A 57,671-nucleotide genomic window follows, 5' to 3' on the forward strand; every position below is an offset into this window, starting at 1 on the left:
CATCGAATTGTCTTTCTTTACCAAAGGCATGGTCAAGAGCTTCTTCAAAACTCATGTGACTGATGCTTTGACGCCTTTTGAACGTCGCAAACATCGCTGTCTCCAGTTGTTCTTTGTAAGCAGCGAGTTTTTCTTTCTCTCTTGCTACCTTGCTTTCTTGCCTAGTGACTTTTTCTTCTAAGCGTTCAATAATGGTCATATACGATCCTCCTTCATTCTAATATTAGCTAAAACATCTTGATTTTGTTATCACAATTCTAAACATTGAGATGATTGTCTTACTGGTGGATTTCCAAATGTCTCTTTTACAGTCTCAAGCATAAATTGTAAATCTGATTTCTTTTCTCTAAGAATATCGTTCCAGTCTATTTTTTCTTTCCCAAATTCATTATTAGGTAAATCCAGTAAAACAGGCAATCCTGCTTGAGATAACTTATCAGAAAAATCTTTTCCTGCATCATCACAATCTACCGCCAGTGTCAATAAATCAGGATGATTATCAAAATAGGTAGTGGTATCACGAATTGTATTGATCAAAGGCAATAACTTTGAAGGTGTTACTGTATCTAAAAATTCCAACTTCTGATTTTCTTCAGCTATCAGTCGTAAAGTTTGATAAGCGATAACAGACCTTTTTAATCCTTCCATAGATACCAAACGAACATCAGATAGACTTTGTTGATGCAGTTCGTAATAGCTCATTAAGTCAATGAACGATTCACAAAAGACCAGTCTATTTGGTTTACCAATATCAAAGGATATTCCAATATGTCCATGGCTTCCTTTTAGAATCGTTTTCAGCCTCTCTCTAGGAAGAGAGTGATTCTTATAAATACCTTGTAAGCTTGCTGCCTGCAGCTTGTGACGATGATCAAAGCTTTTAAAAACAATAACAGGTTCAACAGTTTCATTTGTTTTCCAACTAGCTTGTGCTATCAAACCTTGTTGAATCATCTTTTCTATGATTTCGTCTGAGATTCCTCTACATTCTGTTAAATAATATCTGGCCAGACTACAGTTAGAATCTTCTATTCTCTTTAAAGGATAATAAAATGGTCTCTCCCTATTTTCTTGAACAGCTTCTTTTTGAAAAGGTTCTTCAGAAAAAAAAGCTAGAGCTTCTTTAAAGGAAATTCCCTTAACAAGTCGAACAAAATCAATGACATCACCTTGAATATCTCTTGAAAACCATTTAAAAGTATTGGTAGTTGAAAAAATCCGAAATGAATCGTGTTCAGGATGCTCATAAACACTGTTCGAAACTTGTTTAAAGGAGATACCTAAACGACTTGCTACATCAAGAATTGAGATTTGCTTACATTCCTCTATATTCATAAAACATCATCATTTTGTCGTAGTATTTGGCAGTGATGGAACAGATGAGGATTCTTCCAAAGTTTTGGGAGTGGCCTTATCCAAATCATCCAATCCAGATTTCCAAACCTGTACTTGATTGACCAATAACTTACCTGGTAGTTTCGAATAAGACAACTTAACCGTTCTGGTTTCTGTCTGATTGGTCTTTGATTGGTTGGCATTCTTTAAATCAGATACATAGGTTACATTATAAGAGACCATGGCAATGGCTTGATTCGTAGTCTGATTGACAAAGATATCAGCTTTTTCAAAATGATAATCCAAAATATAGTCCTTATACACTTGGTTCATGGCATCGTTTTGACTTGTTAATTCTTGAGAATAAGCCGATTCAGTCATATAAGGTTGAATACGTGTATTATTTTCTCCGAGCTTTTCTTTCGTATAGTACTGAGTCAAAAATTCTTTTACAGTATCCGATGACAAAATGCTGGCTTTATCTTCTGCTTGTTTATCCTCTACAAGTTTAGCTGCAGCCAATTCAATCTCTTTACGACTTTGTTTAGCAGTCGAGTGTTGACCAACAGTATATCCCATCATGAGAATAAAGCTAGTTGCAGCCACTGCTCCAACACTAATTAAGGCTTTAGTTTTGACTTTATTTAACATCTTAGACCTTCTTTCTATAAAAACTAGGTCAAGAATAGCAGATAAATCTTGAAAAAAGTATCACAGAAGTAAAAATGCCACCCGAAGGTGGCCAATATATATTACAAATTTAGTAATCCGTCTGATAAAGTTTTTTATACAAACCATTTTTCATATTCAATAGTTCTGTATGACTTCCTTGTTCTACAATTTCTCCTTTATCCATTACAAAAATCTGGTTAGAATCGATAATGGTAGAAAGTCGATGTGCAATAACAATAATTGTAATATTTTGTTCTTTAAATTTCTGCATAATCTCTTTTTCATTAACATTATCTAGATAACTTGTGGCTTCATCTAAAAGTATTATTTTGGGTTTCTTAACTAGCGCTCTTGCTAAAATAATTCTCTGACGTTGCCCTCCTGACAGATTCATTCCCATTTCTGAAACTAAAGTATTATACCCCATGGGCATTTCCATAATTTCATCATGGATATTAACTAACTTACAAATTTTTGTCATTTCTTCCTCTGAGACTGAGATATCTCCAGCAATATTCTCATATATGGTTTTATTAAATAAAGTCATGTCTTGTGGGACAATGCCAATTTGTTGACGAAGATACTGTTTATCCAACAAATTATAATCTAAGTCATCAAATAAAATACTACCTGAGGAGGCTGGAAATAAACCTATTAATAATTTGGAAAGTGTACTTTTACCTGATCCAGAAGAGCCAACAATTGCTACCTTCTCACCCTTCTTTATTTCAATAGACACATTAGAAAGTACTTTTTTACTATCTCTAGTATATGAAAATGAAACATTTTTAAGTGTGATTTCCCCATTTAAGTCGTGTTTCACTACACCATTTATCTCAGTTTCTTCACCTAAAATCTCTAAAATCCGAGATAAAAATGTTTTGCTATTGTAGAATGCTACAATTGTATCAAAAATACTATTAATCTTACCAAATAATAGAGATGACAAAGAATATACTGCAAAAATCCCACCTAACTTATTACCTAAATGATTATCTGGCAACAACATAATAAATAATAGGATAAATGGAGATATAAAAGTGATAATTGAAAATAACGAATTAACAACACTTGAAAACAATTCACTGGCTCTATATCTATAAAGATACTTATCTAAATAACCTTTCCATTGTTTAAACGTTCGAACTTCAAATCCTTCCATTTTTATTCCCATCATAGAATAAATCATTTCGATTTGTTTATTTTGGAGATCATTCTGAGCTATCACAAAAGATTTACTTTTTTGTTCCAAATTTTTTCTAGTCAATAGAAGCAACAACAAATTTACTACCACTAACATAAGAGCGATAATCGCCACGAAAAAATCAATATATAGAAAGTAAAACAAAATACAAATTACAAAACCAATATCTAATATTCCTAGTACAACCTGATTTGTAAATAATTGCCGAATTCTACCCAAACCATTTATAGAATAAATTAAATCACCACTACTTCTAGTAGAGAAAAATTTATATGGTAATTGAAACAAACGACCAATTACACTATTATTCAGTCTTTTATCTATATCGTTTGTCAGATTAATAGAAAGATATCTCTGACCGAGCATTATAATAAAGTATAGTAATGTAAAAATAATAAAATTGAGCGCTAAAATTGCTGGATTAAACTGATTGCCACCTGTGGCTTGATTTAATAGCTGTTGCGTCCATATAGGCAGAATAAAGCTAACCGCATAACTTACAAAAGTTAGAAATAACAGAGGTACAAAATAATGCCAAGATTGCCAAAGTTGCGCATAAATCTCTCCGTAATTCTCTTTTGATTTTTGTTTTATTACTCTATCACTACTAGAAATACTAATTAAAAATTCTGAGAAACCGGCTGAGAACTCATTTAAATCATATCTTAGTTTTCCGAGTTCAGGATCAATTACCCAAACAAATTTAGAAGTTACTTTTTCTACAACAACAAAATGCTTACTCTCCCACAATGCAATGGCTGGAACTTTTATCTGTTTATATACATCTGGTCTATCTTTTGGAAAACGGAATGATTTCACTTTAAATCCCATATTTTCTAACAGTTCAATTAAATTTTGAAAACTAGTTCCATCCCTCCCTGTTTCTTTTAGATTTCTCAGATCTTTAACGGAAATTTCGTGATTATAATAACTTGACACCATCGCAACACAGCATAATCCACACTCTGTTTTTTGGTGTTGTTCGATAAACGGGATGTTTCTTTTCATATCTAACCCCCATTAATTTAAAAGTAGTATATCATTTAATCTAGTCCTACTTTTTCTATCATTAGCCATCAATATTCCCATTTCTCCTGTCAAAATCCCCCAATCATCACATTCATAAGTTTCTTTATCCCAAAGATATGAGATACTTTCAGTAGCTATTCTATTTTCTATATCAACAGAATAGCCTAAAATAGAATCTAAAATGACTAGGTTCCCGATACTTCCATGACAGATTGAATTATCTAAAGTAGGATCTTGATTTAAAATTTTATTGGAATAATCTTGAACTTCGGTCTTTAAAAATTTGTCAGGAAATTCATTAGTTTCTAAATAGTTCTTAGCATTAACGATTCCCACAATACCATTACACCATGAATAATACTTGGCATTTTTTCTTAAAGGAAAACCTTTTTTTCCACATAGTAACGAACGCTCTTTGTCAAGATATTCTTTTATACAAGAAATAATGGAAGTTTTTACATCAGATTTGCATGTGTTAGATAAAGAATATCTATAAAGTTGCGTAATAATGCCATAATTACCATGAGCATATCCAGGATCATTTTCAATCCAAAAGCCATCTTTTTTATATTTTTCTAGTATTTTTTGAACTATACCTTCAGACAAATTCTGAGTCAACTCAGTTACCCGAGAACTATCGAGCATTGTTTTCTGGATTTTTATCAGTACTCCTAAAATTCCTGCTAAACCACCTATTATATCTAAATTATCAATATTTCGTAGATGTCTAAATGTTGACGACAATGTTTCATATATAATCTCTTCGATATCTTCATCAAATAGAGTACCTTCTTCTCTCAACACACACAATGTATATAAGTATCCATATACACCAGTAAAAGCACCTAACTGGTGTACAGGGAAATTCCCTTGTAATTCTTTTATATAGTTATTGGTATAATTGATAACCCCAGGTAAAAGCGTCCGTAATCTAGTATCATCTATGCTTGTTATCCCCAAAATCATACCAGAAGTTCCACTGTATAGACTACAATCCATTGGATATATCTCATAGCTTTTATTCATAGCCACCATCGCTAACCAACTAGTCTCATTATTAAATTTAAATTTAGCTGATGAAATCCGATTGATTATTTTTGAAGTAATAGTTTCAGTATTCATGTGTTCTTCAGATACTCTAGATTTCTTTGGAAATAACTCGCTCCCCATAAAAGCCATATTTATAATTCGTTTTTGTCTGAGTAAATTATCATCTGATAAACTAGTTATTCTATTTAAAACCTTATTAACGATACTATGTCCGTCTAAAGCACAAATATATCGACCTAGTCCATTATGAATTTCATTGCTACTTGTATTCGCATAAAATATTGGAACATCACCTTTTCTAAGCTGGCAAACCTCATCTTTCATCATAACATTATCAAAAAGATTAGCAACATCACCATATTCAAATAAACGAAGCAAATACATTTCAAAATCATATTTATTTTTTAACAATTCTGGGTGATGGCTTGTTTCAAGAAATTGTACATAAATATTGGTATTTCGATAAATATATCTCGTCTCACAATTTTCAAAATATTTAACGATCATCCTAGAAACTATATTTCTATTTTGTAAAACAATTTTGTAAATAGTTTCAAATCCTCTTTGAACTTCGTTGAGGTAACTAGAACACGATACGTTTTTTCCTTTATATCTTACTGTGCTAGGGAAATCCCCGACTATTTTAAATACTTTTTCAATTCTAATTTCATCAGTCCCAACATTAGCCAGTTGATGGGATAAATAAGGTGATTCTCGCCTTTCACCTGAATTTAATGCTCCAATTTCCATTCCTTTGTCATTATTTACTGAATAAAGGTTCATTGGTAATATTCCCACACTATAAACTGAGTTAGTTACAAAATTATAAATATTTTGTGCATTTGAAGTGATATTTACAGGCTCACTGAAATGCAATATCGTCTCATTATCAATAAGATAAGGATGTTCTTGACAAGCTAAAATGTTTTCACCATGATAATCTTTAGCACCAAAAATATGTAAAAATGCTAAAAGTTTTCCCATATTTGTATAATAAGCTTCTACCTCCTGAAGTGAATTGCATTCTTTCTCTTCTATAAACTCTACAAAGCTATAAGAATCTTTACTCAGTGTTTTAGGGACGAATAATAATTCTGAAAGTCCAAAACGATGAGCAAATTCTTTAGAGAATAAGTTTAAATTAACATCGATAAACATATTTCTTGGTTTGTAAACTAGCTTTTTCTTAGTATTTAATTTAAGAATACAAACACTCTTACCATTAGAGTGAGTATCGCCAGCATTAAAATCAATACTCGATAATTTTAAATTCTTATAATTAAAATAACTTTCTAGGTCAATTAGGTTCTCTTCAAAATGGAGAATAATTTGTTCAATATAGTCTAAGACGTTAGAAATCTTCTTATCTAATAACTCAAACAAGACGGGATACTTTTTATAAAACTCCAATATATAATCTCTGTCCTTTAATAAAGTATTGATAAAATAATTGTATCTATTTTTACTATCTTCACCTTCTAAACGAGACGCTCTCCTTAAATCATTAATCTCTAAGACAACCGTTCTATAGCTCATATTCATACAAATTTCAAAAAATACTGATTCAATATCTAGAATAAATTCATTTGTATTGGTTATACATTGCGTTTTATTTAAAAAGCTAGATAATCGCTCTAAGTATTTAAAACAAATTGGTTTAAATAAATCTAGCCAATGAATACTTACTCTGAGCTTTTCCTGAGGGTTATATTCATCATATAAGATTGTTCCTAACTCTCGCTCAATATAATCTTTTCCACACTGCTCGTACTGAAGAAATTTTTCTTCCCAATCTTGTAGACTATCTCCAGAGGTAGTCTTTAAAAATTCATCTAACTGCTCATCATCTTCGATATTATTAAATAAACTTAACCATTTTTCAGATACAATAGACATAATGATCTCCTCCTTAATTACTAATAGATTATCAAATTTACCGTTTATTAGAATGAGTAATATGTGCAATTTTTGTAAATAAATTAAAAAAGCTGCATCTTCTGCAACTTTTTAATCTGGTGGAAAATAGCCCAACTGCTCAGCTATGTGAATCGCCTCCTGCCTGTTAGTCACTCCCAATTTTGAAAAGATATTGGCCAAGTGATTGGAAACTGTACGTTTACTCACATAGACCTTGTCACAGACATCATCAATGGTCAAGCCATTTCTAACCAGTTCTAGTATCTCGATTTCTCGTGGTGTTAGCACCTCTACCATCACTTCATCTGAAAAGACCTTACCACCTAGATAAATCTTTTCCAATTTTTTAACCAACTCATCTGGGTTCATACTTTTGTCCAGAAATCCATAAGCTCCCATAGCTTTAGCTCGGTGTTCATACATTTTTTTACTGTAACCTGTCAAAATCACAACCTTACTAGAACAACTATTGTCGATAATCTCTTGTGCCAAGGTCAGCCCATCATCTTGATACAGACTCGTCAGGTTGATGTCAATCAAAATAATGTCGTAGTCATTAAAAGCAATCTCCGAAATAGTCGAAAAATTATCCACTAACTGGACCTTTTTAATGTTTTCCGATAACTCTAAAATCATCTTGATACTTTGACTAAATAATTTATGATCATCAATTAACAAAATTCTCATAACACAACTCCTTATCAATCGGGAGAGTAATTTCTACACGAAATCTCTTATTATTTTCAAAAATCTGCATCTGACCACCTAAAACACTAATTTTATTAAACATATTTTTCAAGCCATAACCTAAGGATTTTTCTGTTTGAAGGCAGTCATTTTCAGAAATTATAAAAATAGCGTCATCATGCACATCAATCTTCAAAGAAATCGTTCCACCACTAGCGTACTTAACGGCATTGGTCGCCAATTCCTCAACCAGACGATAGACAATTTTATCGTAAGGAGATAAAAGCCTAAAGTGGACAGGAAACTGTGTGACGACTTCATTTTCTGCGTGATAGCGCTTGACAATTCGATTAATCAGCCCTTGATACTGGATGTCTAACTGCTCGTCTGTTTCTACCATTGGCTGATAATAATCCATCCGCTCACGAATCCGCTGAACCAACTCCTCTGTCACCAGATTGATCTGTTCACCAAAAACTTGATTGCTACTATATTTATTGAAATTTTTTATTGCAATCACATTTTGCAGGATTTCATTGTGAAGAAATTCGGAGAACTGTTGTTCTGTGTCTTCATTTGCCAGCAGATTTTTCACCATACGGTTACGCTTTAAAAAGAGAACTTTTACATAATCCCTAGCATCTAGCATTTCAGCAGAACGAAAGAGGCGAATCAATTCTTCCGAACAAATCCCGAACAATAGTAACATGATATTCAAGACCAAAAAGCTCGTGTTTAAATCTAGACGAAAGATGATGAAAATACCTACTAACAAAAACATAACTAGTAAAAATAAGTGTGAAAAAGCTTTTATATAGGACAATTTTAACTCTGATACCTTTTTTTGAAGAGAGCTGATAATAGTTTTGAAGTGTAAAAAAACTAAGATGCCAACAATTTCCAGATACCAGGCTAGGTTCATCACTCCTGAGCCCGTCGTATTGATATACAAAAAGAAATAAGAAAGAGGCAATATTAAAGCTAATATCCACAAATTTCGTCTCTGATACTTGAGTTTACTTTTCAACTCTTCATGATATAAAATAAATAAAATCAAGGGAACAAGGTTTAAAAAGAAAGACGCAAACAAGGACAGAAAGAGAAAAATTGAAGGACTTAACAGATACGAACTAACGGTGATTAGTGTCAACACAAAGGACACACTCATCAGTTCTTCTCCTATTTTCTCTCCCAGAAAGAGAATAGACAGAGAACTATACACCAATAAAAAAGAGTTGAGCGGATGAAGGATATCAAAAAAGTGCAACAGGGTGCTCGTAACTCCTTGATTAAATATGGATTGCCAGCTAATGAGAAACATCATCAGGAGCAACCAGAGTTTCAACTCACTATAACGAAAGGTCACAATATTACAAATATAACTAAATGCAATTAAAGCAATAATCAGCAATAAAACCATCTGTAAGGAAAAATCTGTCGAAAAGTCCAGAGGAACCCTATAATAAATATAAATCATCAAAGTTAGATGATTAAAAATCGTCAACCACCACAATAAAAGTGAGTTTTTCGAGATCAATTTGACAAACTGTTTCATATGTATCCACTTCCTGAACTACTTTAATATCATTATAACACAATACCAGAATTGTCGGATAGGCAACTCTGGTATTTGACTTAATTTTCAATAATTTGCCAACTTACTCTGTAAGTCACTAGCAGGTAAAGGACAAAGAGTAAAACCGCTACTCCCAGATAGGTGATATCAATAGAAATGCTGGTATTAGCGAAATTCTCAAAATAGCCCAAAAGAGCTGTACTCAAGGCAAGTGCTAGCGGACCTGCGATAACCAGCGGAACCAAGAAATAACTTAGAATCTGTTGCAAAAGAATAGAGCGATTTTGCTTTCTCTTATTCCCAAGAAGGTATAAGATTTGATAATCATTGACACTATCCAAAGAACTTGTAGAAGTTTGAAGTGACAAGATACTGAGGGAAATAATGATAAAAATAACACTGACAAAAATCATGACAAAGACGATGACGCCCATAAATCCAAGATAAATCTCAAAAATTCTTCCTTTCGTTTGATAGGTGAACGGATTCAACTCTGTACCATCACGAGTGAAGTAGTATTTTTCAATCCACTGACTCAAGAATGTTTCTACTTTCCGCTTGTCAATATTTTCTTTGAAATTGGCAACATAGGTCATGTGGTCTTCCGTCAGTCCAATTACTACCTTATCGGGTACAATCAAGGTTCCTGTGTCATTTGTACCTACTGAAGATAAAAAGTAAACTGTTTCAAGTGGCTTGGAAGATGCAAGATTGAGAGAATGACCATTAATCGTGAGGTTTTTGGTCGTTGATAGAAAGTCCTGAATCTGCTTGGCAGTTCCTTTATAGTTGGCATTGACCAGAAATTGGTTATCTGCCAAGTCAACCGCTTTTTTCCCTTGCAGTTTGCGGAGATGATTGTAGGCAGAAATTCCTAAAATCGGTACTTTTGATTCAGGAAGTTCCTTATCATGCGCCCAAAGATTGCTAGTATCAATCAAATCTTTATAGGTTAAATCACTAGAATAGATAGGATAGCTGTACTCCTCTTTGATGAGGTTAAAGTCAAATCCATCTGCTTTCAATCTGTCTTTTACAGATTCCTGAGAAAACTGGAACTCTTGACCACGATAAAGATTGACAGATACGTCATAAGGTGAGTATTTGTTCAGCTCTCGGTTCATAGTCGTATAGGCACTACCACTAAAAACTAGTAAGCTGAGAGCCAGTGTCCAGGTCAAGGATAAGACAGCCAACGTGACCGAATTACTGTCAGCTTGTTTTGAAAATTGACGAATTTTAAAACTGTTTAGTCTGTTATAGTAGGTTTGAGGCAGTTTTCTAAGGGAAAACAAGATAAAATGGCTCAAGGTATTGTAAAATAAAATCACAAAAATCACGAAGACAGATACAAGTAAGATACCCCAGCTTTTCAAGAGTGATAGATGGTGATAGTCTGAAAAATAGAGAGCACCAAAACCGATAACAGCTGTCGAAAGAATAAAGAGAAGTGCTTGAAGAACTGGCTTGCCTTTTGCCAAGACAGATTTCTTGACCCCATTTTCTTGAATGAGTGCAATGATATTTTGCTTTCTAAAGGTAAGAATGTCCATGACACCAACAATAAAACTAGTTACCAAATAGGAATAAACTAGTAAGATGATAGACTTTATATCAAAGAAAACCAAATTACCAAAGTAATTCGCCATGAAAAACTCAGAAGCCACCTTAGCTAGAACAACCAACAAGACCAGCCCAAGCAAGAAACCTAGAATCAAGGAAAAGATATTGACCAGCATGGTTTCAAAGAACAGGGTACGGATAATCTGCTTCTTCTTCATTCCCAGCGTTGCATAAAGTCCCAGCTCTTTCTTGCGCCGTCCCAGGACAAAGTTTGTAGAATAAACGACGAGAAAGGCAATCGCCGATAGAATCAGATAGGAAAGCAAGCCCATGTACTGGCTCATCACCGTCGTTAACATTTCCTTTGCTCCTGATAAACTTTGCATCACTGGATGGCTTGGTAAAGCATTAAAAGCGTAGAGCAAGCTATAAATCAAGGTCAGACTGAAAAAATAGATGGTATAGGTCTGTAAATTTCGAAATACATTTCGTAAAATCAATTTTGGATACATACTCTCCTCCTCCTATCTGGTACGGCTGTAAATCTCTTGCAAATACTGTTCATTAGATAAGCTGTTACGTTCCAAATCATCCATAATCTTTCCATCGCTAAGTAGCACCATCCGTGAAGAGTACTTGGCTGCGGCAGGGTCATGCGTAACCAGTAAAATGGTAATACCAAAACTTTTATTGATTTCCTGCAAAAGTGCCATCAGTTTTTCAGAATTGGCAGAGTCCAAGGCTCCTGTCGGCTCATCTGCGATGATCAGTTTAGAATCATCAATCAAGGCTCTAGCAGTTGCCACACGTTGTCGTTGACCACCTGATAACTGATTAGGAAACTTATCTTTTAAGTTTTGGATGGCCAACTTATCCAAAATTTCCTCAATCTTATCCTGATGTTTTTTGATATTTTTCCCCTGAATTTGAAGAGGTAGAACGATATTTTCATAGACCGTCAAGTTTTCCACCAAGTTGTAAGCTTGGAAAATATAGGAAATGTTTTTAGCACGATAGTCAGCTAGTTCATTTTCCTTGGCATGGATGATGTCAAAATCTTCAAATCGAATCTCACCTGATGTTGGTTTATCAATCGTTGAAATACAGTTGAGGAGTGTCGTTTTTCCACTACCACTGGCCCCCATAATTGCCAGAAATTCACCTTTTTCAACGGACAAGTTCACATCTGATAAAGCATGAACGATATTATCCCCTTGACCAAATGTTTTCGTTAATGCTGTCACGATAAGCTGTTTCATCATTTCATTCCTCCGTTTCTTTTTTACACTCTCATTATACGGTTTCTTTCAAGGTTTGCCATGAGTATTTTGTGCAATATATTTACGCTATAAAAAAAGCCGATACTTTTTAGGTATCGGTCGATATTGATTATTTTCGATTGTTTCTTTTTTTCATAAAGTAAACAATCCCTATGACAATAACTCCTAAGACCACTACAGGTGCATAGAAGTCTAGTGTTCCAATAATTCCTTCCATTTTATCCTCCTCTCAAAGAATGGAGGTAGTTTTATCCACAGCGCACGTTTGGCGAAGTACATTCATAAGAATATGTAAACCACCAACCACAGCGACCCTGTACTGTTAATCTAACAGCCGTACGCCACCCTGCAGCAGATTTACCATTCAACTCTTGGCTATTAATTTCATAATCCAAAGAATCAATCTCAAAGTTGTCTTGTTTCATTTGTATTTCTCCTTGTAAATATAACACTAAATCAAAGTGTTGTCAATGTTTTGTAATAAAATACTAGAATTTACCTTTTGTTTTATCTAACAACGAACATTATTTGTCGTACACTCATAGGAACAGGTGAAACACAATCCACAGCGACCTGCTAGTGTCATTTTAAAAGCTGTGTACCACCAGCCAGATCCTGAGGTACCATTGAGTTCCTGATTGTCAATTTCAAATTCAAGCGTATCAATCTCAGTATTTACTTTTTTACTTTTCATAATTTTACTCCGTAAATTTCTTTCGTTCCGTTTATATTTTCCATAAACCTTGTATATAGTCCTTCAGTCTACTCTCAAACCAAAGGACTATAACAAGTTTCAAATTGAAAAATGAATCCTATAGAAACAAATCTACATCAAACTTTTTAGTAGTGAGAAAAACTAGCCACACTTCACATTATTTGATGTACATTCATAAGATCCTGTAAACCAACGTCCACAACGTCCTGCTAATGTAAGTTGAACAGCTGTAAACCAACCAGAACCTGATTTACCAGAAAGCTCTTGGTTTTTTACTTCAAAATCAAGTGTATCAATTTCTTTATGATTGTTATTTTTTCTCATTTTCTTCTACTCCTACTCACTATGGTTTAAACCTAGTTCTATACTCTCCAAAGAAAATGAAAATTTAAGTAAAAGAATCATTAAAAACAGTTTAATTTCTACAAAGTTATATTAACTTAAAATTTCATTTTCAAATTGATGAGTATCGAAATCTAGGCTATCCGCATTTCACATTGTTCGTTGTGCATTCGAAAGAGCCTGTGAACCAGCGTCCACAACGTCCCGCCAATGTAAGTTGAACAGCTGTAAACCAACCAGAACCTGATTTACCGGAAAGTTCTTGGTTTTCAACCTCGAAACTTAGTGAATCAATCTCTGGACGACTTGTATTTTTAGGCATAAGGTTACCTCCTTCCTTCTTTTAGATGATCATCTTTACAGTAACTAGTATAAACTCTAGTATTGGCTAAGTAATGAGTAAATCGTGCAAGTTTCTTATTTTCGAGAAAAATTTTTATAGTGCCCAATTAAAAAGTAGCTGAACAATCTCTTGCTCAGCTACTTTTTAATCTTCTTGTCCAACTAATGATTTTCAAAACACCACATACAAGCAAGGCTAGATTAAATACCACATAAAATCCTGTAAAACTGATCAGACCATTCTGGGATAAATCTTCCATATAAAGGGTCGGTTCAGTAAAGAACAGATAAATTCCATAGACCTCTATGAAAATAAGAAAACTGACAAAACCAATAAGGAAAAGTCCACTTGCAATAAGAAAGAGTCTCCATAAAAGAATGAGAATTCCTCCTACTGCTAAAAAAATTACTGGGATAAGGAGTAAATCTTTCATGACTTTCTCCTTTCTAGTCAATCAACTGACGATAATGGGTGGCAAGAGAATAATCAAACTCTTCTAATTTTTGAACTAAGGCCAAATACTCCTCTTTCTCATAATCTTCAAAGTCCTCGCCTCGATGATTCTGAAGAGCGATTTCCAATTGACTAGTGAGTTCTTGTTTAGAAAAACTGTAATCCCCTGTCACTTCCTCATAATGTTCCTTTAGCTCCTTGTAGGCTTGGTATTCTTCAGGTGTTTGAAATCCCTGTACCAAGGCCTCTTCCAATTGATAATAGGTATCTTCCATCATAATCGTCACCTCGTTTCTTTCTATCTTTATTTTACCGCGCTTTTCTTTTATTGTCCGCTATTTATATATATTTTTTAATCCAATTCAAAAGAAAGTTGTTCTTGCTTTTCTTTTTCGTGGAATTGTCTTAAGGCCTGATCAATAATATCTAAATCCGTTTCTGTTTCAATCAATGGCGCGAGTACATTGTATTCGGCCTTTTTAGTTTGATAATCCTCTTCCTTTGGAAAATTTTTCTCAATTTCAACTTTAGCAGTAGTCCATTTATCCTTTAATTCATCCAATAAGTTCTGAGTTTTCACTTGGTCCTCTTTAATGTGATCAATCGTATGTTGGAGCCTTTGAATTGTCCCCAAAGGAGAATACAAATCTAAACTGACAGAATACAGATTTTCTCCTACAATCTTAACAGAGAAAGTTTCAGGAAGAGGTTGATTTGTTGGAAGACTAAGCATTTTAATGTCAAATCCTCGATAACTGGCTAGGGTACGAAATTCTTTGCTGTCTGATTGATTATGACGGATAAGACGGTGTAGGGATTCCCCTGCTTCAGCTCGTTGATCAAAAAATTGCTTGCCTACTGCCATAGAAAATGCTTGGTCTTTCGACATTTCAGACTGTTGAATGTCGCCTTCATACTTGCTTAATCGTTTCTCAAGAATGGGCATATTTTCTTCACAGTAGGAGATTGTATGACGATAGTGATCTTTGCTGCGTTGAAAGGCGCGTCTTTGATTTTCTAATAGGGTTAGATCATTCTCTAGTTCCATCTTATATTTGAGATAAGGATTACCTGTTGCTAGTGCCTTAAAATCAGAAGCTGTCATGGTCTGCTCATCAATGTCTTCTGCAGCACGAATCGGCTCCTTAGAAGTCATAATCTGCTTAATATAACGGAGTTTGTTCTCCTGAGTTGCCCATAGATAATTATCAAATGAACCTTTTGTAATGTAGTGGTAAATATCCACTTCCTTGTTTTCATTTCCCTGTCGGATAATACGTCCATTGCGTTGCTGAATGTCACTTGGTCTCCACGGTACATCCAGGTGATGAACTGCTTTCATCTTGCTCTGAACATTTAAACCTGTTCCTCCTTTTTCAGTTGAGGCAAGGAGAATCCGCACCTCTCCTGCATTAACCTTTCGAGATAAACTATTCTTCTTTTCATCACTATTGGCATCATGTACAAAGGCAATTTCTTTACTAGGGATTCCTCTATCAACTAATAAAGCCTTCATTTCAGAATAAACATCAAAGCCATTATCTTTTTTCTTAGGTGTGCCAATATCTGAAAAAATCATCTGAGTAGCCTTATTTTCCATTCCTTCACGATAAATTCTCTCAACATTATCCACTACCTGAAGCAGTTTATGATTGTCTGCTAGACTATAACTAGAGTCCAATAAACGCATATCAATTGCTAGTTTTCGTGCCTCACCCGTAATTTTTAACATGTTATCCTGGCTCGGATCAACTGTTCCACATTTGACCGCATCTGACCTCATAACCAATTCTTCTAAATAGAGTTTCTGATTTTCAGTTAACTCACTCTCAATAGGAATAATATGGGCTTCTGGGACAGGTAAATCCAACATATCTTGTGTTTGAATGTCGGCTGTTTCTTTATAGATTTTCATCAACTCAGGAAGATTGACAAATTTTTTAAATCGCTTCTTAGGTTGGTACTTATCCCCTGTAGGAGCTAATTCCATAGAGTTTTGAATTTCTCCAAAAGCACCTACCCAAGAGTCAAAATAATCAACTTGATAGCGTTTTAAGATATCTGGTTGAATGTAGTTCATCATAGTGTAGAGCTCACTAATAGAATTGGAAACTGGTGTTCCTGTCGCAAAGACAATGTTTTTAAAATCATGTTCTTCCTGAATCTGTCGAACCTTCATTTCCATATCCACATTCTTCTTAGACGTTGTATTGGTAATCCCTGCTACATTTCCAAGTCCAGTAATCGGACGTATATTTTTAAAGTGATGTGCTTCATCCACAAAAAGAAAATCAATTCCTAAGTTTTCAAAATCAATAAAGCTATCACGATTGAAGCGTTGGAGTTCTTCCAATTGTCTCTCTAAACCACTAATTGATTGTTCCGCTTCTTTAACGGTATACTTATTTTCAGAATGTGTTTTAATCTCTCGTAGTTCATTGAGTTTATCCTCAATATAGTTCATCTGTCTTTCCTTACTGACAGGGATTTTTTCAAATTGAGAATCCCCAATGACAATGGCATCGTAATCTCCTGTAATAATACGTGACACAAATTGTTTTCTTCTCGCCTTCACAAAATCTTTCTTAGTGGTCACAAAGACCTTTTTAGTAGGGAAAAATTTCATGATTTCTTGACCAAATTGAGCAGACAAACTAGAGGGCACTACATACAAGGGCTTATGAACCATCCCCAACTCCCTTAATTTAAACCCAGCACCAAGCATGGTCAAGGTCTTTCCTGAACCTACCTCGTGAGCTAATAAGGCTCTTTTTTCTTCTACGATTCTTTGAATGGCATTCTCTTGGTGAGGACGAAGACTAATGTTTTGAGCCAAGCCATCAATAACTAAATGGCTACCGTCATACTCTCGACTAACCGTTCGATTATAAAGACGATTGTAGCTTTCCTCAATGATTTGTTGGACTTCTGGATACCGTGAGACAAATTCTTGAAAGAGCTCTTGTAAATGCTGCTCTTTTGCTCTTAGAACAGAGGTTTTTTCCAAATCTGTGATAGTCTTTTTCTTTTCCCCTTCCGTAACAGTCATAGTAATCGTCGGTTGGTTCGAATTAAGTAAATTCTCAAAGATCTTTCTTCCTGTATCATAACGTGACCCACTAACTCCAAGACTACTATCTTTGGCACTTGGATATTGATAAGCAAATGATGTCCTTAAGTGAACCTGGCCATCGACAGGATTCACTTCAATGACTTGTTCAACATCTGGCGAAGACAATTCAAATTCATGATTGGTAAAACATTCAAAGGCAAATTTACCATAAACGGATTGAGGAATCCAACGTGAGCCTATATTAAACTCAATATCTGCCAGATGAATCCGTGGAGGACGGACAGATTCTAACAAATCTAAAGCATGGCTCCAATCACATTCTTGATTGTTTTCCTCTACTAACAGTTGAACTACTTCTATCTTATTGAGAATGTCTCCTGATAAAAACTGGTTCTTAGAAAGATATTTTCTTTCTCCTCTTAAATAGCTTTCTGGATCCATTAAAACCTGATCCCCTAACTCATCTAAAATAGCTGCTTGGCTATGTTCAGGGTAAATTGATACCATATAGTCTAAATCAACCCCTCTACCATCCGATAAACTGGAGTTTAAGGCATCTAAAGCCGTTGATACTCTTGTAATCACTCTCTCGGGCCTAACCAATGCTTTCTCAAAGGCTAAAGATTTTTTATATTTTACTTTCTGACTTTTAGAATCAATGTATTCATCTTCTAAACTAGCTAGTAAGGAATACTTATCGTCACTATCAAATAAGTTCCGATTAACGGAGGCATTCAAGTATCCAAATTGACTTACAAAATGGTCATAGTCACGATTGAGTTTACTAAGTAATACCTGAAAATCAGACCGACTATAATCTGGATGGCGTTGAATTTCAATTAAGGCCTGATAGGTCTCTCTTAGATCAACCATTCCCCTAATGCGACTAATGTCCTTATCCGATAAGGGACTTTCATAAAAGACAGTTTTTTTGAACAGTCCCTTATATTTCCCTCTTTTGCTCGCTTCTTCTGACTTGTATACATCTAGTGCTTCCTCATCTGTCAAATGAAGTTGCACGAATCGATCTATTTTATGTTCAGACAAAGAACTGTCCCAGGCTTTAAATTCTCCCTTCTCGTCTACATAATAACTAATTTCGTCTACTTTTGAACTTTTCCGAATGCCATGCGTATCTCGATAATAAATTTGATTTCCCTCATATCCAAAAGAATAGAGCGCTAAGTCCTCACGTATACGACTTGGGATAGAATTATCCACTTCTTCTTGGATAAATACAGGTGCTTTCAAAGAATTGTCAATTTGTTTATGTGCTTCCACATTCTCTAATGCTTTCATTATATCAGTAGATAATGTTTCTGATACCCCCTTAACATTGAGGGTTCCTCCATTAAAATTACGTACCTCATATTCACCCAAAACTTGTGTATTGTATTTCCCATCAAAATAAGGATTGATCCAGACACGCTTATCCTCCTCAAATGGAATAGAGCCACTAAAAACAAGTTCCTCCTCATTAAGATTCTTTGCTTGATCCTTTTGAAAGAAGAGGAGGTCTGTGGTTACTCGAGTACCCGCAATCTTTTTAAAAGCCGTATCCGGCAAACGTACTCCCCCTAAAAAATGAGTGTTGGTTTTAATCTCTTGTAAGACATTATCTGTCCGCTTATCCATTGTCCCGATAGATGAGATGATCGACACTTGTCCTCCGTCTCTTACTAAATCAAGTGAGTGTTTGACAAAGTAATCATGAATCATATAAGGTTTATCATAGTTTTTATCGGCAATGCGAAAATTTCCAAAGGGAACATTCGTTAAGACTAAATCAAAACTATTATTTTGATAGGGAACTTCCTCAAATCCTCGCACTTCAATATGGGTATTGGGGTGGAGTTGTTTTGCGATTGCGCCTGTCACACTGTCTAATTCAACCCCATAGAGTTCTGATTTCTCTCGTATACTTCTAGGCATAGCTGCAAAAAAATTTCCAGTCCCCATAGAAGGATCTAGTATCCTTCCTCCTTCAAAACCATCATCCAGTAATTTTTGCCAAATCTGGCGAATAATCATTGGGTCTGTATAATAGGCTGTGAGGGAACTTTGTTTCATGGTGGAGTATTCTGACTTACTTACTAAACTCTTGAGAGTTAAACGCTCTGATTCATACTTTGGATTGAGTTCATCAAAAAATTCATTGGCAAGACCACCCCATCCAACATACTTGGCTAGTAGTTCTTGTTCTTCTGGACTTGCTTGTCGTCCCTCTTTTTCTAATCTTTTAACAAGATCAATTGCGGCGATATTCGTTTCAATTTTTTCTCGATTTGTCTTAGGGTAAAAGTCCTCTAAATCATCTGGAAAAACAAAATCTTGAACGGGGACATCCGTCTCTTCCATATCTGAAATAAGCGTTTCTGTTTCCTTATCCTTATCTTTTTCCTTTTCCTTTTCATTTTCATTTTCATTTTCTTCTTCCAGATAGGAAAACAAATCTATTTCCTGACTTTCACTTGATGAATCAATCTCAATCTCTGAATCTTCTTTTTCAAGTTCTACGAAAGACAATACTTGTTCAATCTCTTCCAAACTGTTCAAGTATAAGATAGGATTCTCTTCAAATAACTGGTTGGAATCATTGAATAACTCTAATCGAACTAAGTCATTTAAGTGTGCATTTTCAATCGAAACCAACTGAAATACTTGTCCTTTATAACTTACTTGTGAACCGATTGGATATTCCCTCAAAGCTTCTTCTACAATTTTATCGACATTAGAAAAGGAGTTAGTTTCTTCCGTTTCCTGCTCAATATCACTTGAAGGAGATAAAACTTCCTCTACTTGATTAGACTTTTCGCTTTTAGCTTTTACTTCATCAAAATGAGTAATTATCTTCAGCTTTTGTGTCAGTGGGAGTTGTGTGTAGTTTTCTTCATGATGGACAAGATCCGTAACGGTATCTAAAGTAGCCATCAATTCTGAACCTAAATAGGCTAGAACATCTCCCTCTTTTTCTTCAAAATGAATCTCAAGAACCTCCTTTTTTAGTTCTTTGGAATCAACAATTAGAAGAAACTCCTCTATATCTCTACTAATGCGGTCAGATAGATTATTCGCAACCCGATAGACATTGACTAAATTGACATCCTGATTCTGATGAAATACAAGCTCACTCAATGGTGTTAGCTTCTCTTTTTCAGATTGGATGTAAAATCGAGTGAAAAGATTATAGGTTGCGACTTCTAGCACCAAGTTTTTCTCAAAATTACTTAATTGAGATAATCTACTTAGACCTGCTTGTCCAAAATTTCTTGTGTAACTTTCTAAATCTTGGTCATTATTTTCAGAACTGGCCTCTAGGAAAGAAATAATATCTTGATGAAACGAATAGACATGAGCTATCTCTTCTATCTTGCCCTCTTCAGTCAAAAAACTCTCTACCAAATCCTGCCATTTCTTATCAAAATGTTGCGCTTGATAACGAAGAAATAAGTCCATTTTCTCTCTATCTTTTGGAATTGTTCCACGAAACATAGCCAATAATTGTATTACTTCCATACTCGCTCCTTTCATCTATACGAAAATAGGAGAATCACATGATTCCCCTACAACTCTATCTCCATTTCAACCTCTTGAGGACTGGTTTCTAAATCACTAGATAAAAGAGAAACGGCATCCGTTCTCATGTAGTAAGTATATAAGTCTTCTAGGTCTTGTTGGTTTTCAATCCCTGTTTCAATACTAATCAGAGCCTGTATAAATTCCTTGTAGTGACTCTCCATCATATCTGAAATCTTTTGTTTCATTTCCATAAATACTGAGGACGGTTCAGTGATACTTGTTTGGCCTATGTCTTGTAAATCCTTTTTTAAGGGATTGGTTCCTTCTTCTATTTCCACTAAATCTGAACATCCATCACCATCAGAATCTGCGCTAAGAGGATTGGTTCCTAGCGCCAATTCTTGAGCATCAGTTAATCCATCTTGATCCGAATCACGTTGATAAATGGCTTCCATATACTTCCTTCTTTCCTAGTTAATCTTTTTTCACTCCAATCCTACCAAATAATCCTTGAAAGAAGTATCACAACAAAAAAAGAGAACGAGCCAAAACTGCGTTCTCCTTAAAATGATAAAAATATATTTTATGCCACAAAAGATATGTAAACTAATCTTTTAAATAATAAAAAAGTTCCGACGTTTGTAAATGTTTTGAGTAAATGGAAATTACTTTTTGACCTTTTGGAAATACTGTCTTTCTCTTCAAATCTAATAAAGACTGAGGAACAATTTTCCTAGATGTCTCTTTCAATGTTAATGCTAATATCTGTTTTCTTGTACGTAGAGCATAATCAAACTCCAAATACAAATAACGTCCTGAACCAGTTAGATGAACATGCTTTCCCAATAACTCCTCAATGGATCCTAAAACTTGTAACTTTTGCATCGTGGTTCCATCTTTTTTTATTTTCAACTCATCAATTATGACATGTCTTTTTAAACAATCGTCAAAGAAACTGCCTGCACCTTTTCTGTAATCAACACCACATAGGTGCATGAAATTAGTAGGTGAAAAATGAAGTTCAACACTTTCTATTTCAGTTTCATAATACATGATTTTGCCAACGAAGTGCTCTTTAAAAAAAGAAGCCGCAATTTGTAACTGAGTAAAAAAACGCTGAAGTTTTATTTTTTCGGTGTAATTTGGATTACGATAATCTCTAGAATTTGCCATATTTTCCTCACAAAAAAGGTGGTTTACAGAGTCTGTAAGCCACCTAGTCAGTCGGTTTATTCTGGTGTCTGCCACCGCTTGGCCCTTACGTCCAAGATTGCTATCGGATTTCGTTCTGGTGTCCGCCACCGCTTGGCCCTTATGTCCAAGATTACTATCAGATTGACCATGAGCCGACCACTCATCTACACTATTTATTTTACCTGAAAATGGCTAAAATTTCAAGTGTAAACTCTTCTATTTCGTAGTATAGGCAAAACTAATGGCGCTATCTGCTTGCGAGATTTTTCTAAAGGTATAGTTAGGATTGCCACCATAGTTTGTCTCAGACACAAGGAAAGAACCATCATCATATACTTTCTCGACAAAAGCCACATGACCGTAGATGGCTGGTGTGCCATGTGTACCTCCCACAAAAGAAACAATGGCACCTGCTCTTGGTGTAGAGCCAGTTTCCCCACCAAGACTTGAAGCTGTCGCAACCCAGTCCTGACCATTTCCCATGGTATTAATGATTGAAATCTTCTCTCCATTACTTCCTTTTAATTTTAAGCCTAATTGATTCATACGAGCCGCAACACCCCATGTACATTGTCCATAGGCATAGGCCATACCATCTCCACCACCAGGAACAGAATGCTCATACAAGTCCCCACGAACCCCTTCAAGGGATTGCGGGTCACTTTTTGCCTGTCCTCCATTTGTTTGGCTAAAGCCTTTTTCAATTTGGTAATACCATTCCGTTGCTCTGGTTTGTCTTTCCAGTAGTTTGTCACCAGAATTTCCCTCCCAATAGGTAAGGAAGAGTTGGGCCAGATTGGCTGCACTGCCCGTATTTCCAAAGAAATCCTTTAACCAACTTTGATAGTAAGGACTATCCCCGTGAAGCATAAAATCAAGTTGGAGGTCTAAATCATACCACTTCTTATTTTGGGTGCGTGCATAATTCAATAAAGCTGTATGACGTGTTGAACCATCTGCAGTATCCGTCCATTGCCCTAAACCCAAACCTCTATGAAGGATATTAGGATAAGCACCACTATAAATGGCTGGACCTCCAATTGCTAACCAGGTTTCATCATCCCATGAGGAATCGGTAGCGCCAACAGGAGGAGATAAATAATCTCCTTCAGCTCGTTTTGGATTAATAGAAGACTCTACAGACCAATTTCCTAAAATTGCCGCAATGGCTTGGGGACTTGCCCCTTGAGATTTTAAAAACTCATAAATATGTTTTGCTCGTTCAAACTCATCCCCACCAAACTGACCAATGGCAGGTAAGATAGTTGTCTGAAGTTGAATGACTTTTGGAAAATAAAATTGCGGATTGACATACACCAATTTTTCTTTCTTGTTTTTATACTTTTGATAAGAAACTTTCAAACCTGTATCGTCTGGTGTTTCACCAATAATATCACCCGTTAGGACTCTTCTCCCCTCAATCGCACGGCCATTATGAATAGAATACAAGGTCAATCGACTCTCATTCTCTCCTTTTCCGTTAGTGAGAATAACATTGTCGCCATCTAGAGATACAACTCCATCCATTGGTGCGACAATCGTTTGGTGAGCCTTCGCTTCTAGTAGAATGTACTCCTGAAGGGTAGGTTTTCCGTCTAAATCATAGTATCCATAACGATAAGTCATGGTTAGACTATCTTCGTTGCTTTTCCCCTCAAATGGATTGTCCAATTCCTGCATGGAAGCATACATACCCTCTTCTTTTAGTTCCTTTATTTCCTCTTGATCGTCTTTCGAGAGTTTATACTTAGGAGTTTCATAGAGGTCTTGCATGGATTTCAAATCTTCTCCATCGTTTAAATCATGCCACAAAGTAGATAGATAATCCTTGTAAGTTTCTGAACTAAACAAATGAACTGGTTTGTGTAACTCATAGTCATGGAATTTAAAGTTCATATACCCCATCACATCATCAATTTTTGTGTAATAGGTAATTCCTTTGTCATTTGTGCGAGTATGTTCTGCATCTTCCCAAGTTAGGTGGGTATAAGCTTTTGTTAATTCAAATTCATCTTGTTGAATCAAACTAGCAGATGAAAATCCTAAAAAGAAGCTCATTATAAGTAAAAGAAGAAAGACTATTCCTCCAACTATCCAGGTTACAGGATTTCCAGCCGCAAATGTAAAGAAGGAAAAGGCTGCTTTTAGTTTTTGATAGATATTTCGGACACTTGTAAGACCTTGTTTCTTTAATTTTCGAAACCGATTTTTAAAGGAACTTGGGTTATCTTTCGCTAGTTTCCATCCTTTTCCATCCTTAAAATGATGGTATCGCTCTTTTGTGTTGGTAAGTCTTTTCTTGGTAAAACGACCTGTTTCTTGTCCTGTTTTGACACTAGCTTTTCCAAGGTTATAAGAAAGCCGACTGTAGCGTTTTCCTTTTCTAATGGTCTCTTGTAGCGTGCGATAACCTTCTAAATCTTCATTTTCTGAAGCTAACTCTCCACCTTCACGGCCAAGGACATAAAGAAAAGTTTTGGCTTTCCTACTGACTTTTTTGGACTTATAGGCTTGTTTAGTAGATTTTAGATTCTCTTTTGCGGCCTTTACTTCTTTCTTAGATTTTAATTCTTCTAAACTCTTCCCTTGAAAGAAAAAATTAGATTTATGTTTCAATTCCTGACCGTAGAGAAATTTTTGATTGGTTTTTCTTTCTTTACGACTCTCTTTTCTTTCTTCTTTTGCTTGTACCTTGGCTTCTCTAAATTGCTCCTTGGCTATTTTCAATCGTTTCCTAGCATGAGGCAACCGTCTGTCTCTTAATTCTTTGCGATTCAAAAGAGATGGAGGACTATTTTGAAGAATATGGTTGTAGTCTTCATTTGCTTGTTTTACTCTCTCCTTTGAAGCTTCTCTCATCTCCTCTAGCTTCTGCTTCATCTCTTTTTTCCATGCTTTTTCATCCAGTACAGCGGAATCTTTTTTCTGTTTCTTCACCTCCTTCTTTCCTTGTTTCAAGAATTTCTTCTCATCTTTTAGACTTCTTCTAAATGCCTTTCGTGCACGTATGATTTCTCTTTTATCCTTCATTTTACTTCCCCTTAATTAGAAGCCATTTTATCAGGATCTGTACTCATGATATCAAACAATTGTGTACCTTGAGGAATCTTATTTTTAAAGGGTACGACAACTGAACCAGCTTTTATTAGTCCAGCCCCTTTTTCTGGATTGACTAGGTATTTTTCAAGTTCTTTTGACAAGCCTAAGAGTTGAACCAGTTCTTCTCGGTCATTTTTTGCTTGCTTGAGGAGAATCATAAATTCACTATTTGCAATAATCCGTCTACCATTTGGATCTAACAATAAGGTTTCGACATTTTGGGTTATCCCAGTCGGACTAGCTCCATATTTTCTGACACGACTCCACAATTTAAAGAAGAAATCACTAGCATATTTATCTAATAAGAGAAGCTGCATTTCATCAAAATAAATCCAGGTCTTCTTCCCTAATTTTTGGTTCCGAACAACACGATTCCATATCTGATCAAACACTACCATAAGGGCGATTTGTTTCAGCTCATCTCCTAACTTTTTAACGTTATAGATTAAGAAGTTAGATCCTGTCTGAATATTGGTCTTATGAGAAAAAATATCAAGAGAACCTTCGACATACAGTTCCATATCAAGTGCCAAGTTCTGCGCTTCTTCTTCTGGTTGTTGGCTCAAGACAAAGACCCATTCTTCCAAAGAAGGCTCTTTAAATGACTGATAGGTGAGTCTGGTAACTCTGTCGATAATCGATTTTTCTCTTCCATCCATTTTCCTATCCAATAACTTGCCGATAAAGGATAAAAGAAATTCTGATTTTACCTTTACAGGATCCTCATCCATATTTTCCTCAGACAAGTCAAGGACATTGAGATAAGTTTGGGAATCGGGCGCAATATCAATCATTTCTCCCCCAAAAGCCCGTCCAATAACACTGTACTCTGCTTCTGGATCCACGATGATAATTTCAGTATTTTCACCAGATTCCTTGATTTTGGTCGTGATAATTTCATGTTTGGTTGCCATCCCTTTCCCAGCTCCAGATGTTCCTAAAATCAGACCAGACGGTGTATTTAATAGACTGCGATCAATGGTAATAATATTGCTTGAGATTTGATTGATACCGTAATATTTCCCACTACGGTCTTGTAAATCTACTGAAGTCCAAGGTGAGTTCACTGCTATATTGGACGTTAATAAACTCCGTGATACTCCTTCTAAAAAATCACAACCAAATGGCAGCAAACTATTAAAAGCTGCTTCTTGCATATATGGAAGTTTATCAATCATTAGGTCATTTGAGCCGGCCACTTGTTGGATAGTGTCTAGGGCTTGTTTGAGTTCTTCTTCATCCTGACCAAAAACACCAATCAAGAAGACCGTTTGAAATAGTTTATCTCCTGTCTCGGTCATGGTTTTTAAGAGTTCCTCAGCTTCATCGATATTGCTTTCTAATACATGACCTACTTTTTCCAAATAGATACCTGTACGAGCTAGTTTTTGTTGTTCCCCAATCTTTTGGGATTCCATCAAGGTCTTCTTTGTTCGTAGTTTCTTCATAGCATCTGCCTTGGTCGAACTTTGAGCATGGAGGCTCACAATCAATTCCAAATCTCCTTGCATGAGGTCTCGAATAAACTGATCCCCTAATTCCATGCCGTAGTCTCTCACATAGACAATCTGCAATAAGCGGTCATTAATTTGTAGGTAATTCTTGTTTTTAAAATCTAAGAGATTAGGTGCTATGAAGTGACGAGTTGTCTGACCAGATCTCGTTAAATCACGGTAAGAAAAAGGAAGATGGTGTTCTCCTCTAAGCATATCTGCCAACAAGTTCACCCGTTCTTCTCCAGCCAAGGATTCAAATCGAGCTTCAATTTCTGAGAAACCACTCTTGAAATATTCTCCAATTTGGAACAAGGAACGATAGGCTTGTTTGGGATTAGTATCCTTTCTACCAAAGCTAATCAACTTCACAGCTGAAAAATTATTTTCGCCACTGTCTAAATTCTGATTCATCATCCGATTCAATTCTTTACGATAGCTATCGTACCCATCTTCTTTTTCCTCATACAAAACACTTTGTCTGAATTTTTCTAAATTCAATCTTTTATTAAAGATAGTTAATTGGAAGTTGGTTTGGTCATCTAGGGAGTTAATCAAATCAGAATACTTCTCAATGATTGCCCCCTTATCTTCTAAACCAACGGTCTGGTAATTGACATCACCAAGTAAATAGCTTTGTGAAAAATAATCTTCTTTTACCTGCATCAGACCATTTTGATACAGGGCTTGATAGGAAAGAGTATTAGCCGTAGAGGGTAACACTTCCTCTTTTTTCCCTTTAACTTCTTCCTTTTTATTAGTCATTGAAGTTTTTTGTTTCTTTAATGTATTTGATTTTCTTTTCATGTTCAGGTCCTTTCTTTCCTGTAATTGTGCGTAGGGGAACCGTTAGTTCAAAATGAAGACGGTATTTCAAATAATGTTCAAAATATAAATCATTGGGTTTATAGACTCCAAAAAGCATGAGGGGGATGGTAAAGGCAAACACAAAACCGTAAACAAACCAATCTCCAAATTGCCAGAAAAAGAGATTCAAGCCCAAAACAATAATTGTGACAATAAAGGCTGGTAAAACAAAGATGATTTGTCTTGTGGTGAAGCCTAACCAAGCCCTGTGTTGGTATTTTGAGATGTCTTTAAAGACACGTGTATTCATGACTTTCCTTTCTAAAAAGGCTAAGAAGCATTCACTTCCTAGCCTTTATCTAATTACATACCTAAGATTGAGCGAGCCGTACGTTGAGAACCAACGAGGGCAATAATCAGTAAGATAGCTTGTACCAAACTACCAAACATAATCGCAAGTGATTGCAGGACTCCTGCACCATTTGAAACAGCTATTTTCCCAGCAGATTCAAATAAAGGAACAAGAGAAACAATCAGAAAAATGAGAACCCCTTGTACCGCATAGACCATAATATTTTTTAAATAGCCAATACCAATAGACTTCCACTCATCACTTAAAAATGTTGGAATCGTAAGAGGGGCAAATGGAATCATAAGGTAGAGTTGAATAAATCGAATGGATACCAAAAGATTGACCATGGCTGCACTTACTATCCGAACTAGCCAAATTAGGAGGGCGAAAAAGCCCACAATCATCCGGCCAATAAATCCTGAACCTTTTAATCCAGAGATGGTATCATACTTTGCCCCACCGTGAGCCACAATCGAGGCCACTTGTTCAATGGCGTGACTCGCAATCCCGATGATAGCTTCTACGATAACGGTAGTATTGGTAATTACAACTGCGACCATAATGTAACTAATCAACATCGGCGCTAATGCTTCAAAGGTCATCGCTCCTCCTGAGTTAGCAATTTTCTTTGCCATCTTCGAAAATTCTAAGATGAGAACAACTGATAAAATCGCAACTCCAAGAGGCTGCATGACACTTTTAGTAATACTAGACATATAAGTCCAAACAGTTGGATTGTAGCTAGATAGAGATTTAATCAAATCTACCGTAGATTGTAAATCTACATTAAATCCTTCAAATAAATTTTCAGCTGATATTTTTTCAGATGCAAGGTAAACAAAGGGTGAGACTAAACTAAGATTCATGTCATTGTTGATCCTCCTAAATAGAAATCTGGGTTACAAAGGCTCCAGCAGCCCCTACCATAACTCCACCGACAATTTCAAGAATGGCATTCCGAACACCTGGTCCACCATCTTTAATGTTGGTTGCAAGGTTGACAATCCCCACAACAACGAGAAAGGCACCAACCGCAATCAATCCCTTCTGCAACAAAGACATAGCTTGTGCAAACATGGCACTTGCGTCTACTCCATAAACAAAACCTTTAAAATGCGTAATCATCTATTTCCTCTTTTCTATTTTTATTTTAAACTAGATTCAAAAGTTAAATCACGAATTCTAAGGCCTTCAAGATGATTTTCTTGTCTTTGATTCAAAGGATTGATTTGATAGTTCCACCACCGTTCATCGGTTTCTTGATTGGCTAGGTATTTCCAGTTTGGATGCTTAGTGGAATTGTATTTTTTGCTTTTAAAGACAGGCATATTGGCAATTCGAACCAAGCATTCATGCCGTTTCATATTTCCGACTTCATCAGGTGTCATTAAATCACGAGCAATCTTTTGATGAGAAAGGGATCCTGAACCTGTCTGGCCAAAGGAACGACTGGTATTTCGAACATCAATGGTTTGTTTACCGAGTAACCCACTCATAAATTTAAAGGTATCTTCATCATTACCACCTAAGTAGACTAAGCTATCACAATTTCCAAGAATAGTTTTCCAAGCTTCTTTTTCTTTATAGAGCCCTTGAAGTTGTGCAATATTTTGAAGAATGGGAACGAGACTCATATTACGAGAACGAACTGTTGAGGTTTGTTCAGCAAAATCTGGGATTTCTCCGATATTCGCGAACTCATCTAAATAGACTCTCACATGAAGAGGCAATTGACCCTTAAAATCAATATCTGCTTGTCTTGTTAAGGTTTGAAATACGGTTGAAAAAAAGAGGGCTGAAAGAAAGCGAAAGGTACTATCGTTATCTGGGATAACTAGGTAAACCATTGATTTTTCCTGGCCCCATGTCTTCATATCAAGGGTATCTCTTTTGGTCAAATCCATGACACTTTGAATATTGAAGAGGGCAAATTTAGCAGTGGTTACAGCTATAACAGAATCCAGAGTCTTATCCTTATAATTTTGAAAATCTGCCCAATTTCGCATGGTAAAATTTTCAGTCCCATACTTTTTAGAATAATTTTCAAATAGAATTTCTAAGACACTTTTTTCTTGATTTTCACCCTTGGATAAGTGTTTAATGAGTTTTGAGATTTCAGCAAAACTTGGATAACGCCCTCTTTTTTTTCGCTCTTCCACTTCTTTTTTTTGACGTTTCAACAAGTTTTGGTATTCTGTTTGACTCAAACGACTCTCTTCAATGTGCTGTTCTCTTGTTTTAGGTGGGTTATAGAAATCGACCAAGTAGGAGGCTAAAGCTCGTACCAAAGTCATAGAAGCTTCATCCCAAAATGGATCACTACGAGAGCCAGAGCCTTTGGTGTTATTGAAATAAACCGTCAGCATGCGATTCAAATCATTTTCTGTCTCTATATAGCGGAAAGGATTGAAGCCATCTGAGTTCTTCATATTGACTAAATCTAGCACCTTTACTTGGTAGCCATGTTCCAAAAAGAGTCTTCCTGTTTTCTCAGCTAAGTGATCTTTAGGATCCACGACAATATTTGAACTATTCATCTGAATCAGATTGGGTTTTACAAAGCGAAAGGTCTTCCCACTTCCTGAACCTCCGATCACCGCAATATTCTTATTTCTATCATATTGGGGTGATTTCTTATCTAATAATGTCAAACGAACATCTTGAGCTAAGATCGTATCATGAGAAAATTCTTTACCGTAAAAGAGCTTCTTTTCTTTTAGAGTTCCAAAACGGGCGCTCCCGTATTCTACTCCTTCTCGGTATTGTTTTTTGCAAGTCTCTAAATAGAGATAAACCAGCAACATCATCACAAAGCCTAGTAGAAAAAAAGCACTTGATTTTCCAGTAAAAGAAATATTCCATGGCGACTGAAGAACTTCATCTTGACCCTCCATCAGAAGATGAGTCCATTTATCTAATGTATTTCCAGTATAGGAATCATACAAAAGCGTCAAACGATGAAAAAGATAGCCTAGTAAGATACCTAACAGTGAGAATAGTAGGAATTTCTTTCCACTGTACATCATCTCACCATCTCTTTCTGTTTGACGGCTCCTTCTTGTCTAAAGGTAATTTGGGATTTAGCCTCATCAATTGCATCGTCTAATGACTTATCCATGGTAAAATCAGCTAATTTCTCTGGATTATTAACCATTTTTTCTAACAGATGGTCTAAATGATTGTCCAGAATCGAACGGTCTTTCGTGTAGAAATGTAGAGAATCCCCTTGCCAAGCGATGGCTAAAGGAATCTCTTCTTTTTCTAAAAAAGCTTTAAATTTCTCTATATCAATTGGTTTGTCTAAAAAATCTTTTTTCAGATTAATCGTATCAATCGAATAGGGAGATTGTAGCAATTCTTCTAATTTCTGCACCCCTATCTTATAGGCGGAATCCTGTGCTAAAGCCTGACGTCTAGACCATTCTAGAATCTTTAAAAGACTTTTTACAGTAAATAAAAGACTACGCTCAGCATATTGAACCGCCATTCGTTCCTGTTGTTCAGAGGACATCTGATACCTCCTTCTTAACAAATAGCAGCTTTCCTTCTTTATAACGATAAGCTATCAATTTCTGACGTTGCTTAATCGACTTGACAACCTGCAGTAGATCTCTCGAATAAGGTTCTCGAAGAGTAACTTCTACTGCATTCCCATCAACGATACCAACACGTTTAAATTCAATGTAGTCTTTTTTAAGATGTCCTAAGCCCATACCAAAAGGAAAGTGATGAATCAATTGGATGGTACAACCACCTTTATTTCCCATTTGTTTCAAATCATACAAGTTTACTACCTTCATGATTAACTCCTTTATCTAGTTTGTCGCATCGTTTAAGTCTGGTAACGATAAACTCCGTGTCTGTTAGAAAATTCTCACACACGTCTTGTGCCAGTTGCCCTTCACAGGGAGATACTCTCAGTCCCTACTTACACAGGCACGCTAATCAAGACGGAGTGGATTCAATTTTCAAAGAACAGGTAGCTTTATTATAGATAAGAGTAGTTGAAATTTTTATCACATTTTTTATTTTTCTGTAGAGCTAAATTCATACTAAACAAAGATTTTGAAATAAAAGACTAACGTTGTTACATAACGTTAGCATTTCATTTCCCTAAAACAAGCTAATTTGGTCTAAAAAAGCAGCAAACTATAAACTAGTAGGTTCCACACCAAATGTACACCCATACTTCCCCATAAGTCAGATTTATAGCGCACCATCCCTAAAAACATCCCAAGTGAAACATATAAACACCAAGCTAGTATGGTTCCTGGATGATGTGCTAAGGCAAATAAAACACTTGTCAAAGCAACTCTAATATCTATTTTACTGACCAAGTTCCATATAATTTCTCGATACAGAAATTCTTCAACCATACTCGCATTGATTAAGAACAATAAAAATGAAAACCAAGGAACTTGATGTTGAAGGCCAATTAAGTTTGCTTGGTTCGTGCTTCCTTGAGCATGAATCAGACTAAAACATAGGCTTGTAATCAGTAGGCTAACGAATCCAATACCAATCCACTTTATCCTAATTTTCATATTGACCTTGGCCACTTGTTTTCGTTGACCATACATCCATAAAAAAGAAATGAGTGACGCACAATAGAGAATCTGTAGTATAGTTAACTCACCGATACAAAGCAATTTAAGTAAGTATAGGGATAGCAATAGGACATTAACTTGTTGGAATATATAAACTGGAATTATTCTTTTCATAGTTACCTCCGAAATAAATCTTCATAATCTAAATCTAATACCTGCACAATCCTTTCTACCCATGGACTTTGAGGCATTCGTTGTTCCATCTTGTAGTGGCGTATCTTTTGATACAAACGATTCAATTCACTTGGATAGTGAAACTCTCCCGCAAACATTTTTCTGGTTAACTCAATCCAGCTGATATTTCTTTCAGCCAAAATAATGGACAAGTTCTCCCAAAATCGTTCTGCCATATTGCTTCTCCTTTAACTTGATAAATAATGTGTTTGTTCCATGTAAATCAATTGTTTCGTATCTCTAGGTAATAAAGCTCTAGCCTCCTCTAGATTCAGATTTGGATAAACTCGCTTATTTGAAACCGCAAGAGGAAGCCTGATGGTTAGTTCAGGATTTTTTAATATCATTTCAATGAAATCCGTTAATCTTAGATTGTCACGGTTCTTAAATCGTAATAAATTGGGAGATAAAAATTCAAAACAATCTGAAGAATAGCTCATCATCTCAATTAATTTATCCTTTGTCATTTCAGAAACTGAATGACAAGATACCTCGATGCCATAGTTTTGGAAGAAGTCTAAAAGAAGTTGATTTCTTTGGCTATTTTTACTTAGATAGAGATCAATCATGGGAGACCTCCCAAAGATTCGGTTCCATTTGATATTCTGATACGATTAAGGAATCTAATAAATTTGCGAAGTTAATCGGTTGCTTGTCTTCATCATAAGCTTTTACAGTTACTTGGGTTGTAAGTATTCCCTCTTTTCCCTCGGCTCGATAGCCTTGTCCATATAAAACAAAAACAAGATTTTGATGATCATCTACAAAGGCATCAACTCCATTCTTTATTTCTTGACTTTCAAGGAAGTCCATAATGTTTTGAAGATAGGATTCGTAAAATAGTGGGTAATTATGTTTTTTGTGGTAATCATCTAAAAATGTCACTTCAAACTCACATGGATAATTGGGCATCAAAAATAATTGTTCATCCAGCTGTTTGATCTCTGCATCATGTAATTCTATTTCTAATTCATCACAATCTAGTATTGATTCTTTATTTAATGCTTTCATCTTTTTCCTCTATTTCTTTTAATTTCTTTGCGATTGCGGCAATCACAGGAACGGTTACACTATTACCAGCTTGTTTATAGAGCTGACTATTACTAGAGACTTTTCTAGCAGCTTCAAAAGCCCAATCAGGAAAGCCCTGCAATCGAAAACACTCTTTAGGAGTGATTCGTCGTATTCTCAAACGGTAAAATTGTCCGTCTATTAATACACCAGCTACTTGGTAAACTTGTCTATCTTCTCCTTCATAGCTAGCCACTACTACTCCCATTTGACCACTAGTTGTCAAAGTATTGGCTATACCTTTTCCAACTCTACCACGACGATACTGAGAACTTGGTCTTTCTAAATTGATTGAATCCCCAATCTCTGCTTGAGCATATCCTTTTTTCGTTGCTTCTCGGACTTTTAAAAATTGGATTGGTTCTGGAATCAGTATTTTGGGAATTTTATCTCCCCCTTGCATCGTAGTCAGTGTTGGAGATAAGCCCTCACTTCCATAGACGCGACCGGTCTCCTTAAAGCTAGTTGGTAAATCTCCAACAACGACAATACCATGGCAATCCTGAGTATTTAAAGTAAACATCGTCTCTTGGTTTCCCTTAAAGCATCTACCATTTTGTCTGTTGTCTAATCTATCTGGTGTCATACAAGGAATCGCAATCTTAAATCCTTCTCCTTTACCACGAACTAAGGTTGGCGCAAGACCTTCTGTATAATAAACTTTACCGCTCATTCCACTTTTTGATGGATTCAAATTCCCTAATGTCTTTAAAATCTCAGAGTTAGTTGCTTGACCTTCTCGTCTGAAAGGAAATAAAAGTCTGGTACCTCTCTTTCTAGAATGTCCGATAATAAACACCCTTTCTCTGTTTTGGGGAACGCCAAAATCCTTACTGTTAAGCACCTGCCACTCAACATCAAACCCCAACTCATCAAACGTGGTAAGGATTGTGGTGAACGTCCGTCCCTTATCGTGATTGAGTAGGCCTTTAACATTTTCAAGAAAAAGAAAACGTGGTTGGATTTGTTTGGTCGCCCGAGCAATTTCAAAGAACAAAGTTCCTCTAGTATCTTCAAATCCCAATCGTCTTCCTGCGATTGAAAATGCTTGACAAGGGAATCCCCCACAGATGACATCGACTTTCCCTCTAAGTTTTTTAAATTCGTCATCTGAAACATCTCGTATGTCATGAAATTCGATTTCTCCTTCCGTTTGAAAAATGGACTTATAAGATTCTCTAGCAAATTTATCAATCTCACAAAATCCAATACACTCGTGTCCGACACTTTCCATTCCTAGTCGAAATCCACCGATACCAGAAAATAAATCAATAAATTTCATTTCTTGATTACTCCTTTCTGATCGACTACCAATGTCCAAAGAGTCACACCACTTGAAATTAAAATGAACATAACTAATATCCACTCGATTGGCGACATTTAACTACCTCCTTTTCTAACACGGTTATTCCAAACAGAATACAAACCGTTAAACACAAATTCAGCAAGCACTTCCGCACGTCTAACAAAGCGAACATTATCTAGAGCATACTGATAGATTCTCTCAAAATCAGTCATAGCAATTTCACTGGCTGTTTCAGAAAAACCTTCTCGTCTAAATTGATCTTGTACCAATCCCCAAATATAATCTCGATCATATTTTGTGACCTTTTCTACTTTTCTTTTCAAGATAGGTTGAGTATTCCTATCCTCCTCATCCTCAATAAATAAAAAATCAGTCTCACTATATTTAGTCTCACTAACTTCAGTCTCACTAGGGGCTGAATATGAGACGGGGGTCGTTTCATTTTCAACCTGCCCTAGTCTTTTTTTAACACTAGGCCTGTTTGAATTACCTACTGGGGTAGAAGATAATTCCCCTAAATAAATCTTATTAGCTAGTCTTCCTTTCTCACTTGAAGATTGTTGAACTTCATCAATTAAATCATATTCTTTAAGAGTTCTTTTGATGGACAGTAATTTTGACTTCGAACAACCTAATAGCTTCATCAGTTTAGAATTAGAAAATACTAAATAAACCGCTCCTTCTTCATCTATCCAACCACGACTAAGAGATAATTCTAAACGATCTTTTAAAATAGAATAAGCCACCTTTACCTCTAGTTTCATATCCATATATTTCTCATCCTCAAAAAGAATTTTAGGTAATTTATAATACCGTTCTGAAGTTTGGTATTGATTTGCGGTAATTCGTTTCATAGCGCTCCTCCAAGTTCTTTGAGTATTAAATCTCCACTTGATTCCAATCGAACCAAGCCACTTTTTTCTAATTCAGCCATAAGAGAGATGGCTTCAACAATGTCAATTCCCATTTCACGTACTAAAAATGAAATGACAATATAGCGTGATGATTGTAATTCTTTTGTCATTTTTCCTCCTGAAAATAAAAAAGGAGAACAATATTCAACTGTTCTCCAAAATAATTTTATTAAAAAGAAAAACCCTGCCAAATTAATTTTTGGTAGGGTTTTTGGTAGGAAACTAAATTAATTTATCAGTTTCTAAAATGTGTTCACGATTCTAAAAGGCTGATACTATAGTATTCCGAATTCTAATTGGTATATGCCTCTTATTTAAGAGTAACTGAAGCTCCAGCTTCTTCCAATTTAGCTTTGATTTCTTCTGCTTCTGCAGTTGGAACGCCTTCTTTGATGACACCTGGTGCACCATCAACAAGTTCTTTAGCTTCTTTAAGTCCAAGACCAGTGATTTCACGTACAACTTTGATAACGCCGACTTTCTTGTCGCCTGCAGCTGTCAATTCAACGTCAAATGAATCTTTAGCAGCTTCTTCAGCGCCACCAGCAGCAGCTACAGCTACAGGAGCAGCCGCAGTTACACCAAATTCTTCTTCGATAGCTTTTACAAGGTCGTTCAATTCAAGGATTGAAGCTTCTTTAATTTCAGCAATAATGTTTTCAATGTTCAATGCCATTGTTATTTCCTCCAAATAAGTTTTAAATTTTATAATAGTTTTTTTTCGTAGCTAGGCTACGCTGCGTAGCTTAAGATTAAGCTGCGTCTTCTTTGTTGTCTGCAACCGCTTTGACTGCAAGAGCAACGTTGCGCACTGGCGCTTGAAGTACAGAAAGGAGCATAGAAAGAAGTCCTTCGCGGTTTGGAAGAGTTGCAAGAGCAACGATTTCTTCTTTAGATGCGACAGCGCCTTCGATTGCACCACCTTTGATTTCAAGTGCTTCAGCGTTTTTAGCAAAGTCGTTCAAGATTTTCGCTGGTGCGATAACATCTTCGTTAGAAAATGCTACTGCAGATGGTCCAACAAATACTGATGCAAGATCTTCAAGACCAGCTTTTTCAGCTGCACGACGCAAGATTGAGTTTTTAATGACTTTATACTCAACTTCGCTTCCACGAAGCTCACGACGAAGAACTGTATCTTGCTCAACTGTCAAACCACGAGCGTCTACAACGACGATAGATGCAGCAGCTTTCATTTTTTCAGCTACTACGTCAACTAGTTCCGCTTTTTTAGCAATAATTGCTTCACTCATTAGTGTGTTCACCTCCGTAATTATTTTGCTTGGGGAATTTTTCCAAAAGAAAAACGCGCCCAAACCTAGACACGAAAGTACAATACGCTTCTTTTTACATGATACGTTTTGTCCTCGGTAGGATCTTTATGAGTCGAGCTCCCCTACTGTCTTAGGCAGTTTTTTCAAACCGTATATAAGTATAGCATAGACAAAAAAAGAATGCAAGATTTTTGCAAACTTTTTTTGAAATTTTTTTAAATCTCTACTGTCAAAATTTTGCCTTGCTTAACCACCTGTTCTCCAGCGATATAGACATCATCAACATCACTGGATTTGACTGCATAAACGAGGTGAGAGAGCATATTTTCCTGAGGTTGGAGATGGATTTTTCCTTGTGGTTGGATGACCAGAAAATCTGCCTGCTTGCCAACTTCTAGACTTCCTATCTGATCTTCCATTCCAAGAACCTTAGCACCTTCTATCGTCAGAGCTTTGAGGGCTGTTTCAATAGGAAATTGGCTCGCATCTCCACTCTTCATCTTCTGAAGGAGAGCGGCGGTCCGCCCTTCCTCAAACATATCAAGGTTGTTGTTGGAAGCAACTGAATCTGTCGCAATTCCTACTGCCACTCCTGCTTTTTGCAGTTGGATGATGGGAGCGATTCCTGAGGCCAGTTTAAGGTTACTAATAGGATTATGGGCGATAGCCACTTGAGAAGTCGCCAAGCGTTCAATTTCTCGCTCGTTTAACTCGACTCCATGAGCGAAGACAGACGGATGATCTAAGTAACCTAGTTCTTCTAGAAAGGTGAGGGGGCGTTTGCCATAGCGTTTGAGGATAATTCCTGATTCCTCCTGAGTCTCCGCTACATGGATATGGATAGGAATGTCCAGCTCTTTTGCCATATCTAAGCTTTCTTCCAGCAAGTCTTGATTACAACTGTATGGAGAATGTGGAGCTACCATAACCTTGAAATTTGGATTTTCATATCCTAAGATTTCCTCTATAATAGCACGTGTTCTGCTTATGGTCTCAGCAGTTGTCTCTGTCTCTGAAGAAAAGAGGGTCGGTGAGAAATAACAACGCATCTTAGATGCCTTGACTGCCTGATAAATTCTCTCAATATCCACACCATTGGGATTATACATATCGTTGAAGGTTGTTGTTCCTGACTGGAGCATCTCTGTCAGAGCCTGCTTGACTGCTCTTGTAGTCATATCTGCTGTAAATCCTGCTTCAGCTGGCCAGATATAGTCATTGAGCCATTCATGGAGATTGCTGTCATCTCGGATCCCTCTCAAGCCTGTCATAGCAGAATGGGTGTGGCAATTAACCAAACCAGGCATGATCCAAGCTCCTTGATAGTCTATAATCTGCTCAGCTTGATCTAAAATCTCTGGCTTCTCTTGACCGACATAGACGATTTGAGAATCCTTAACAACCAAGATACCATCCAGATGCACATGAAAAGCTTGGTCACAAGTAACGATATTTACATGCTGATAGACTTTCATTGTTTTCTCCTTCTAAGACCTTGATTTTTCTAGCTATTGTAACAAAAAAGTCACCCGAAGGCAACTTTTAGTGTCATTAAGACTTTAAATGGACAGGGATGGCTTATTCAGAGCTAAAAACTGCAGCTCGCTGCATTTGGTAATACTTGCCCTTTCTAGCCATGAGGTCCTGATGGTTACCATACTCAACAATGTCACCATCTACCAAGACAAGAATCAAATCCGCATCCTGAATGGTAGACAAGCGGTGAGCAATGATAAAGCTTGTTCGCCCCTTCATGAGTTTGGCAAAGGCGTCCTGGACCAGCACTTCTGTCCGCGTATCAATGGATGAAGTCGCCTCGTCTAAGATAAGAATCTTAGGAATAGCCAGAAAGACTCGGGCGATGGTCAAGAGCTGGGCTTGACCGACAGAGAGAGATTCTCCTGCATTTTCCAACTTGGTATCGTATCCCTGCGGCAACTGTTGGATGAAAAAATCTGCATTGGCTGCTTTGGCAGCAGCAATCACCTGCTCCCGACTGGCTTCAGGATTTCCAAAGGCAATATTGTCATGAATAGTCCCTTGCTTGAGCCAGGTTTCTTGGAGCACCATCCCAAACTGCTGTCTCAATGATGCTCGGGTATAATCGTAAATGGATCGCCCGTCTAGCAAGATATCTCCCGAGTTAATGGGATAAAAACGCATGAGGAGATTGATGAGGGTTGATTTTCCAGCACCCGTAGGACCAACAATAGCAACCTTGCTACCAGCTGGGATATCGGTGGATAAGTCCTTAATCAAGATCCTTTCAGGATTGTATCCAAAAGAAACATGTTTAAAGGAAATAGCCCCCTTCACTTGGTCACTGGTCAAGAGTTCCTTACCTGTTTCAGCAACCTCAGGACTTTCTAAGACAGCATAGACGCGCTCTGCGCAAGCGAGAGCACTTTGCAACTCGGCTAAAACAGAAGAAATATCATTAAAGGGCTTAGTGTACTGCTGAACATAGTTCAAAAAGGTCACTAAACGCCCGATGGTCAAGGAGGATCCCATCATAATACGATAAGCTCCCACTCCAGCTAAAAGCGCGTAAATGAGTGCATTTACAAAGCGAGTCGAAGGATTGACCGTTGAAGAATAAAAGATGGCTGACTGAGAATAACCTGCGTAGTTGTCATTAGCCTCGTGCAGTCTTTGGACAAACTCTGCCTGAGTATTGAAGGACTGGATAATGGTCTGCTGGCTAAGTGATTCTTCAATCAACTGAGTCTGAATCCCCCTCGTCTCTGTTTGCTTATGGAAGAGATGATAAGATTTCTTGGCAATAAAGCGTGAAATCACCATGGACAGTGGCGTCAACAGCAAGACCAAGAGGGTCATGAGGAGATGAATTTGGAGCATGGCCAGAATACTAACCAAAATCATCAAGACACCAATGAAAAATTGGTTAAAAATCATGGTCAAGCCAGCTGCCAACTGTTCTATGTCTGTGGTCACACGACTGACCATCTCTCCACTGCCTTGCCGATCCACAAAAGCAATCGGTAAACGATGGAGCTTATGAATGATTCGCTCTCGTAAATCTTTAGTATAAGAGAAGATTAGGCGATTATAAAGAAGAGGATTGGCCCATTGTACCAGTGTATTTCCTATTACCACCAAGATCATCTGGAGAAAAATCTGCCAAAAAACTGGTGATAAACCAGCCACCAGGACCTGGTCGATGACCTGCCCAATCAAGATAGGAAGATAAATTGATAAGCCAACTTGGGCAATAGTTCCTAGAAAGGCTAGGAAAAGGAGGAAGGGATGGCTTGCTAAATCTTTGGTCAAACGTGTGAGTGTTTGATTTGCAGTTTGTCGTCTCATGCTAGTCCTCCTTTCCATGTTGGGATGCATTGATTTCGCGATAGACTTGGCTAGTCTTCATCAAGTCATCGTGCTTGCCAACAGCTAGTAACTCACCTTTTTCCAAAAGGAGAATCTGGTCTGCCATCTGTAAAGTCGAGGTTCGTTGAGAGATCAAGATTAAACTTGTATTTGGCAGATTTTCTCGGATAGCTCCCAACAGCTTGGACTCGGTAATGGTGTCGAGGGCCGAAGTTGCATCATCTAGGATGAGAAACGGAGCTTGGCGCAAGACTGCTCGGGCGATAGACAACCTTTGTTTTTGTCCACCTGAGAAATTTCGTCCTCCTGCCTCAACTAGTGCGTCTAAGAGTCCTTCCTTATCACTGACAAAATCCTTAGCTTGCGCAATCTCCAAGGCCTGCCAGAGTTGCTGGTCAGACACTTCTTGATTTAAACCCAAAGTCAAGTTGGAACGAATAGTTCCTTTAAAGAGCTCGACTTTTTGAGGCACATAGGCAATCCAAGACCTCCACTGCTCCAAATTAAGAGGACTACGTCCATCTCGATAAAGGTTAATGCTTCCCTTGTCTGCTGGATAAAGACCAAGTAAGACTTGCACCAAGCTTGATTTTCCAGAACCCGTTCCCCCAATGATACCAAGGATTTGCCCTTGCTTCATATCAAAGGAAATGTCTCTCAGAGAAGGCTGGGCCGCATCAGGATAGGTAAAGGTCAATTCTTGGATTTGTAAAACCTGATTACTGATAGCTTGCTTTTGTTCTAACTCCGAATGGATATCTTCTGGAGTCTCAGCAAAGACTTCCTCGATTCGCTTAGCTGAGATATAGGATTGGTTGAGAGAATTGATCAACATAGCTAGTTTAACCAATTCCACCAAAATCTGCAAGAGGTAGTTGATAAGGGCAATGAGAGCACCTTGACTGAGTAAACCTCCTTGAATTGAAATATATCCCTGCCAGATGATGACGAGAAGAGTTCCATTAACAATCAGATAGGTCAGAGGTGTTAATAAACTAGACCAGAAACCCGTCTTTTCTTGCAATCTAGCATAAACTTGGTTAAGGGTTTGAAAAATCTGTAACTCACGTTTTTCTTGCCCAAAGGCACGAATAACCCGCATCCCTTGTAATTGCTGACGCGTTTCCTGAACCAGCTGGTCCGTTTTCTTTCTGAGATTGCTGTAAAGAGGATTGACTAGTCGAGAGAGACCGACAATGACGATTGTCAAAAAACCAACCATGACCAAAAACCAAAAAGTCAGCTCAGCTGAGATGCGATAGGCCATAAAGATTGCCCCAAAAACAATAATAGGCGCTCGCAAAAAGAGGCGCAGAAATTGATTGATACCAGTCTGAATCTGGTAGGTATCCGAAGTCAAGCGAGTGACCAAGCTAGAAGTTGTCAAACGGTCTCTGCTGTTCTTGGGTAAAGAAAGAATATGACGATAGAGGTCGTTTGTCAATTCCTTGGCAAAACCCACCGCTGCCTTAGCTGAGTAAAACTGGGCTATCAAGGCCACTACAACACCAATCACTGCAAAGACAAGGAGCAGACCAATCTGCATCCAGAGATGTCCTTGATCTGCCTGAGGTAAAGATTGGTCAACAATCCCAGCAATCACCATGGGAACCAAGAGCTCAAAAACAGCTTCTAGTAACTTGAACAAGGGGGCTAAAACCGATTCTTTGATATAGGGTTTGAAGTAAGATAGTAAGTGTTTCATAGATCCCTTCTATTCTTATTCTGGAAATGAAGAAAGTGGGAAGCGCCCACCCTCTCTGTTTTATTTGTTTAAGTATGGCAATAAATAGCCGTATCCTGCTTCTTCCATCTCATCCTTGGCTACAAAACGCAAGGAAGCTGAATTGATACAGTAACGGAGGCCACCTAACTCACGAGGTCAATCTGTGAAAACATGACCCAAGTGAGCATTGCCTGAACGAGAACGAACCTCGATTCGCTCCATGCCATGGCTCAAGTCCTTGTAGTAGTGAATCAATTCCTTGGAAATTGGACGACTAAAACTTGGCCAACCACAACCTGAAGCGAACTTATCCTTGGCGAAAAAGAGTGGTTCACCCGTCGTGATGTCTACATAAATTCCTTCTTCAAAGGTTTGATCATAGGCATTACTAAATGGCGCCTCTGTAGCAGCTTCTTGGGTGACACGATAAGACTCTTCGGATAAACTTTCCTTTAACACTTCTTGACTAGGCTTTTCATAATTTGATGCATCAACTAATGGCTTCTCCGCATCGGTCACATTGATATGACAGTAACCTGAAGGATTCTTCTTAAGATAGTCTTGGTGGTAGTCTTCCGCCAGAATGTAGTGGCGGAGTTTTTCAACCTCCACTGCAATTTTACGACCTAGCATGCGTTCCTGCTCCTGCACCACAGTGTAGATAGCTGGCAAATCTGCTTCATCTTGGTAATAAATCCCAGTACGATATTGACGACCACGGTCATTCCCTTGCTGGTTGATAGATAAAGGGTCAATGACACGGAAATAATAAAGTAAAATTTCTCTAAGTGACACTGCTTTCTCATCGTAAATCACTTGAACCGTTTCTGCATGGTCTGTTTCCTTAAGTAGCTGGTAATTGGTCGTTTCGACTTGGCCATTAGCGTAGCCGACACTGGTAGCTAGCACTCCCGAAATTCGGGAAAAATATTCCTCTAAGCTCCAAAAACAACCACCTGCTAGATAAATTTCTGCCATCTTCGTTTCTCCTCTATCAAGTTTTTAACTAGACTTCTTTTCAAAAAAAGGACAGGAAGCCCTCTAGTCGAGACTTTCCCCATCCTGTCTTTTATTTCTTTATTTTGCTTGGACACGGACACCTTGGGTATCCACTTTCAAATCATGAAGTTTGCCTTTGAAAGACTGCTTTTGCAATTCCGCCTTAATCGCCGGCATCTTGTCATGAGAAGCCAAGACCATAACTGTTGGCCCAGCGCCAGAAAGATAGGTTGCATAAGCACCATTCTCTTTAGCTACCTGCTTAATCGTTGCAAATTCACGAACCAGACTTTGACGATAGCGCTCGTGGAAAAGGTCTCCCTCAATCGCTTGGCCAGCAGTCACCATGTCTCCTGCCAACAAGGCCGCAACAGCAACATTTGCGATAGAACTAGCTGCAACTGCTTCCTTGTAGGACAATTTTTTAGGCAAGACACCGCGGCTGTCTCGAGTACGCAATTCATAGTTTGGAATGTAGGCTAGGAAATCACACTCTGGGAAGTCTGCTACGATAGCAGAGACTTGCCCTTCAACGGAACTTGCAATAACGAGTTTACCATAAATGGCTGGAGCCACATTGTCAGGATGTCCTTCGATCTTGGTCGCCAACTGCAACTTTTCATGGTCAGATAAGTTGAGATTGCCCAGTTGGTTGGCGAGTTCAATCCCAGCAACGATAACCGAGCTAGAAGAACCCAAACCACGCGCTAGGGGAACATCACTGGTCATTTTCAAGCGTCTCGGTTGTAAGTCTGGCGCAATTTGCAAGGCAATTTTAAGCAAAAGATTACGCTCGTCATGGGGAATCCATTTGCCAATCTGGTGTTCAATCAACCACTCATCTCGTTCTTCACAGACCTCAATTTGAAGATACTTGGTTACAGCTACACCGACCGAATCAAAACCTGGCCCGATATTGGCACTTGTTGCAGGTACAATAATCTTCATCCTAGTCTCCTAACACCCTGAAGGTATTCAAGAGGTCAAATTCTGAAGCTTTGGCCAACTCAGCTGAAACATTCTCAAGTTGTGCTTTATTAATCTTATGAGTGATAATCACTACACGCGCCTTGTCACCCTCTTTGCCATCTTGTAGGATTTGCTTGAAGGAAATATCTTGAGCGTTGAAAATCTCAGCCAATTTCAAGACCTGACCTTTTGAGTCTGGAGCCAAGATTGAGAAATAGTAATTAGCTTTGACATCTTCTGGATTTGCCAAAACCAAGTCACGGCTGTATTCGTTGAAGTCTTTACCAATGGTACCATCATTCAAGCGACGAACGATACGGACAATATCCGCTACAACACTTGTTGCAGTTGGTTTTTGACCAGCACCTGGTCCGTAGTACATCGATTCACCGATACCGATAGACTCCACAAAAACTGCGTTCATTACCCCATTCACACTGGCAAGTGGGTGCGCTTTAGGTAGGAAGGTTGGAGTTACTTCTGCAGCAATACCTGAAGGAGTTTCCTCGATAGAACCAACCAATTTCACTACATAACCCAGGTCTTGGGCTACAGCTACGTCTTCTGGTGTAATGTTGCGGATTCCCTTGTGGGCAACATCGTCAAAGGCAACCTTCATACCAAAAGCAAATTGGCTCAAAATCACCATCTTATAAGCTGCGTCAATCCCATCCACGTCATTTGTTGGGTCACTTTCTGCAAATCCAAGTCTTTGAGCTTCAGCCAGAGCATCATCATAAGACCAGCCTTCTTCGACCATTTTGGTCATCATAAAGTTAGAAGTTCCGTTAACGACACCAAGAACGCGCGTGATTTTATCAGAAGCCAATGAATTTGCCAAGGTACGAAGAATCGGAATCCCACCAGCAACTGCTGCTTCGTAGTAGAGTGCCACATTGTTCTCTTTAGCGATTTCTAACAATTCTGCACCATGGACAGCCAAAAGGTCCTTGTTAGCAGTAACAACGTGTTTTCCAGCTTCTAAGGCACGAGTGATAAAGGTTTTAGCTGGTTCGATACGCCCCATCAATTCCACTACGATAGTAATGTCCTTGTCTGATAAAATATCGTCTACATTGGTTACAAAGTTAAAGTCATTCCCTGCTGCAAGTAAGCGGTTCTTCTCATCTTCATCCTTAACCAATACCTTGGCTACTTCAATCTCTGAATGAGCTGACTGGATGATTTTTTCTCCGTTTTCCTTTAGGAGGAATGGTACACCACTTGCAACGGTACCAAATCCAAGTAAAGCAATTTTAACTGTCATGTTTGTCTCCTCGAAATTTTCTAATATAGCCATTATAACAGAATTTTTCGAAAATTCCTATCCAAGAAAACCACTATTTATAGATAGAAAAGAAAAAACGAATCATGGGATTCGTCTTTTCTGATAAGTAAAAATTGATTTCTAAAAACTATGAATTAACTTTTTGAAGACCGAGCACAGCGTCGTGATTAATCAAGATGCGACCATACTCTTGTAAGACCGAACGACTGATATCACTGTCGTCTGCGAATTCACGCATACGAGCCAAGAGCCAGGCTGGGTATGGACTTGGATGATTTTCAATATCGACTAAAATTGTCAAATAATAGTGCCCATTCATCTTATAGAGTTCAGATGTTTCCATCTGGTAGTTAACCGTCTTTGAAAAAGCAACTAAGTCAGCAAGGCTTGCAAAGCGCAGGATATAGTAGATATAAGGTTCTTTCTTATTCTCCGTCTCCTTTTCTGTTTGCTCTTGCTCTTCTTCCTTTGCTTCGACCTGCTCTAGAGATTGGATAGCTTCAATATCATCCTTGGTCTTTTCTGCGATACTCTTTTCCAAGGTTTTGAGAAATTCGTCCGGCGACATTTGGGCCAATTCTTCCATGTCAGGTAGGTCCGCCAAATCTTCAAAATCTAGGTTTTGGTCAATCTTAGACTTGGTCACAAAGACATCGACCTTATCTGGTTTTGGCGTCACACGAAAACTGAGCATGCCACTATCCAAGAAATTGTCGGGCATCTCTAACTCATCTAAAATAGCATAGAAAAACTCTTCGGTTTTTTCCTGAGGAACGAGAAAGTCTGCAATCTCCATTCCCCGATCCATCAAATCATCTAAAGTCATCGTGATTTTCAGTGTTGTATCACTAATTTGTTTCATCTTCATATCTAGTAACCTCATACTTTCAGTCTATCTATTATACTAGATTTTTAGGATTTTATCAAAAGAATGAAGCTGGAATGTGATATAATACTAGAGATAATGTTACATTTAAGAAAGAAAGTTCAATGAAAAATATAAAAGTTAATGCATTGGCTAGCTTGCTGGTCAATATCCTCAATATCGTTTTTCCGCTGATAACCAACCCTTATCTGACGCGGATTCTCAGCAAATCCAACTACGGTTACTTCAATACCGCTAATACCTGGGCCAGCTTTGTCATTCCACTAGCTGCCTTTGGTATTTACAACTACGGGATTCGTGCTATCAGTAAGGTTAAGGACGACAAGAATAAAATCAACTATGTCTTTTCTAAGCTGTTTTATATTTCTGTTTTCACATCTCTTCTGACGACTGGTATCTACTTCCTCTTTATCTTCTTTGACACCAGCATTGAGAACCTTAAAGTCCTTTACTACATCCTAGGAGCTCAGGCACTCTTCCAATTCCTCAATATCGAATGGATGAATGAGGCCTATGAAAACTATGCCTTTATCCTTTACAAGACATTGATTATTCGGATTACCATGCTGGTCGCCATCTTTGCCTTTGTCAAAACTGCTGATGATATTGTTCCCTACGCTATCGTCATGACAGCGACAACTATCCTCAACTACCTCCTTAGTTTTCTTTGGATCAAGAGAGAAGTTTCCTTTGTCAAAATTGGTTTCATCGAGTTAGCTAAGGCTTCTAAACCACTCTTTACTATGCTTCTCTTGGCAAATGCCAATATGCTTTATACCTTGCTAGATAGAATGTTTATCACCAAGGGACCAGATGAAAACTATATTTCTTATTATACAATTGCCTATAGCATCGTTATGCTGATTGCAGGTGTCTTAAGTGGAGCTATCAGTGTCAGCATTCCACGTCTCGGCTACTACCTCGGGAAAAAGGATTACAATTCTTATAATTATCTTGTAAATCAAGCGGCATCATTATTCTATTTTCTCATGATTCCAACTAGTTTTGGGATTATGATTTTGGGAAAGTACGCAACGGTTATCTACTCTTCTGAAAAGTATCTTGAGGCAGGTATCGTGACCAGCGTCTTCGCCTTTCGAACCATTATCTGGGCTATTGAATTGATTCTTGGTAAGCAAATTATCTTTATCAATGACCACGAGAACCGCTTGACTGCTTTCTACTTTGCTGGTGGTGGAGCAAATCTCCTCTTCAACTGTATCTTGTATATCAATAATATTTTTGCCCCTGAGTATTATATTGCTACTACCATTATTGCGGAAGCCATCGTTGTCCTCTTAGAAATTCATTTTATTAGGAAACACCAACTAATCAATTTAAAAGAAATTTTTGTAACCTTAACACGTTATGGTCTCATATCCCTTGGATTTATCCCGATCTTCTATATTTTCAAGATGATTTTCCAAATCAGTTCCTATACGGTGAACCTCAACATGATCCTCATGGTTCTCTCTACCATAGCTACTTGTGGAATCTACTATCTCTTAACACTCTTTCTCACTAAGGATAAAACACTTCACTATGCACTGAACCTAGTACTAGCTAAGATCAAAAGAAACTAAAAGAATACCCTACTGATAAACGCTCGTTTATCAGTAGGGTGTTTCTTTTATTCTTTTTCTTTCTTGCCAGAAGTATTGGCTTCTAGATTTGAATCTTGTTTTGGCTGTTCAGCAATAGAGGAATTAGCTTCTTGCTTCTTCTCTGACTGATCTACTTCGCCATTTACAGCAGCAACAGCCTGTCTCCAAATGCCTTCCTCGTTTACCTTATAACCATCCGGTGTGGTGGCATTTTTCAACAAGGAACCATCTGTTTGGAAATAGTACCAATTACCATCAAGTCGTTTCCAACCGGTCTGCATAGCTCCTGATTCATCAAAGTAATAATGATCACCATTTACTTTATGAAGGCCAACCAACATGATACCATCTTCAGGATTGAGATAATACCAGATTCCTTTATCCTTTATCCAACCTGTTTTCATAGCTCCATTTGCTTCAAAGTAACGATAATGATTATCAAACCATTTCCAGCCTGTTTGCATGGCTCCTGATGCACTAAAGTAATATTGCTTACCATCTACTTGTTGGAAACCGACCAGCATGATACCTTCCTGAGATTCAAGGTAATACCATTTCTCATTATCCTTAAACCAACCAGTCTTCATAGCCCCTGAGTCAGCGTAGTAATGCCAGTGTTTATCAAGCCATTGCCAGCCTGTTTGCATGGCACCGCTGGTATTCAAATAGTAGCGCGTACCATTGATTTCTTGTTTCCCGGTCTGCATAATACCATCTTGATTTAGGTAATACCATTTCTCATTATCCTTAATCCAGCCAGTTTTCATAGCTCCTGAGTTCGCATAGTAATACCAATTGTTCTCTAGCCATTTCCAGCCAGTTTGCATTGCACCACTAGCATTCAAATAGTAACGAACACCATTTATATCTTGTTTTCCAGTGAGCATGATACCATCTTTGTCCAGATAATACCAAGTATCTTGATCCTTGATCCAGCCAGTTTGCATGGCGCCTGAGTTCGCAAAATAGTTCCAGTGACCATCAATAAAGGCCCAACCCGTTTGCATGACACCTTCTTGATTAAAGTAGTAAGTGGTTCCGTTGATATTCTTTTTACCGACAGTCCGTAATCCATCCTCATCATAGAAATACCAATCTGAGTCAATCTTTTGCCAAGTTGAAGGATTACCTGCTGTTTGGAGTGCACCACTTTCGCTAAAGAACATCTTCTTGCCATTAAAGAATTGATTTCCTGTTAGCATCTTTCCATCTGCTGCAAAGAGATATTTCTTCCCTCCAATTTCAGAAAGCTCACTAAATCGTCTAGCACCATTTGATTGGATATAATACCAATGACCATCCAGCTTGAACCAACCACCAGTTTGCATTTTACCATTTGGGTTCAAATAGTAATCGTTCCCTTTGGCATTTTCTCCCCAGTCGTCGTTAAGGTGAAGCCAGCGACCTGCTTGCATTTGTCCTTTTCCATTAAAGAAGTAAGTGGCTCCGCCAATCTCTTTCCAACCGATAGCCATTTCCCCGTCACTTAAACGATATTTCCAGTAGCCACCTTCTTGATACCATTTTTCATCAACTACAGGGATGTCCGGGAAGAGATTAGAAACATTGGCAAATCCGCTATCACTAATATCAAAAACGGTAGCATCTTGAGTTTGACTAGAAGCTCTGAGAACTTGAATATTTTTCTTTTGGAGATATTCTCTGGTTGAAGCAACATTAATATCACCACCAGTTGTCTGAATAATCATCTTTGGAGATAGGTTTTCAAGAAAATTAATCGTATTTGAAATTGTCGCATCATAATGATGATTCCATTTCATCATATCAACCTTGCCGATAACTGGGCCTAACTTATCTTCCGCTCCTTCGGCATTATCCAAATCTCCACCAAGGTAGATTCTCTTTCCTGCCACAGTCACCACTGAAACGATAGAGTTGGAGTTATCATCTAGAACTTTTTTCAGATTCCCCTCAGCATCATATTCATTCTTATAATTATAGAGTTGGATATCCATATCACCTAATTTAAAGTGACTATCCTCGTCTGTAATATTCTGAATAAGAGTAACTCCTCGTTTGTGTGCGGTTCTCAAAGCATTATCATAATTGAAAAGATTATCCCAGAGTCCCCAGTGTGAGGTAATCCGTTCATCTGAATATTTTTTTAAATAAAACTTATCAACTTGATAACGATTGAGTATTTCATCTGCTCCGCCGATATGGTCACTATGTACATGGGTTCCCAAAATAAAATCTAATTTTTTAACACCAATCTGATCAAGATGGCGAATCAAACGGTCTTCCAAGACTTGATAATTTCTCATGGAAATTCCCCAGCGGCTTGGATAGCGTGGGTCACTTCCATCAGGAAAGTCATAATCTTCCCCCATATCAATCAAAGCATAATGACCATTACTTTCCAGAAGGATAGCATCACTCCCAGATTTTGCTTTAGTATTTATGAAATGGATACGGTTGCCTGAACCAGCAGTAATGGTGTCTGCATTAACTTGTTGTGATAAACCAATCAACACAAAAAGAAAAGCAAATAAACTATAACTGACTGATTTAACTAATCTTTTATTCTTCATCTTGAACACTCCTTTCTCGATGAAAACAATCTCTTACTAATCAATCCAATAATTCTTATCAGTTCCTGGAACCTGCTGTTCAACAGGTGGTGGAGTCATATAGTCTGCTCCAAATTCGTAGACAAGAATTTCATGGTATTTTCTCGGAGCCTTCACTACGATGTTTTCGTATGGCATATCAATCAGATCATAGAGCCATTCTTTTTTGATTCCCTCTGGAAAGCTTGGATCAAATATCGTACAGGTAAGATCTGTAGCTTGATTTACACTATATTTCAAAGCAAGGTTCTCTAATTTTTGATTCCAAGTTTGTGGAGAACTTAAGCGAAAAATAGCTGACCCAATATAGCGAGGCAGATTTTTTATCCCCCCATTTTCTGATTTAATTCCTTTGAAATTCAAAGAAGAAAGGCGGACAAAGTGTTTATAGAGCTTCATTTTCTTACAATCACTTTCCTCCGTCACGACACCATCGTATGGAAAAATGTCAACGCAAGTTCCCAATACGACTGTCGGGTCCAAAAGATTTGCATCTCTACGTGTTCTAATATCATGAACACGCATATAACTGTACGGATAGCCTTTTGTTTCTCTAAATGAAATCAATTTGTAGTAGGGATGATTCTCATTTTTTAAAACCTTATAAAGCTTTTCAAATTCATCTCGCGCCAAGGAAATATCCGTATCATCATCCCAAGGGATAAATCCTTTATGGCGGACAGCTCCTAGTAAGGTTCCAAAATCAATAAAATATTTAATCTGATGCTGTTCACATAATTCATGTAGATACTTTAAAATATCCAACTCCACTTGTTTTATTTCTTCAAGACTTAAAACTCTCTCAGACATACGTTTTATTCTCCTAATTTCGACTAATTTTTTAAACGATTTCTAACTGCGATTTGCTTACTTAGAACTTTTAGTGATTTTCCACAGTTTGAAATCGTGGTGAGATACTCTTTGTTCAAGAGGGGGCAATTGCATGTAATCTCCATAGTCAGAGGTCAAAATTTCATGGTAGTGTTTTGGAATCATAAATTCCTTACCTTCAAATGTTCCCACAATCACTTGTTCTAACCACTCACGTTTCCAAACTGGCTTATTCATATCCTTGTAAATCAAATAGTCAACTTGCTCGTAGTCAGCAACTGCTCTAGATTTAGCAAGCTCATCAATTTGCTCAACATACTTATTCGTATTTGTGAAATAGAAAATGACAACAGAAATATAACGAATCAAAGAATTCAGTAGACTTTTCGTGTTGGTAATTCCTTTAAAAGTGTAACAACTTAATTGACGTTTCTTTATCAGTTTCGTCATTTTATTTTTAAAGTCCGCATCATCTTCATAACCATCTACAGGGAAAATATCCACATAGATTCCCATATTGGAATCAATTCGTACATCTTCTTCCAACAAGTAGGTATGGTTATCCTGCACTTTCATAAAAGGATAGACATAGTTGAGATTATTTTTATGAGACATGACCTCGTAACGCTCATCAGGGTTAGCGATAAGGTAATCTTGCAACTTTTCATAATCTTCTCTTAGCATGCAGATGTCCATGTCATCATCCCAAGGAATAAAACCTTTATGGCGAACCGCACCAATTAGACTTCCATATGCTAGGAAATACTTGACACCAATTTTCTGACAAACCTCATGAATGTACTCCATGATTCCAAGTTCCATCTGTTGAATTTCATTGACATCTGTTACTTCTTGGTACCGAACTCCTTCATCTCGTTTGCAGACTACGAGTCCATAGCCAATCGCTAGCCAGAAGATGATATTAATAAAGTTGGTTGAATACATAATCTGACTTTCAAATAATTGACCAAACAAGATACCGAAGAAAAGAATCATGATCAATTTATCAGTATTTTTCTTGGAAACAATCAAATACGTTAAAAAGCGCTTGATGACATAAGCCAGTATAAGAAGGAAGGATACCAAGCCTAGAACTCCCGAACTGACAAATATGGTTACAAAAATATTATGGAAATTCCCACCGATAAGGGAATTTTGAATCTCAAATTTACTGAAATATTCTGTGTAATAATCTGGGACATTACGTACACCGTAACCAAAAATTGGTTTGGCACTTCCCATCTTGATGGCATTTTTCCAGATATAGGTTCTACCACTTGGTGTTGTTTCAATTAGATGGAGTTCACCGTTCTTCTTGGTAACAGACGAATCTGTCTCAGCGTAGGACTGTCCTTTATTTAAGTCAAAAACAGTCGCAGTTTCAGATGAGATATAAATTGAAGTTGCATAGCTTAATCCAATGTTGGTAGCAGTAACCAGCGAACCAGCAACAATAAAAGTAAGAAATCGTTTAATGAGACTTCCTCTAGTAGCAAAGAAACTATAAAGTCCAATCATAAGGAGTAAAGAAAGTAAGGCTCCTCGACTTTGCATAGTAGCAAAGTATACTAATTGAATCACATTGTTCAGTTTAAGATATACAGAATATTTACTTCCTTTATGGATCAGATACATAGCCAAAATAATGCTAATGTATGAAAATATCGCACTAGCATTAGGATTGACAATCCCCCACAGACGTCCATTCATGACACCATAATAATAAGATTGCTCGCCAATTTTAAATAGGATAAGGACTCTACTTATCAATAAACCAAACGCAAAAATTGCTGAAGAAAAAGATACAATTTGAACCGTATAGGCAATCCAGTCAAATAATTTTTTAAGTTGCCCCGATTGTAACATGGTAAATAATAAAACATAGGTTACCATGAAAAGGATTTCAATCACATTTCCAATCAAATGTCCAGAGCGATTGAATACTGCCGATAGCAGATGACTCCCAGATAACAAGCCAAATAAGGCCAAAAACTTTCGATCTACTGTAATCTGTTTCCACTTAAACAACAATGTGTAGCAAATATAAAGTACAACAATCGCTGACAATCCCTTATAGATTGGATTTGCTACCTTATAAACCAGTGAACTCATACTTAAAATCGAAATAAAAACAAATAGATATGCAATCCATAGTTTTGATTTTTCAAAGTATTCATCCATTTTTGAAAAATTCATTTTCAACTCCTTTTTATGATATTTAGTTTCTTAATCCAACAATTTTCTTATAAATCCATGGAGAAAAGACAAGTGATAGAACTGCTATCTTGCGAAATGTAGTGAAATAAGCATCCTTCCAAATTTCGTGTCGATGCTGAACAATCCAAGTCCTCAGCTCGGCTTTCTCCTTTTGATACTGTTCAGATGAAGTAAAGATAATTTTATCGTAAACTGTGATGTATGACCAACATTCTCTATTTTTTAATTCAGGTTTTAAATCAGGAAAGACTTGTGATACTTTAGCGATTATGTGCTTATAAACGTCTATCGTGTCAAATACATGCTGATTAACAGATGTTGTCGCACTTCCCTCACGATGATCATAATAATAAATTGGTTTGTCAATAAATACGCTACTGCATCTTGTCTCCAGTAGCAATTCAGTTAAGAACAAGGCATCTTCAGCTAGATGATAGCTTGTATTAAATTTTTTATCCGCCAGTAGGTCTCTCTTGAACAGTTTTGCGACAGGAAAAAATGACGTTCTGGTAGTCATCAGTAGTTCCTTCATGGTTTCTTCTGTTGACCAGAGTTCTGTTTTTCCAGAATGAGGAGGTAAATCTGTCACAATTCCATTTTTGATATGGTGTAGAGGAGCGATTGTAAATCCTACGGATTCCTTATCATCAACTGCACCAATCAAGATTTCCAGATACTCTTTAGTAACAAAATCATCGCTATCAATAAAGGTAACCCAAGAACCCGTCGCTAGCTGAATTCCCATATTTCTAGCATTTGAAACACCAGCATTTTCTATATGATAAACCTTGATATTCTCATACTGAGATGCTAAGTGATCACAGATCTGTCCACTGGAATCGGTAGAGCCATCATTGATCAGAATTAGTTCAAAATTGGTATAAGTTTGATGAAGAATTGACTCCACACATCGTTCCAGATAGGCTTCTACATTGTAGACTGGAACGATAACGCTAATTTTTTCTCCCATCATGCCCCATATTCTCCCTTGTACTCTGTGTAACTCTTGTCCATGTCTGCTATAATGGCATCATGATGCGGTACTTGCTTGTCTGCTGGTGGCGGTGTCATATAATCCCCAAAAGCAGTGCTGAGATAGGCATCATAACCGACTGGGATGGGCATCTCAGTTCCTTCAAATGGCAAGAAGAGATTACCTTCAAAGGATGCGATTGGGTATTTGTTTCGCATATAGCCAGGACCTGAGCATAATTCCGTGATTCCATCGCTCTCAGCTAGATTGTACTTGGTCATTTCTTTCTCAGCTTTTTTCCAAATGCGATAGCGTAGAGATTTGGGAGTCAAACCGAGTAAGATACGACTTCCCCATTTCATGACTGCACCATGCTTTTCTGGGATAGTTTGGGCGCAAAAAAGGGAATAAATCAAGGCCCAGCGAACCTGTTTCTTACGCTCAGCTGGATTTTTAGGATAATAATCTAAAGGCAAAACGTCCAAAGCCAAACCATGTGGCAAATCCAAATCCTGCTGATAAGGCTTGATACAAGTTGTTTCTTTATCACGAATAGTAATAAAAAGGTTACGGTCTACGAAATCCTTGTGACTTTTTGATAAGAAATAGCGCTCATCTGCATAACGAGGCCATAGTTCTGCCAACTTTTCATAGTCCTTGCGAGGCATGAAAAAATCTAGGTCATCATCCCAAGGAATGAAGCCCTTGTTACGAAGGGCGCCGATAGCACCCCCACCACAGAGATAGCACAACAAATCATGTTCTTTACAAAATGCGACGAAATATTCAGCCATTTCCAGACTACGAGCCTGAATCGCTTTCAAATCACTCATGTCTCTCCTCTTCTGTCCAATAACGAGTTATATCGTTTTATTATACCATAAAAAAGCCTTAAAAATCCATCAGATACCGTAAAAAATCAAAGCCCAATCCACCCTTTTCACCAGTGAATGAAGCTTTGATTTTCATTTATCTACCTCTTATCTCATTCCCATTTGGGCGAGTTTAGTCCGGTATTTGTTCTGGTCGACAAGTAGACCTTGTCCTCCATAGACATCGTAAGCATCTACCCAATCGCCAAGTTCTGGCACTGTCAATCTTTCAATACCATTCTGTGCACCTTCGATAACTGACAAACCATTGGTCAGCAGGAAGGTATAAGGTAGATTGGTTGAGGTCATTCCAAAGACCTTTCCAAGTGCCTCTGATCCTGTAAAGAGTTTGGTTGGATCTTTGATTTGCTCAAGAACAGCTGACATGACTTGCTGCTGACGTTTGGTACGACCATAGTCTCCTTCATCATCATCACGGAAACGAGCGTAGTTGAGCAAGGTCGAGCCATTCATCTGCTGTTTCCCAACTTTAATAGTTTGAGTTGGTGATTCCGTTTCTGTTGCATGTAGGTCATCTCCAACTGTAGCTTCTGTTAAAGGCTGGCCATTTAACGTTGAAAACTTAGCGTCTATAGTCACCCCATCAGGAAATAGCGTATCAATAGCAGTTGCAAACGCTTGGAAATCTACTAGGGCATAGTACTTAATGTCCAAATCAAAGTTATCTTTTAAAACCTTGCGGACCATTTCTGCCCCTTTTTGCCCTTCTTGTTCCCCGAGTTCATAGGCAACATTTAGTTTATTATCCGTTTGTTTCTTGCCATTCACAATCTGGCTGTAGCCATCAATATAGACTAGGTTGTCACGCATGAAGCTGACTAGCTTGATTTTCTTATCCGAACCACTAACATTCAACACCATAATCGTGTCTGTGCGAGTTTCTGCACTGTTTTGACCAATACGGCCATCTGTCCCCATGATTAGGATATTCACCCCGTCTTTAGTATCTTGGCCATTAAACACCTGTACTTGTGCCGCTTTTGCATCAGCTGGCTTATTGCTAGTAGTTGCAGACTGGAAACCTCGAAGGAACATAATAATCATGCCCGCAGCCACACAGGTTACCAACAGTAAAAGCCAAATTAGAACTCGTTTAAAAAATCTTCTTGGTTTCTTCTTTTTCACTTTTGGAGGAGAGGAAAATTTCTGATGTCTATTCGAGCGACTTTGATTGGAATACTGTGGAATCCCAATGTCCTTCCCTAGATTTTTTTCCCTTTCAACTTCATTAGAGGGAAATCCACCGTCCATTTTTCTTTTTAAATAGTCAAATTCTCTCTTTTCTCTGTCATTTAGGTAATGAATATTCTTAAAAAGGTAGTCATAGCGTAACTGCTCATGATGACTTAAAGGGCTTTCTTTGCTCATAGGCTCTCCTTTCCTAGGTCCTTTATGGTGAAAATAGGGTAGGTTCCCAGTATCTTGTACTGGATTCCAATTGCTTCTAGTTCTTGTCTGGCAAAATGAACCAGCTCTTTATCACTATACTCTACATCAATAATGAAAAAGTATTCTCCCAAGGCTGTTTTAAGGGGGCGACTTTCAATCTTTGTTAAGTCAATCCCTCTCCAAGCAAAGGTCGAAAGTGCCTTGTAAAGAGCACCGGGAAGATTGTCCGGTAAGGTTAAGGCCAAACTCATTTTTTCAGTTTGTGATTGCAAGGGGATAGTGGGAATCTCAGGCCCTAAAACCCAAAAACGAGTGAAATTAGCTTCCATTTCTTGGATATCTTCTGCTATCAATTCCAAACCATACTCTCTAGCTGAGTTTCTAGGGGCGATAGCTGCAAAAGGCTGGTCTGGATGTTCAGCGATAAAGCGGGCTGCATAGGCTGTGCTTGCCGTCACTTCAAGCTTGGCTTCTGGATAATGCTCCTCTATGAATTTCTTTCCCTGAGCCAGAGCCTGAGGATGAGAAAAAATCTTCTCAATTTTTGACTGACCTGGAACTGCCATCAACTGCTGATGAATGGGCTGAACGATTTCTGCAACTGCTTGGATGCGAGCCTGATGAAAAAGGTAATCCAAGCTTTCATGGACACTACCTTCAATGGAGTTTTCAACTGGTACCACAGAATAATCCACCAAGCCCTGTTCATAGGCCTTAATAACATCTGTGATATTGGCAAAAGCCTGCAATTCCTCTTTGGGAAAGGCTGTCTGCACAACATGATGCGAAAAAGATCCCTTGGGACCTAGATAGGCAATTTTCATCTCAGTTCCTCTATAATTTCCTCTGGGCTTAGCTTGGTCACATCCAGAACCCGACTGGCTACTTCCTCATACCAAGTCTGTCTT

General features: G+C 37.5%; 51 protein-coding genes, 1 pseudogene and 1 other annotated feature (2 of these 53 running past the window's edge). Of the genes and pseudogenes, 2 read left to right on the plus strand and 50 right to left on the minus strand.

What is annotated here, in order from left to right; genetic code table 11:
* The 18 genes from BLS46_RS03495 to BLS46_RS03580 form a co-directional block, all read right to left on the minus strand.
* A protein-coding gene (locus tag BLS46_RS03495; protein WP_084972556.1) for a DUF5965 family protein crosses the window boundary here: on the minus strand, window positions 1-199 show its 5' portion. Its footprint begins 35 nt before the window's first position; 199 of the gene's 234 nt are visible here — the first part of the coding sequence; the start codon lies at window positions 197-199; the stop codon falls past the left edge of the window.
* A gap of 50 nt (window positions 200-249) precedes the next feature.
* Window positions 250-1,335, minus strand: a complete 1,086-nt coding sequence (locus BLS46_RS03500; RefSeq protein WP_048791720.1) for a toprim domain-containing protein — start codon at window positions 1,333-1,335, stop codon at window positions 250-252.
* A gap of 9 nt (window positions 1,336-1,344) precedes the next feature.
* Window positions 1,345-1,986, minus strand: coding sequence for a hypothetical protein (locus BLS46_RS03505; protein WP_048791721.1), 642 nt, complete (start codon window positions 1,984-1,986; stop codon window positions 1,345-1,347).
* A gap of 109 nt (window positions 1,987-2,095) precedes the next feature.
* Window positions 2,096-4,219 (minus strand): peptidase domain-containing ABC transporter, encoded by a 2,124-nt coding sequence (locus tag BLS46_RS03510; protein ID WP_048791722.1) that lies wholly within the window; start codon window positions 4,217-4,219, stop codon window positions 2,096-2,098.
* Between the two features lie 12 nt (window positions 4,220-4,231).
* The gene (lanM, locus tag BLS46_RS03515) at window positions 4,232-7,186 is read right to left on the minus strand and encodes a type 2 lanthipeptide synthetase LanM (protein ID WP_048791723.1); all 2,955 of its coding nucleotides are present in this window, start codon (window positions 7,184-7,186) and stop codon (window positions 4,232-4,234) included.
* Window positions 7,187-7,297: 111 nt separating this feature from the next.
* Entirely contained in the window at window positions 7,298-7,894 is a 597-nt protein-coding gene (locus BLS46_RS03520) for a response regulator transcription factor (RefSeq protein WP_084972557.1), read from the minus strand.
* The gene (locus BLS46_RS10010) at window positions 7,875-8,603 is read right to left on the minus strand and encodes a sensor histidine kinase (protein WP_239682820.1); all 729 of its coding nucleotides are present in this window, start codon (window positions 8,601-8,603) and stop codon (window positions 7,875-7,877) included. Before BLS46_RS10010 ends, BLS46_RS03520 begins: the two co-directional genes overlap by 20 nt.
* Before the next feature lie 926 nt (window positions 8,604-9,529).
* Entirely contained in the window at window positions 9,530-11,545 is a 2,016-nt protein-coding gene (locus BLS46_RS03530; RefSeq protein WP_084972558.1) for an FtsX-like permease family protein, read from the minus strand.
* A gap of 12 nt (window positions 11,546-11,557) precedes the next feature.
* Window positions 11,558-12,292: an ABC transporter ATP-binding protein gene (locus BLS46_RS03535; protein ID WP_084972629.1), complete on the minus strand. Its 735-nt coding sequence runs from the start codon at window positions 12,290-12,292 to the stop codon at window positions 11,558-11,560.
* Window positions 12,293-12,561: 269 nt separating this feature from the next.
* On the minus strand, window positions 12,562-12,738 hold the full coding sequence (gene slmA, locus BLS46_RS03540; protein WP_025172692.1) for a salivaricin M family lantibiotic: 177 nt from the start codon (window positions 12,736-12,738) through the stop codon (window positions 12,562-12,564).
* Window positions 12,739-12,824: 86 nt separating this feature from the next.
* The gene (slmA, locus tag BLS46_RS10015) at window positions 12,825-13,007 is read right to left on the minus strand and encodes a salivaricin M family lantibiotic (protein WP_023396278.1); all 183 of its coding nucleotides are present in this window, start codon (window positions 13,005-13,007) and stop codon (window positions 12,825-12,827) included.
* A 162-nt stretch (window positions 13,008-13,169) separates the two neighbouring features.
* Window positions 13,170-13,352, minus strand: a complete 183-nt coding sequence (gene slmA / locus BLS46_RS03550; RefSeq protein ID WP_016397470.1) for a salivaricin M family lantibiotic — start codon at window positions 13,350-13,352, stop codon at window positions 13,170-13,172.
* A gap of 157 nt (window positions 13,353-13,509) precedes the next feature.
* Window positions 13,510-13,692, minus strand: coding sequence for a salivaricin M family lantibiotic (gene slmA, locus BLS46_RS03555; protein ID WP_016397469.1), 183 nt, complete (start codon window positions 13,690-13,692; stop codon window positions 13,510-13,512).
* A 154-nt stretch (window positions 13,693-13,846) separates the two neighbouring features.
* Window positions 13,847-14,146 carry a DUF5966 family protein gene (locus tag BLS46_RS03560; RefSeq protein WP_048791728.1) on the minus strand — a complete coding sequence of 100 codons (300 nt, stop codon included), beginning with the start codon at window positions 14,144-14,146 and terminating at the stop codon, window positions 13,847-13,849.
* A gap of 13 nt (window positions 14,147-14,159) precedes the next feature.
* On the minus strand, window positions 14,160-14,444 hold the full coding sequence (locus BLS46_RS03565; protein WP_084972559.1) for a DUF5962 family protein: 285 nt from the start codon (window positions 14,442-14,444) through the stop codon (window positions 14,160-14,162).
* A 74-nt stretch (window positions 14,445-14,518) separates the two neighbouring features.
* Window positions 14,519-20,755, minus strand: a complete 6,237-nt coding sequence (locus BLS46_RS03570; RefSeq protein ID WP_180364038.1) for a DEAD/DEAH box helicase family protein — start codon at window positions 20,753-20,755, stop codon at window positions 14,519-14,521.
* A 47-nt stretch (window positions 20,756-20,802) separates the two neighbouring features.
* Complete coding sequence (locus tag BLS46_RS03575) at window positions 20,803-21,213, minus strand: thrombospondin type 3 repeat-containing protein (protein ID WP_084972561.1); 411 nt, start codon at window positions 21,211-21,213, stop codon at window positions 20,803-20,805.
* 151 nt (window positions 21,214-21,364) lie between these two features.
* Window positions 21,365-21,931: a PBECR4 domain-containing protein gene (locus BLS46_RS03580; RefSeq protein WP_084972630.1), complete on the minus strand. Its 567-nt coding sequence runs from the start codon at window positions 21,929-21,931 to the stop codon at window positions 21,365-21,367.
* An 18-nt stretch (window positions 21,932-21,949) separates the two neighbouring features.
* Here BLS46_RS03580 and BLS46_RS09885 point away from each other — a divergent pair, with 18 nt between their 5' ends.
* On the plus strand, window positions 21,950-22,138 hold the full coding sequence (locus BLS46_RS09885) for a hypothetical protein (protein ID WP_071788347.1): 189 nt from the start codon (window positions 21,950-21,952) through the stop codon (window positions 22,136-22,138).
* Between the two features lie 30 nt (window positions 22,139-22,168).
* Here the strand turns inward: BLS46_RS09885 and BLS46_RS03590 are convergent, their stop codons facing one another.
* From BLS46_RS03590 to mecA, 24 genes and pseudogenes are all read right to left on the minus strand, one after another.
* Window positions 22,169-24,982 carry a phage tail tip lysozyme gene (locus tag BLS46_RS03590; protein WP_084972562.1) on the minus strand — a complete coding sequence of 938 codons (2,814 nt, stop codon included), beginning with the start codon at window positions 24,980-24,982 and terminating at the stop codon, window positions 22,169-22,171.
* Window positions 24,983-24,993: 11 nt separating this feature from the next.
* Window positions 24,994-27,351: a VirB4-like conjugal transfer ATPase, CD1110 family gene (locus BLS46_RS03595; protein WP_180364039.1), complete on the minus strand. Its 2,358-nt coding sequence runs from the start codon at window positions 27,349-27,351 to the stop codon at window positions 24,994-24,996.
* On the minus strand, window positions 27,302-27,661 hold the full coding sequence (locus tag BLS46_RS03600) for a PrgI family protein (RefSeq protein ID WP_001097589.1): 360 nt from the start codon (window positions 27,659-27,661) through the stop codon (window positions 27,302-27,304). The genes BLS46_RS03595 and BLS46_RS03600 overlap by 50 nt, the downstream gene beginning before the upstream one ends.
* A 53-nt stretch (window positions 27,662-27,714) precedes the next feature.
* A complete protein-coding gene (locus tag BLS46_RS03605) occupies window positions 27,715-28,569 on the minus strand; it encodes a VirB6/TrbL-like conjugal transfer protein, CD1112 family (RefSeq protein WP_001054257.1) in 855 nt (284 codons plus the stop codon).
* A gap of 16 nt (window positions 28,570-28,585) precedes the next feature.
* The gene (locus BLS46_RS03610; RefSeq protein WP_000627865.1) at window positions 28,586-28,828 is read right to left on the minus strand and encodes a hypothetical protein; all 243 of its coding nucleotides are present in this window, start codon (window positions 28,826-28,828) and stop codon (window positions 28,586-28,588) included.
* 20 nt (window positions 28,829-28,848) lie between these two features.
* Complete coding sequence (locus tag BLS46_RS03615) at window positions 28,849-30,726, minus strand: VirD4-like conjugal transfer protein, CD1115 family (protein ID WP_084972631.1); 1,878 nt, start codon at window positions 30,724-30,726, stop codon at window positions 28,849-28,851.
* On the minus strand, window positions 30,726-31,214 hold the full coding sequence (locus tag BLS46_RS03620) for a hypothetical protein (protein ID WP_048791736.1): 489 nt from the start codon (window positions 31,212-31,214) through the stop codon (window positions 30,726-30,728). The genes BLS46_RS03615 and BLS46_RS03620 overlap by 1 nt, the downstream gene beginning before the upstream one ends.
* On the minus strand, window positions 31,204-31,503 hold the full coding sequence (locus BLS46_RS03625) for a hypothetical protein (protein WP_048791737.1): 300 nt from the start codon (window positions 31,501-31,503) through the stop codon (window positions 31,204-31,206). Before BLS46_RS03625 ends, BLS46_RS03620 begins: the two co-directional genes overlap by 11 nt.
* A gap of 333 nt (window positions 31,504-31,836) precedes the next feature.
* A complete protein-coding gene (locus tag BLS46_RS03630) occupies window positions 31,837-32,424 on the minus strand; it encodes a CPBP family intramembrane glutamic endopeptidase (RefSeq protein WP_084972563.1) in 588 nt (195 codons plus the stop codon).
* 2 nt (window positions 32,425-32,426) lie between these two features.
* Window positions 32,427-32,660, minus strand: a complete 234-nt coding sequence (locus tag BLS46_RS03635; protein ID WP_000840776.1) for a hypothetical protein — start codon at window positions 32,658-32,660, stop codon at window positions 32,427-32,429.
* A 12-nt stretch (window positions 32,661-32,672) separates the two neighbouring features.
* Complete coding sequence (locus tag BLS46_RS03640) at window positions 32,673-33,053, minus strand: thioredoxin domain-containing protein (protein WP_000566547.1); 381 nt, start codon at window positions 33,051-33,053, stop codon at window positions 32,673-32,675.
* On the minus strand, window positions 33,046-33,495 hold the full coding sequence (locus BLS46_RS03645) for a hypothetical protein (RefSeq protein ID WP_084972564.1): 450 nt from the start codon (window positions 33,493-33,495) through the stop codon (window positions 33,046-33,048). Before BLS46_RS03645 ends, BLS46_RS03640 begins: the two co-directional genes overlap by 8 nt.
* Window positions 33,479-34,837, minus strand: a complete 1,359-nt coding sequence (dcm, locus tag BLS46_RS03650) for a DNA (cytosine-5-)-methyltransferase (protein WP_084972565.1) — start codon at window positions 34,835-34,837, stop codon at window positions 33,479-33,481. Before dcm ends, BLS46_RS03645 begins: the two co-directional genes overlap by 17 nt.
* Before the next feature lie 98 nt (window positions 34,838-34,935).
* Window positions 34,936-35,715, minus strand: a complete 780-nt coding sequence (locus BLS46_RS03655) for a replication initiator protein A (RefSeq protein WP_048791742.1) — start codon at window positions 35,713-35,715, stop codon at window positions 34,936-34,938.
* Entirely contained in the window at window positions 35,712-35,885 is a 174-nt protein-coding gene (locus BLS46_RS03660) for a hypothetical protein (protein ID WP_000159607.1), read from the minus strand. Before BLS46_RS03660 ends, BLS46_RS03655 begins: the two co-directional genes overlap by 4 nt.
* A gap of 200 nt (window positions 35,886-36,085) precedes the next feature.
* Entirely contained in the window at window positions 36,086-36,451 is a 366-nt protein-coding gene (rplL, locus tag BLS46_RS03665) for a 50S ribosomal protein L7/L12 (protein WP_001196969.1), read from the minus strand.
* A gap of 76 nt (window positions 36,452-36,527) precedes the next feature.
* Complete coding sequence (rplJ, locus tag BLS46_RS03670; RefSeq protein WP_001287274.1) at window positions 36,528-37,028, minus strand: 50S ribosomal protein L10; 501 nt, start codon at window positions 37,026-37,028, stop codon at window positions 36,528-36,530.
* Window positions 37,029-37,066: 38 nt separating this feature from the next.
* Window positions 37,067-37,202 (minus strand) — a sequence feature (ribosomal protein L10 leader region).
* A 62-nt stretch (window positions 37,203-37,264) separates the two neighbouring features.
* The gene (locus BLS46_RS03680; protein WP_093585690.1) at window positions 37,265-38,524 is read right to left on the minus strand and encodes a TRZ/ATZ family protein; all 1,260 of its coding nucleotides are present in this window, start codon (window positions 38,522-38,524) and stop codon (window positions 37,265-37,267) included.
* A 103-nt stretch (window positions 38,525-38,627) separates the two neighbouring features.
* Entirely contained in the window at window positions 38,628-40,376 is a 1,749-nt protein-coding gene (locus BLS46_RS03685) for an ABC transporter ATP-binding protein (RefSeq protein WP_093585692.1), read from the minus strand.
* 1 nt (window position 40,377) lies between these two features.
* On the minus strand, window positions 40,378-42,102 hold the full coding sequence (locus BLS46_RS03690; protein ID WP_093585694.1) for an ABC transporter ATP-binding protein: 1,725 nt from the start codon (window positions 42,100-42,102) through the stop codon (window positions 40,378-40,380).
* A 60-nt stretch (window positions 42,103-42,162) separates the two neighbouring features.
* Window positions 42,163-43,101 (minus strand): annotated as a pseudogene (gene msrB, locus BLS46_RS03695) (peptide-methionine (R)-S-oxide reductase MsrB).
* Between the two features lie 99 nt (window positions 43,102-43,200).
* Complete coding sequence (gene thrB, locus BLS46_RS03700) at window positions 43,201-44,070, minus strand: homoserine kinase (protein ID WP_093585696.1); 870 nt, start codon at window positions 44,068-44,070, stop codon at window positions 43,201-43,203.
* A 1-nt stretch (window position 44,071) separates the two neighbouring features.
* Window positions 44,072-45,358 carry a homoserine dehydrogenase gene (locus tag BLS46_RS03705; protein WP_093585698.1) on the minus strand — a complete coding sequence of 429 codons (1,287 nt, stop codon included), beginning with the start codon at window positions 45,356-45,358 and terminating at the stop codon, window positions 44,072-44,074.
* Window positions 45,359-45,506: 148 nt separating this feature from the next.
* The gene (gene mecA, locus BLS46_RS03710) at window positions 45,507-46,247 is read right to left on the minus strand and encodes an adaptor protein MecA (protein ID WP_093585700.1); all 741 of its coding nucleotides are present in this window, start codon (window positions 46,245-46,247) and stop codon (window positions 45,507-45,509) included.
* A 122-nt stretch (window positions 46,248-46,369) separates the two neighbouring features.
* Between mecA and BLS46_RS03715 the strand changes: the two genes are divergently transcribed.
* On the plus strand, window positions 46,370-47,848 hold the full coding sequence (locus tag BLS46_RS03715; protein WP_038805442.1) for an oligosaccharide flippase family protein: 1,479 nt from the start codon (window positions 46,370-46,372) through the stop codon (window positions 47,846-47,848).
* A gap of 47 nt (window positions 47,849-47,895) precedes the next feature.
* On the opposite strand, the gene BLS46_RS03720 is transcribed toward BLS46_RS03715, so the two are convergent.
* The 8 genes from BLS46_RS03720 to BLS46_RS03755 all read right to left on the minus strand — a co-directional run.
* Window positions 47,896-50,421 carry an MBL fold metallo-hydrolase gene (locus BLS46_RS03720; protein ID WP_093585702.1) on the minus strand — a complete coding sequence of 842 codons (2,526 nt, stop codon included), beginning with the start codon at window positions 50,419-50,421 and terminating at the stop codon, window positions 47,896-47,898.
* Between the two features lie 36 nt (window positions 50,422-50,457).
* The gene (locus BLS46_RS03725) at window positions 50,458-51,270 is read right to left on the minus strand and encodes a LicD family protein (RefSeq protein WP_093585704.1); all 813 of its coding nucleotides are present in this window, start codon (window positions 51,268-51,270) and stop codon (window positions 50,458-50,460) included.
* A gap of 57 nt (window positions 51,271-51,327) precedes the next feature.
* Complete coding sequence (locus BLS46_RS03730; protein ID WP_093585706.1) at window positions 51,328-53,487, minus strand: LicD family protein; 2,160 nt, start codon at window positions 53,485-53,487, stop codon at window positions 51,328-51,330.
* A 22-nt stretch (window positions 53,488-53,509) separates the two neighbouring features.
* Window positions 53,510-54,481, minus strand: coding sequence for a glycosyltransferase family 2 protein (locus BLS46_RS03735; protein WP_093585708.1), 972 nt, complete (start codon window positions 54,479-54,481; stop codon window positions 53,510-53,512).
* Window positions 54,478-55,314: a LicD family protein gene (locus tag BLS46_RS03740; protein ID WP_093585710.1), complete on the minus strand. Its 837-nt coding sequence runs from the start codon at window positions 55,312-55,314 to the stop codon at window positions 54,478-54,480. The genes BLS46_RS03735 and BLS46_RS03740 overlap by 4 nt, the downstream gene beginning before the upstream one ends.
* Before the next feature lie 147 nt (window positions 55,315-55,461).
* Window positions 55,462-56,742 (minus strand): LCP family protein, encoded by a 1,281-nt coding sequence (locus BLS46_RS03745; RefSeq protein WP_093585712.1) that lies wholly within the window; start codon window positions 56,740-56,742, stop codon window positions 55,462-55,464.
* Window positions 56,739-57,587 (minus strand): prephenate dehydratase, encoded by an 849-nt coding sequence (gene pheA / locus BLS46_RS03750; protein WP_093585714.1) that lies wholly within the window; start codon window positions 57,585-57,587, stop codon window positions 56,739-56,741. Before pheA ends, BLS46_RS03745 begins: the two co-directional genes overlap by 4 nt.
* Window positions 57,584-57,671 carry the final stretch of a shikimate kinase gene (locus BLS46_RS03755; RefSeq protein ID WP_093585716.1) on the minus strand. The gene runs 389 nt beyond the window's last position, so only the last 88 of its 477 coding nucleotides appear in the window; the start codon falls outside the window, past its right edge; the stop codon is at window positions 57,584-57,586. The genes pheA and BLS46_RS03755 overlap by 4 nt, the downstream gene beginning before the upstream one ends.

Source organism: Streptococcus sp. NLAE-zl-C503 (genome assembly GCF_900104285.1).
Lineage (GTDB): Bacteria > Bacillota > Bacilli > Lactobacillales > Streptococcaceae > Streptococcus.

Bases quoted from the DNA above. Each gene is read 5' to 3' on its own strand.
- BLS46_RS03500 (WP_048791720.1), bottom strand. From the start codon at position 1,335: ATGAATATAGAGGAATGTAAGCAAATCTCAATTCTTGATGTAGCAAGT.
- BLS46_RS03505 (WP_048791721.1), bottom strand. From the start codon at position 1,986: ATGTTAAATAAAGTCAAAACTAAAGCCTTAATTAGTGTTGGAGCAGTG.
- BLS46_RS03510 (WP_048791722.1), bottom strand. From the start codon at position 4,219: ATGAAAAGAAACATCCCGTTTATCGAACAACACCAAAAAACAGAGTGT.
- lanM (WP_048791723.1), bottom strand. From the start codon at position 7,186: ATGTCTATTGTATCTGAAAAATGGTTAAGTTTATTTAATAATATCGAA.
- BLS46_RS03520 (WP_084972557.1), bottom strand. From the start codon at position 7,894: ATGAGAATTTTGTTAATTGATGATCATAAATTATTTAGTCAAAGTATC.
- BLS46_RS10010 (WP_239682820.1), bottom strand. From the start codon at position 8,603: ATGTTACTATTGTTCGGGATTTGTTCGGAAGAATTGATTCGCCTCTTT.
- BLS46_RS03530 (WP_084972558.1), bottom strand. From the start codon at position 11,545: ATGTATCCAAAATTGATTTTACGAAATGTATTTCGAAATTTACAGACC.
- BLS46_RS03535 (WP_084972629.1), bottom strand. From the start codon at position 12,292: ATGAAACAGCTTATCGTGACAGCATTAACGAAAACATTTGGTCAAGGG.
- slmA (WP_025172692.1), bottom strand. From the start codon at position 12,738: ATGAAACAAGACAACTTTGAGATTGATTCTTTGGATTATGAAATTAAT.
- slmA (WP_023396278.1), bottom strand. From the start codon at position 13,007: ATGAAAAGTAAAAAAGTAAATACTGAGATTGATACGCTTGAATTTGAA.
- slmA (WP_016397470.1), bottom strand. From the start codon at position 13,352: ATGAGAAAAAATAACAATCATAAAGAAATTGATACACTTGATTTTGAA.
- slmA (WP_016397469.1), bottom strand. From the start codon at position 13,692: ATGCCTAAAAATACAAGTCGTCCAGAGATTGATTCACTAAGTTTCGAG.
- BLS46_RS03560 (WP_048791728.1), bottom strand. From the start codon at position 14,146: ATGAAAGATTTACTCCTTATCCCAGTAATTTTTTTAGCAGTAGGAGGA.
- BLS46_RS03565 (WP_084972559.1), bottom strand. From the start codon at position 14,444: ATGATGGAAGATACCTATTATCAATTGGAAGAGGCCTTGGTACAGGGA.
- BLS46_RS03570 (WP_180364038.1), bottom strand. From the start codon at position 20,755: ATGGAAGTAATACAATTATTGGCTATGTTTCGTGGAACAATTCCAAAA.
- BLS46_RS03575 (WP_084972561.1), bottom strand. From the start codon at position 21,213: ATGGAAGCCATTTATCAACGTGATTCGGATCAAGATGGATTAACTGAT.
- BLS46_RS03580 (WP_084972630.1), bottom strand. From the start codon at position 21,931: ATGGCAAATTCTAGAGATTATCGTAATCCAAATTACACCGAAAAAATA.
- BLS46_RS03590 (WP_084972562.1), bottom strand. From the start codon at position 24,982: ATGAAGGATAAAAGAGAAATCATACGTGCACGAAAGGCATTTAGAAGA.
- BLS46_RS03595 (WP_180364039.1), bottom strand. From the start codon at position 27,351: ATGAAAAGAAAATCAAATACATTAAAGAAACAAAAAACTTCAATGACT.
- BLS46_RS03600 (WP_001097589.1), bottom strand. From the start codon at position 27,661: ATGAATACACGTGTCTTTAAAGACATCTCAAAATACCAACACAGGGCT.
- BLS46_RS03605 (WP_001054257.1), bottom strand. From the start codon at position 28,569: ATGAATCTTAGTTTAGTCTCACCCTTTGTTTACCTTGCATCTGAAAAA.
- BLS46_RS03610 (WP_000627865.1), bottom strand. From the start codon at position 28,828: ATGATTACGCATTTTAAAGGTTTTGTTTATGGAGTAGACGCAAGTGCC.
- BLS46_RS03615 (WP_084972631.1), bottom strand. From the start codon at position 30,726: ATGTACAGTGGAAAGAAATTCCTACTATTCTCACTGTTAGGTATCTTA.
- BLS46_RS03620 (WP_048791736.1), bottom strand. From the start codon at position 31,214: ATGTCCTCTGAACAACAGGAACGAATGGCGGTTCAATATGCTGAGCGT.
- BLS46_RS03625 (WP_048791737.1), bottom strand. From the start codon at position 31,503: ATGAAGGTAGTAAACTTGTATGATTTGAAACAAATGGGAAATAAAGGT.
- BLS46_RS03630 (WP_084972563.1), bottom strand. From the start codon at position 32,424: ATGAAAAGAATAATTCCAGTTTATATATTCCAACAAGTTAATGTCCTA.
- BLS46_RS03635 (WP_000840776.1), bottom strand. From the start codon at position 32,660: ATGGCAGAACGATTTTGGGAGAACTTGTCCATTATTTTGGCTGAAAGA.
- BLS46_RS03640 (WP_000566547.1), bottom strand. From the start codon at position 33,053: ATGATTGATCTCTATCTAAGTAAAAATAGCCAAAGAAATCAACTTCTT.
- BLS46_RS03645 (WP_084972564.1), bottom strand. From the start codon at position 33,495: ATGAAAGCATTAAATAAAGAATCAATACTAGATTGTGATGAATTAGAA.
- dcm (WP_084972565.1), bottom strand. From the start codon at position 34,837: ATGAAATTTATTGATTTATTTTCTGGTATCGGTGGATTTCGACTAGGA.
- BLS46_RS03655 (WP_048791742.1), bottom strand. From the start codon at position 35,715: ATGAAACGAATTACCGCAAATCAATACCAAACTTCAGAACGGTATTAT.
- BLS46_RS03660 (WP_000159607.1), bottom strand. From the start codon at position 35,885: ATGACAAAAGAATTACAATCATCACGCTATATTGTCATTTCATTTTTA.
- rplL (WP_001196969.1), bottom strand. From the start codon at position 36,451: ATGGCATTGAACATTGAAAACATTATTGCTGAAATTAAAGAAGCTTCA.
- rplJ (WP_001287274.1), bottom strand. From the start codon at position 37,028: ATGAGTGAAGCAATTATTGCTAAAAAAGCGGAACTAGTTGACGTAGTA.
- BLS46_RS03680 (WP_093585690.1), bottom strand. From the start codon at position 38,524: ATGAAAGTCTATCAGCATGTAAATATCGTTACTTGTGACCAAGCTTTT.
- BLS46_RS03685 (WP_093585692.1), bottom strand. From the start codon at position 40,376: ATGAGACGACAAACTGCAAATCAAACACTCACACGTTTGACCAAAGAT.
- BLS46_RS03690 (WP_093585694.1), bottom strand. From the start codon at position 42,102: ATGAAACACTTACTATCTTACTTCAAACCCTATATCAAAGAATCGGTT.
- thrB (WP_093585696.1), bottom strand. From the start codon at position 44,070: ATGAAGATTATTGTACCTGCAACAAGTGCCAATATCGGGCCAGGTTTT.
- BLS46_RS03705 (WP_093585698.1), bottom strand. From the start codon at position 45,358: ATGACAGTTAAAATTGCTTTACTTGGATTTGGTACCGTTGCAAGTGGT.
- mecA (WP_093585700.1), bottom strand. From the start codon at position 46,247: ATGAAGATGAAACAAATTAGTGATACAACACTGAAAATCACGATGACT.
- BLS46_RS03715 (WP_038805442.1), top strand. From the start codon at position 46,370: ATGAAAAATATAAAAGTTAATGCATTGGCTAGCTTGCTGGTCAATATC.
- BLS46_RS03720 (WP_093585702.1), bottom strand. From the start codon at position 50,421: ATGAAGAATAAAAGATTAGTTAAATCAGTCAGTTATAGTTTATTTGCT.
- BLS46_RS03725 (WP_093585704.1), bottom strand. From the start codon at position 51,270: ATGTCTGAGAGAGTTTTAAGTCTTGAAGAAATAAAACAAGTGGAGTTG.
- BLS46_RS03730 (WP_093585706.1), bottom strand. From the start codon at position 53,487: ATGAATTTTTCAAAAATGGATGAATACTTTGAAAAATCAAAACTATGG.
- BLS46_RS03735 (WP_093585708.1), bottom strand. From the start codon at position 54,481: ATGATGGGAGAAAAAATTAGCGTTATCGTTCCAGTCTACAATGTAGAA.
- BLS46_RS03740 (WP_093585710.1), bottom strand. From the start codon at position 55,314: ATGAGTGATTTGAAAGCGATTCAGGCTCGTAGTCTGGAAATGGCTGAA.
- BLS46_RS03745 (WP_093585712.1), bottom strand. From the start codon at position 56,742: ATGAGCAAAGAAAGCCCTTTAAGTCATCATGAGCAGTTACGCTATGAC.
- pheA (WP_093585714.1), bottom strand. From the start codon at position 57,587: ATGAAAATTGCCTATCTAGGTCCCAAGGGATCTTTTTCGCATCATGTT.